62 protein-coding genes and 1 pseudogene are annotated in these 51841 nt (G+C 64.8%); 34 read left to right on the top strand and 29 right to left on the bottom strand.

All coding sequences use genetic code 11. The annotated features are described in order from the left end of the window. The 4 genes from BMW51_RS16165 to BMW51_RS15695 all read right to left on the bottom strand — a co-directional run. Positions 1-624 (bottom strand): type IV secretory system conjugative DNA transfer family protein (locus BMW51_RS16165; protein WP_177171717.1); only part of this gene is annotated, 624 nt, incomplete at its 3' end. Next, positions 624-908: a hypothetical protein gene (locus BMW51_RS15705; RefSeq protein ID WP_093008149.1), complete on the bottom strand. Its 285-nt coding sequence runs from the start codon at positions 906-908 to the stop codon at positions 624-626. The genes BMW51_RS16165 and BMW51_RS15705, both read right to left, overlap by 1 nt. Next, entirely contained in the window at positions 905-1132 is a 228-nt protein-coding gene (locus BMW51_RS15700) for a conjugal transfer protein TraD (protein WP_093008147.1), read from the bottom strand. The genes BMW51_RS15705 and BMW51_RS15700 overlap by 4 nt, the downstream gene beginning before the upstream one ends. A gap of 16 nt (positions 1133-1148) precedes the next feature. Further along, the gene (locus tag BMW51_RS15695) at positions 1149-1475 is read right to left on the bottom strand and encodes a conjugal transfer protein TraD (protein WP_093008145.1); all 327 of its coding nucleotides are present in this window, start codon (positions 1473-1475) and stop codon (positions 1149-1151) included. A gap of 165 nt (positions 1476-1640) precedes the next feature. On the opposite strand from BMW51_RS15695, the gene traA reads away from it, so the two are divergent. Beyond that, positions 1641-4649 (top strand): Ti-type conjugative transfer relaxase TraA, encoded by a 3009-nt coding sequence (gene traA, locus BMW51_RS15690; RefSeq protein ID WP_093008143.1) that lies wholly within the window; start codon positions 1641-1643, stop codon positions 4647-4649. An 880-nt stretch (positions 4650-5529) separates the two neighbouring features. Here traA and BMW51_RS15685 read toward each other — a convergent pair. The 6 genes from BMW51_RS15685 to BMW51_RS15660 form a co-directional block, all read right to left on the bottom strand. Beyond that, positions 5530-6450 carry a cation diffusion facilitator family transporter gene (locus tag BMW51_RS15685; RefSeq protein WP_093008141.1) on the bottom strand — a complete coding sequence of 307 codons (921 nt, stop codon included), beginning with the start codon at positions 6448-6450 and terminating at the stop codon, positions 5530-5532. Beyond that, complete coding sequence (locus tag BMW51_RS15680; protein ID WP_093008139.1) at positions 6447-9671, bottom strand: efflux RND transporter permease subunit; 3225 nt, start codon at positions 9669-9671, stop codon at positions 6447-6449. Before BMW51_RS15680 ends, BMW51_RS15685 begins: the two co-directional genes overlap by 4 nt. A gap of 4 nt (positions 9672-9675) precedes the next feature. Beyond that, positions 9676-10839, bottom strand: a complete 1164-nt coding sequence (locus BMW51_RS15675) for an efflux RND transporter periplasmic adaptor subunit (RefSeq protein WP_093008137.1) — start codon at positions 10837-10839, stop codon at positions 9676-9678. After that, positions 10836-12098, bottom strand: coding sequence for a TolC family protein (locus BMW51_RS15670; RefSeq protein ID WP_093008135.1), 1263 nt, complete (start codon positions 12096-12098; stop codon positions 10836-10838). Before BMW51_RS15670 ends, BMW51_RS15675 begins: the two co-directional genes overlap by 4 nt. A gap of 51 nt (positions 12099-12149) precedes the next feature. Beyond that, positions 12150-12482, bottom strand: a complete 333-nt coding sequence (locus BMW51_RS15665; protein ID WP_093008133.1) for a hypothetical protein — start codon at positions 12480-12482, stop codon at positions 12150-12152. 101 nt (positions 12483-12583) lie between these two features. After that, positions 12584-13204 (bottom strand): cation efflux transmembrane domain-containing protein, encoded by a 621-nt coding sequence (locus tag BMW51_RS15660; protein WP_093008131.1) that lies wholly within the window; start codon positions 13202-13204, stop codon positions 12584-12586. A 69-nt stretch (positions 13205-13273) separates the two neighbouring features. On the opposite strand from BMW51_RS15660, the gene BMW51_RS15655 reads away from it, so the two are divergent. Both BMW51_RS15655 and BMW51_RS15650 read left to right on the top strand, forming a co-directional pair. Then, the gene (locus BMW51_RS15655) at positions 13274-13696 is read left to right on the top strand and encodes a MerR family transcriptional regulator (protein WP_093008129.1); all 423 of its coding nucleotides are present in this window, start codon (positions 13274-13276) and stop codon (positions 13694-13696) included. A gap of 109 nt (positions 13697-13805) precedes the next feature. After that, entirely contained in the window at positions 13806-14141 is a 336-nt protein-coding gene (locus BMW51_RS15650) for a four-helix bundle copper-binding protein (protein WP_093008127.1), read from the top strand. A gap of 36 nt (positions 14142-14177) precedes the next feature. Here the strand turns inward: BMW51_RS15650 and copD are convergent, their stop codons facing one another. Both copD and copC read right to left on the bottom strand, forming a co-directional pair. After that, positions 14178-15107, bottom strand: a complete 930-nt coding sequence (gene copD / locus BMW51_RS15645) for a copper homeostasis membrane protein CopD (RefSeq protein ID WP_093008125.1) — start codon at positions 15105-15107, stop codon at positions 14178-14180. A gap of 1 nt (position 15108) precedes the next feature. After that, a complete protein-coding gene (gene copC / locus BMW51_RS15640; protein ID WP_093008123.1) occupies positions 15109-15480 on the bottom strand; it encodes a copper homeostasis periplasmic binding protein CopC in 372 nt (123 codons plus the stop codon). A 120-nt stretch (positions 15481-15600) separates the two neighbouring features. On the opposite strand from copC, the gene BMW51_RS15635 reads away from it, so the two are divergent. The 9 genes from BMW51_RS15635 to BMW51_RS15595 all read left to right on the top strand — a co-directional run bounded on the left by BMW51_RS15635 (position 15601) and on the right by BMW51_RS15595 (position 22458). Further along, positions 15601-15873 (top strand): hypothetical protein, encoded by a 273-nt coding sequence (locus tag BMW51_RS15635; protein WP_093008121.1) that lies wholly within the window; start codon positions 15601-15603, stop codon positions 15871-15873. Beyond that, on the top strand, positions 15870-16310 hold the full coding sequence (locus BMW51_RS15630; protein ID WP_041043253.1) for a periplasmic heavy metal sensor: 441 nt from the start codon (positions 15870-15872) through the stop codon (positions 16308-16310). The genes BMW51_RS15635 and BMW51_RS15630 overlap by 4 nt, the downstream gene beginning before the upstream one ends. Beyond that, positions 16307-16876: an RNA polymerase sigma factor gene (locus tag BMW51_RS15625; protein ID WP_093008119.1), complete on the top strand. Its 570-nt coding sequence runs from the start codon at positions 16307-16309 to the stop codon at positions 16874-16876. Before BMW51_RS15630 ends, BMW51_RS15625 begins: the two co-directional genes overlap by 4 nt. Positions 16877-16943: 67 nt before the next feature. Next, on the top strand, positions 16944-18914 hold the full coding sequence (locus tag BMW51_RS15620) for a copper resistance system multicopper oxidase (RefSeq protein ID WP_093008117.1): 1971 nt from the start codon (positions 16944-16946) through the stop codon (positions 18912-18914). A 23-nt stretch (positions 18915-18937) separates the two neighbouring features. Further along, a complete protein-coding gene (locus tag BMW51_RS15615) occupies positions 18938-20128 on the top strand; it encodes a copper resistance protein B (RefSeq protein ID WP_177171719.1) in 1191 nt (396 codons plus the stop codon). Next, positions 20119-20856, top strand: coding sequence for a PepSY domain-containing protein (locus BMW51_RS15610; RefSeq protein ID WP_093008165.1), 738 nt, complete (start codon positions 20119-20121; stop codon positions 20854-20856). The genes BMW51_RS15615 and BMW51_RS15610 overlap by 10 nt, the downstream gene beginning before the upstream one ends. A gap of 47 nt (positions 20857-20903) precedes the next feature. Continuing rightward, positions 20904-21503: a DUF305 domain-containing protein gene (locus BMW51_RS15605; protein WP_218139406.1), complete on the top strand. Its 600-nt coding sequence runs from the start codon at positions 20904-20906 to the stop codon at positions 21501-21503. A gap of 74 nt (positions 21504-21577) precedes the next feature. Beyond that, positions 21578-21958 carry a DUF305 domain-containing protein gene (locus tag BMW51_RS15600; RefSeq protein ID WP_093008113.1) on the top strand — a complete coding sequence of 127 codons (381 nt, stop codon included), beginning with the start codon at positions 21578-21580 and terminating at the stop codon, positions 21956-21958. 59 nt (positions 21959-22017) lie between these two features. After that, a complete protein-coding gene (locus BMW51_RS15595) occupies positions 22018-22458 on the top strand; it encodes a DUF411 domain-containing protein (RefSeq protein WP_245708593.1) in 441 nt (146 codons plus the stop codon). Positions 22459-22489: 31 nt separating this feature from the next. On the opposite strand, the gene BMW51_RS15590 is transcribed toward BMW51_RS15595, so the two are convergent. Together BMW51_RS15590 and BMW51_RS15580 are read right to left on the bottom strand one after the other, a co-directional pair. Next, positions 22490-22711 carry a hypothetical protein gene (locus BMW51_RS15590; protein WP_058733717.1) on the bottom strand — a complete coding sequence of 74 codons (222 nt, stop codon included), beginning with the start codon at positions 22709-22711 and terminating at the stop codon, positions 22490-22492. Positions 22712-23126: 415 nt separating this feature from the next. After that, positions 23127-23879: a MauE/DoxX family redox-associated membrane protein gene (locus tag BMW51_RS15580; protein ID WP_093008109.1), complete on the bottom strand. Its 753-nt coding sequence runs from the start codon at positions 23877-23879 to the stop codon at positions 23127-23129. Positions 23880-23944: 65 nt separating this feature from the next. On the opposite strand from BMW51_RS15580, the gene BMW51_RS15575 reads away from it, so the two are divergent. Beyond that, positions 23945-24349: a MerR family DNA-binding protein gene (locus BMW51_RS15575; RefSeq protein ID WP_093008159.1), complete on the top strand. Its 405-nt coding sequence runs from the start codon at positions 23945-23947 to the stop codon at positions 24347-24349. Positions 24350-24353: 4 nt separating this feature from the next. Here BMW51_RS15575 and arsH read toward each other — a convergent pair whose 3' ends face one another. The 7 genes and pseudogenes from arsH to BMW51_RS15540 form a co-directional block, all read right to left on the bottom strand. Then, on the bottom strand, positions 24354-25097 hold the full coding sequence (gene arsH, locus BMW51_RS15570) for an arsenical resistance protein ArsH (protein ID WP_093008107.1): 744 nt from the start codon (positions 25095-25097) through the stop codon (positions 24354-24356). 180 nt (positions 25098-25277) lie between these two features. After that, a pseudogene (locus BMW51_RS16305) lies at positions 25278-25505 on the bottom strand (GNAT family N-acetyltransferase); the annotation flags it as partial. A gap of 20 nt (positions 25506-25525) precedes the next feature. Further along, positions 25526-26593, bottom strand: coding sequence for an ACR3 family arsenite efflux transporter (gene arsB, locus BMW51_RS15560; protein ID WP_425441003.1), 1068 nt, complete (start codon positions 26591-26593; stop codon positions 25526-25528). Continuing rightward, entirely contained in the window at positions 26593-27021 is a 429-nt protein-coding gene (gene arsC, locus BMW51_RS15555; protein WP_093008103.1) for an arsenate reductase (glutaredoxin), read from the bottom strand. The genes arsB and arsC overlap by 1 nt, the downstream gene beginning before the upstream one ends. A 14-nt stretch (positions 27022-27035) precedes the next feature. Next, a complete protein-coding gene (locus BMW51_RS15550) occupies positions 27036-27368 on the bottom strand; it encodes an ArsR/SmtB family transcription factor (RefSeq protein ID WP_093008101.1) in 333 nt (110 codons plus the stop codon). A gap of 49 nt (positions 27369-27417) precedes the next feature. Beyond that, entirely contained in the window at positions 27418-27639 is a 222-nt protein-coding gene (locus tag BMW51_RS16395; RefSeq protein ID WP_093008099.1) for a GDCCVxC domain-containing (seleno)protein, read from the bottom strand. Next, positions 27639-28055, bottom strand: coding sequence for a mercuric transporter MerT family protein (locus BMW51_RS15540; RefSeq protein WP_245708592.1), 417 nt, complete (start codon positions 28053-28055; stop codon positions 27639-27641). The genes BMW51_RS16395 and BMW51_RS15540 overlap by 1 nt, the downstream gene beginning before the upstream one ends. 64 nt (positions 28056-28119) lie before the next feature. Between BMW51_RS15540 and BMW51_RS15535 the strand changes: the two genes are divergently transcribed. Together BMW51_RS15535 and BMW51_RS15530 are read left to right on the top strand one after the other, a co-directional pair. Continuing rightward, positions 28120-28530: a MerR family transcriptional regulator gene (locus tag BMW51_RS15535; protein ID WP_245708591.1), complete on the top strand. Its 411-nt coding sequence runs from the start codon at positions 28120-28122 to the stop codon at positions 28528-28530. A 148-nt stretch (positions 28531-28678) separates the two neighbouring features. Then, entirely contained in the window at positions 28679-29968 is a 1290-nt protein-coding gene (locus BMW51_RS15530) for a transposase (protein WP_177171716.1), read from the top strand. Here the strand turns inward: BMW51_RS15530 and BMW51_RS15525 are convergent. Beyond that, positions 29935-30501, bottom strand: a complete 567-nt coding sequence (locus BMW51_RS15525) for a recombinase family protein (RefSeq protein ID WP_093008097.1) — start codon at positions 30499-30501, stop codon at positions 29935-29937. The genes BMW51_RS15530 and BMW51_RS15525 overlap by 34 nt on opposite strands. A 185-nt stretch (positions 30502-30686) precedes the next feature. Here BMW51_RS15525 and BMW51_RS15520 point away from each other — a divergent pair, with 185 nt between their 5' ends. From BMW51_RS15520 to BMW51_RS15505, 4 genes are read left to right on the top strand one after another with little or no spacing between them, the layout of a single operon-like run. Continuing rightward, a complete protein-coding gene (locus BMW51_RS15520; protein ID WP_479725489.1) occupies positions 30687-31100 on the top strand; it encodes a DUF305 domain-containing protein in 414 nt (137 codons plus the stop codon). Position 31101: 1 nt separating this feature from the next. Next, positions 31102-32541, top strand: coding sequence for a YncE family protein (locus tag BMW51_RS15515; protein WP_058733715.1), 1440 nt, complete (start codon positions 31102-31104; stop codon positions 32539-32541). 1 nt (position 32542) lies between these two features. After that, on the top strand, positions 32543-33052 hold the full coding sequence (locus BMW51_RS15510) for an RNA polymerase sigma factor (RefSeq protein ID WP_093008095.1): 510 nt from the start codon (positions 32543-32545) through the stop codon (positions 33050-33052). Next, positions 33049-33819 carry an anti-sigma factor family protein gene (locus BMW51_RS15505; RefSeq protein ID WP_058733713.1) on the top strand — a complete coding sequence of 257 codons (771 nt, stop codon included), beginning with the start codon at positions 33049-33051 and terminating at the stop codon, positions 33817-33819. The genes BMW51_RS15510 and BMW51_RS15505 overlap by 4 nt, the downstream gene beginning before the upstream one ends. 51 nt (positions 33820-33870) lie before the next feature. Here the strand turns inward: BMW51_RS15505 and BMW51_RS15500 are convergent, their stop codons facing one another. Both BMW51_RS15500 and BMW51_RS15495 read right to left on the bottom strand, forming a co-directional pair. Further along, on the bottom strand, positions 33871-34383 hold the full coding sequence (locus tag BMW51_RS15500; protein WP_093008093.1) for an MgtC/SapB family protein: 513 nt from the start codon (positions 34381-34383) through the stop codon (positions 33871-33873). Continuing rightward, the gene (locus tag BMW51_RS15495) at positions 34380-35447 is read right to left on the bottom strand and encodes a molybdopterin-dependent oxidoreductase (protein WP_058733711.1); all 1068 of its coding nucleotides are present in this window, start codon (positions 35445-35447) and stop codon (positions 34380-34382) included. Before BMW51_RS15495 ends, BMW51_RS15500 begins: the two co-directional genes overlap by 4 nt. A 146-nt stretch (positions 35448-35593) precedes the next feature. Here BMW51_RS15495 and BMW51_RS15490 point away from each other — a divergent pair, with 146 nt between their 5' ends. From BMW51_RS15490 to BMW51_RS15475, 4 genes are all read left to right on the top strand, one after another. Then, a complete protein-coding gene (locus BMW51_RS15490; protein ID WP_058733710.1) occupies positions 35594-36466 on the top strand; it encodes a LysR family transcriptional regulator in 873 nt (290 codons plus the stop codon). After that, the gene (locus BMW51_RS15485) at positions 36463-37614 is read left to right on the top strand and encodes a TDT family transporter (RefSeq protein ID WP_093008091.1); all 1152 of its coding nucleotides are present in this window, start codon (positions 36463-36465) and stop codon (positions 37612-37614) included. Before BMW51_RS15490 ends, BMW51_RS15485 begins: the two co-directional genes overlap by 4 nt. A gap of 89 nt (positions 37615-37703) precedes the next feature. Next, a complete protein-coding gene (locus tag BMW51_RS15480; RefSeq protein WP_093008089.1) occupies positions 37704-38939 on the top strand; it encodes a molybdopterin-dependent oxidoreductase in 1236 nt (411 codons plus the stop codon). 12 nt (positions 38940-38951) lie between these two features. Beyond that, entirely contained in the window at positions 38952-39434 is a 483-nt protein-coding gene (locus BMW51_RS15475) for a c-type cytochrome (RefSeq protein ID WP_058734567.1), read from the top strand. 183 nt (positions 39435-39617) lie between these two features. Here the strand turns inward: BMW51_RS15475 and BMW51_RS16460 are convergent, their stop codons facing one another. The 4 genes from BMW51_RS16460 to BMW51_RS15455 are packed head-to-tail and all read right to left on the bottom strand — an operon-like array spanning position 39618 to position 42262. Beyond that, complete coding sequence (locus tag BMW51_RS16460; protein WP_093008086.1) at positions 39618-39992, bottom strand: ubiquitination-like system serine protease family protein; 375 nt, start codon at positions 39990-39992, stop codon at positions 39618-39620. Next, positions 39989-41350: a HesA/MoeB/ThiF family protein gene (locus tag BMW51_RS15465; protein ID WP_093008084.1), complete on the bottom strand. Its 1362-nt coding sequence runs from the start codon at positions 41348-41350 to the stop codon at positions 39989-39991. Before BMW51_RS15465 ends, BMW51_RS16460 begins: the two co-directional genes overlap by 4 nt. Beyond that, positions 41347-41727 carry an E2/UBC family protein gene (locus tag BMW51_RS15460; protein ID WP_093008082.1) on the bottom strand — a complete coding sequence of 127 codons (381 nt, stop codon included), beginning with the start codon at positions 41725-41727 and terminating at the stop codon, positions 41347-41349. Before BMW51_RS15460 ends, BMW51_RS15465 begins: the two co-directional genes overlap by 4 nt. 4 nt (positions 41728-41731) lie before the next feature. Then, the gene (locus tag BMW51_RS15455; protein ID WP_218139405.1) at positions 41732-42262 is read right to left on the bottom strand and encodes a multiubiquitin domain-containing protein; all 531 of its coding nucleotides are present in this window, start codon (positions 42260-42262) and stop codon (positions 41732-41734) included. Positions 42263-42435: 173 nt separating this feature from the next. Here BMW51_RS15455 and BMW51_RS15450 point away from each other — a divergent pair, with 173 nt between their 5' ends. The 11 genes from BMW51_RS15450 to BMW51_RS15405 all read left to right on the top strand — a co-directional run bounded on the left by BMW51_RS15450 (position 42436) and on the right by BMW51_RS15405 (position 50305). After that, a complete protein-coding gene (locus BMW51_RS15450; protein ID WP_245708590.1) occupies positions 42436-42630 on the top strand; it encodes a ribbon-helix-helix protein, CopG family in 195 nt (64 codons plus the stop codon). Beyond that, entirely contained in the window at positions 42627-43262 is a 636-nt protein-coding gene (locus tag BMW51_RS15445; protein WP_093008078.1) for a GNAT family N-acetyltransferase, read from the top strand. The genes BMW51_RS15450 and BMW51_RS15445 overlap by 4 nt, the downstream gene beginning before the upstream one ends. Beyond that, positions 43259-43741 carry a helix-turn-helix domain-containing protein gene (locus tag BMW51_RS15440; RefSeq protein WP_093008076.1) on the top strand — a complete coding sequence of 161 codons (483 nt, stop codon included), beginning with the start codon at positions 43259-43261 and terminating at the stop codon, positions 43739-43741. The genes BMW51_RS15445 and BMW51_RS15440 overlap by 4 nt, the downstream gene beginning before the upstream one ends. A gap of 17 nt (positions 43742-43758) precedes the next feature. Continuing rightward, positions 43759-44688 (top strand): ImmA/IrrE family metallo-endopeptidase, encoded by a 930-nt coding sequence (locus BMW51_RS15435; RefSeq protein WP_093008074.1) that lies wholly within the window; start codon positions 43759-43761, stop codon positions 44686-44688. A 168-nt stretch (positions 44689-44856) separates the two neighbouring features. Beyond that, complete coding sequence (locus tag BMW51_RS15430) at positions 44857-45432, top strand: recombinase family protein (RefSeq protein WP_093008072.1); 576 nt, start codon at positions 44857-44859, stop codon at positions 45430-45432. Beyond that, positions 45429-46892, top strand: coding sequence for an N-6 DNA methylase (locus tag BMW51_RS15425; protein ID WP_093008070.1), 1464 nt, complete (start codon positions 45429-45431; stop codon positions 46890-46892). The genes BMW51_RS15430 and BMW51_RS15425 overlap by 4 nt, the downstream gene beginning before the upstream one ends. Beyond that, entirely contained in the window at positions 46882-47802 is a 921-nt protein-coding gene (locus BMW51_RS15420; RefSeq protein WP_093008068.1) for a hypothetical protein, read from the top strand. Before BMW51_RS15425 ends, BMW51_RS15420 begins: the two co-directional genes overlap by 11 nt. A 3-nt stretch (positions 47803-47805) precedes the next feature. Then, positions 47806-48294 (top strand): hypothetical protein, encoded by a 489-nt coding sequence (locus BMW51_RS15415; protein ID WP_143051912.1) that lies wholly within the window; start codon positions 47806-47808, stop codon positions 48292-48294. 64 nt (positions 48295-48358) lie between these two features. After that, a complete protein-coding gene (locus tag BMW51_RS15410; RefSeq protein WP_093008064.1) occupies positions 48359-49006 on the top strand; it encodes a ParA family protein in 648 nt (215 codons plus the stop codon). Between the two features lie 2 nt (positions 49007-49008). Continuing rightward, complete coding sequence (locus BMW51_RS15970; protein WP_143051911.1) at positions 49009-49305, top strand: ribbon-helix-helix domain-containing protein; 297 nt, start codon at positions 49009-49011, stop codon at positions 49303-49305. Between the two features lie 46 nt (positions 49306-49351). Further along, positions 49352-50305, top strand: a complete 954-nt coding sequence (locus BMW51_RS15405; protein WP_093008062.1) for a replication initiator protein A — start codon at positions 49352-49354, stop codon at positions 50303-50305. Between the two features lie 520 nt (positions 50306-50825). Here BMW51_RS15405 and BMW51_RS15400 read toward each other — a convergent pair. Beyond that, positions 50826-51841 (bottom strand): type IV secretory system conjugative DNA transfer family protein (locus BMW51_RS15400; RefSeq protein ID WP_143051910.1); only part of this gene is annotated, 1016 nt, incomplete at its 5' end.

Raw genomic sequence — 51841 nt, 5'->3', positions numbered from 1 at the left:
GTTCCAGTGCGCCTCGCCGCCCTGACCCGGTGCGTCGTGGACTAACGCGTCGGCGATCGTCTGCGCGTCTTCCGCGAGGTCCGGGCTGGTGGCGTCGAGCCATGCCAGGGGGTTGTAGCGAGCCGCTGGACGCCCGGAGACGCCGAAGGGGTCCAGACACCACACGTCGCCCTTCCTGGCCCGCGTACGGGCTGTGACGCGGGCGTTCTCCCCCTTGGGGTCGATGCAGATCACCGAGCGGTCGAGCAGCAACAGGTTGGGGATGATCGTGCCGACGCCCTTGCCCGAGCGGGTGGGCGCCATCGTCAGCAGATGCGCAGGGCCGTCGTAGCGCAGCAGCTTGCCCGACTTGCCGGAGCGGCCGATGATGAGGTCGCCAGCCTTCTCCAGCTTGCGAGCCTCCGCCCGCCCGCCAAAGCGGGCCGAGCCCAGCAGCGTGTTGCCGCGGTTGCCCGCCCGGCGGTTGAACTTCCATATCGCAAACAGAACTAGGCCAGTGAGCAGGAACGGCACGTCAGTCACGATTTCGCCGACGCCAAAGATTCCCTTGAGCCAGCTATTGCTCGCCATCAGGACGACGAAGCCGATGAACAGCGCCCACAAGGGGCCGATCCGCGCTGGCATCAGGAGCTCGCGCCGGCGGGCGTGATTGCCAGCACCGGATCGGCGTCAGGATGCCTGAGCAGCTTGAGCAGGATTGCGGTGACGAGGGCAGGGGGCACCCGTTCGTCGCGCATCATGTCGAACAGGGCGTCATCCTCGGGCGTCAGCGCCATGCCCTCGATCGCGAGATTGGCGCGGGCGTCCTCGTCGTCTTCGCGCCACATCGCGTCTTCGGTCGGGCCCCCGCGCACGAAGTCGAGCGCGCGGATCTCGTTCCGGAGGGCGTCGAGATCTATGCTCATCATGGGTGAGACTCCCGTTCGTCCGCTTCTGCGTCGAAGGCCCGCTTGCCGCGCCGCTTCCAGAGCGTGAGCGTATCGCCGGTAGCCCCCTCCCGGGCACGTCCGACCAGCTCCAGCAGCGCGCCATAGATGGTCGCGCGATCATCGTCGGCGAGATCGACCAGCCCGGCCTTCTGGACGAGTCCGCCCAGCTCGATCAGGTGGCGGGTGCGTTCGCGACGTTGCAAGACCCAGCCCCGCGTATCAGTCCGACGTAGCGCTGCTTCCGCGCGCAGCATCGCTGCCCGGTTGAGCGTCAGGCTCCGCGCCGTCGATCGGAGCAGCGCCGCGACCCTTGCGCCCGCGGCGCTGAAAGAAGGCAGCCCCCTTCGCCCGCCACGCCTCCTTCGCGCCGGCATCCTCTAAGGCGATTGCATCGAGCAGCACGCCGGCGAGCGTTTCAGCGTCTAAGGCATCGGCGCCCGTCGCGGCGACAAGCTGTCCGAGCTGTTCAACCCGCTTCGCCTTGAGCTGTCGCGCCTTGTCGCCAAGCGCCTTCAGCTCTGCGTCGTAATCCCGGACCTTCCGCATCGGCCAAGTCTCCTAACGGCAGCATCCTAGCGCATGGACAGGCAGGAGCAAGTTCGACTGAAAAGTAAACACCGCCAGATCAATCAGGAGGAGCGAAGCGAGTCGTGAGTGCGCGCTTATACGTCGTTGCCGACATACGCTCAGACAGGTAGAAACAGACGCGCGATGGCGATCTATCATTTCAGCGCCAAGATCATCAGCCGTGCGAACGGCTCCAGCGCCGTCGCATCTGCCGCCTATCGCTCCGCCTCCGAGCTGCATGACGAGCGGCTCGGGCGTAACCACGACTTCTCGAACAAGGCCGGCGTCATCCACTCTGAGGTGATGTTGCCGCAAGGTGCGCCGGAGCGTTTAAACGACCGCACCGTGCTCTGGAACGAGGTGGAGGCCGGGGAGAAGCGCAAGGACGCGCAGCTCGCTCGCGAGGTGGAGTTCTCGATCCCGCGCGAGATGAACAGGAAGCAGGGCGTCGCGCTCGCCCGCGACTTCGTGAAGGAGCAGTTCGTGAAGCGCGGGATGGTCGCCGACCTCAACGTGCATTGGGACAAGGCGAAGGACGGCAGCCCGAAGCCGCACGCGCATGTCATGCTGTCGATGCGCGACGTGGGACCGGACGGATTCGGGCAGAAGAACCGAGACTGGAACGGCAACGAGCTGCTGAAGGAATGGCGCGAGGCATGGGCAGCTCATGTCAACGAACGCATGGCCGAGCTGGGGCTGCAGGCGCGGATCGATCATCGTTCCTATGCCGATCAGGGCATCGCGCTGGAGCCGCAGCACAAGATCGGCCCGGCCGGAATGCGCCGGCTCGATCGCGGCGAGGATGCCGAGCGCGCCGACGATCACCGGCGGATCGCGCGCGAGAACGGCGAGAAGATCGCGGCCGATCCGCGCATTGCGCTGGACGGCATCACCCGGCAGCAATCGACCTTCACCACCCGCGACCTCGCGACGTTCGTGTTCCGGCATTCGGACGGCAAGGACCAGTTCGACCGGGTGATGGCGGCGATGCGTGCCAGCCCCGAGCTGGTGGCGCTGGGGAAGGACGGCCGCGACCAGGAACGGTTCACGTCGCGCGACATGATCGCGGCCGAGGCGCGATTGGAGAAGGCCGGCGACGAGCTGGCACGGCGCGGCGATCACGGTGTCGGCGATCGGCAGCGTGATGCCGCGATCGGCGCGGCCGAGGGCAGGGGGCTTGTCCTGTCGGGCGAGCAGCGCGACGCCTTTGATCATATCACCGGACGCGACGGGCTGGCATCGGTCGTCGGCTATGCCGGCACCGGCAAGTCGGCGATGCTGGGCGTCGCACGCGAGGCGTGGGAGCGGGAAGGCTACCAGGTGCGCGGTGCGGCACTGTCGGGGATCGCGGCCGAGAATCTGGAGAGCGGATCGGGTATCGCGTCGCGCACCATCGCCAGCCTGGAGCATGGCTGGGCGCAGGGGCGCGACCGGCTCGGGCCGAAAGACGTGTTGGTCGTCGACGAAGCCGGCATGATCGGCACCCGTCAGATGGAGCGGACGCTGTCCCATGCCCGTGATGCCGGGGCGAAGGTCGTGTTGGTCGGCGACCCCGAGCAGTTGCAGGCGATCGAGGCGGGCGCGGCGTTCCGGTCGATCGCCGAGCGGCACGGCGCGGTCGAGATCACCGAGATACGCCGGCAGCGAGAGGACTGGCAGAAGGAGGCGACGCGCGCGCTGGCGACCGGTCGGACCGCCGAAGCGCTGGACGCCTATGCCGCACACGGCATGATCCACGCGGCCGACACGCGCGAGGCGGCGCGCGGCGAGCTGGTCGACGAGTGGGATCGCCAGCGCCGCGCCGATCCCGAACGCAGCCGGATCATCCTCACCCATACCAACGCCGAGGTGCGCGAGCTGAACGAGGAGGCGCGCGGCCGGCTTCATGCGAACGGCGAACTGGGCGAGGATGTGGCATTCGCGGCCGACAAGGGGCACCGCGACTTCGCGGCGGGCGACCGGCTGATGTTCCTGCGCAACGAGCGCTCGCTGGGGGTGAAGAACGGCACGCTGGGCACGATCGCGCGCGTCAGCCCGGAGGGCATGACGGTGCGGCTCGACGGCGGTCGCGAGGTTCGGTTCGACGCGAGGGACTATGCCGCGGTCGATCACGGCTATGCGGCGACGTTCGGCAAGTCGCAGGGCGTGTCGGTGGACGACGCCCACGCGCTCGCCACCCCCGGCATGGACCGCCACAGCGGTTATGTCGGGCTGTCGCGGCACCGCGACCGCGTGCATCTCCATTACGGCCGCGACGACTTCGCCGATCAGGGTCGGCTGGCGCGCGCGCTGTCGCGCGACCGGTCGAAGGACATGGCAGGCGACTATGCGCCGGAGCGGAGCGAGCAGGACCATGCCCGCGCCTTCGCCGATCGGCGCGAGATCCGGTTTCCGGAACTCGCGCGCCAGACGGTCGAGAAGGTGCGCGACAAGGCGCGCGGCATGTTCGACGGATTCAGACCGAAGCCCGGCAGGGAGCAAGGGGGGCCGATTAACACCGGTGCCATGTCCGCCCCCGGCGACCGAAGCCGTGAAAGGGGGGCGATTAACACCGGTGACGAATCGGGTCTGGGCAATCGGAATCCAGAAAGGGGTGCGATTAACACCGCTGCCTTGTCCTCGCGTGAGATGCAGCCCGAAGGGCAACGGCGTCCGACGCGTGAGGGAGTTGAGAAAACCTGGATATTGGAACACGGCAGGGAACTGGCCAGTGTGCAGGCACGCGCGCAGCGAGCGCAGGTGCGAGCCAGCGGCATGTACCGGCGCCATGAAACGGTCAGGGATAACCACGCCCGCAAACAGCCGCTGCCGCGCAGCGGGTTGTTGGCAGCGCTACGCCGGCCGTCCCACGAAGCGGCGCAGGCGAGTTGGGAGAAGACCGCGCGCGGGTTGCAGCAGCGCTCCACGCAGCTCGCAAAGCGACTAGGTCAGATCAAGGAGTATCTCGGTCCCGTGACCGGGCAGCGGCGGCACCGAGGCGATGAGCTGGCGCGTGCTAGGGTCGAGCGCGCGCATCCTCACCTCCACAAGCTCTACGAAGCAGTCATGCGCGAGCGCCGCGCCGAGCATATTCGCCAGCAAGAGCAGGAACGCGAGCGGATCAAACAGCGCGACAAGGATCGGAGTGGTGATGATCGGGGCCGCGGGCGATAGTCCATCTTGCGTGCTTGCTAGCCACTACCGTCGCGACGGGGTGCCAGCTTCACGTTGGCCATCTCACTGTTGGGAATCGGGTCTAAGAACTTGCGCGGCAATCGGTCGGGTGAGGTCCAAACCATCCCTGAGCATCAATCGGCCACGTAGCGCACCAGCACCTCGAACGACCACCGATCGGCCCGTCACGGGATTTTGGACGATGATCGGAATCATTGGCGGCATCATCGGGGAGCAAGCCATTATGATTTGAGCCCACCAAGGTAGCAGCTTGGAGGGCTCAGGTCGTGATCGGCTTTCACGCTCTCGATGATGCAAGACTCGGGCTGTTGCACAAGGACACCAATCGGGCGCGGCACCTTTGCTCAGGTCCTCAAAAGCACGAATTACGGCAGCCGCTCAGGAGGTGGCGCCTTGCTTCCTCTGGCGTTCTCGCGAGGCGTTCGTGCTTTTGAGGACCGAAGCTGGAAACGGTCATCGAAAGCACGAAGATCGGCAGATGCACGCGCTTGATGCGTGCTAACTCAGCCTGAAGAATCGTCAATCTTCGTGCTTTCGATGACCGTTAGGTGTGCCACGTGGCACATCCGGCTTTCGAGGAGCCTTGTCCTAACCGAGAGCGACCCCTATCACGTCGGCACATGCGGCACCCATCGGGTTGTCCGTTTCCCGTTAAGGGAACTAACGACCAAGGCCGCCTTGTAGGCGGCCTTTGGTTTATCCGGCTCGCAAAGTCTCAATCTATGCGCGACGGCTTTTGAAGCTTATATAGCCGCTAACATGGCCGTCCCCGCTGTTGCCGATGGCATCAAGGGGCGGCCTTCTTTCACTTGGCGCGAAGGCGCGTGTGCCACGTGGCACATCTAAGCAGAGCTGTGGGTCAGACCACCGTGTCCGGCTCGAGGCGGCACGGCGTTCCCGCATCCGTCTCGATTTGCACCGTCGCATGATCGATTCCGAACCGTTGGTGCAGCGCCGCGCCGAGATCGATGGTGTAGGCATCGCCGGGATAGCCGCTAGGGACGAGCAGATGGACGGTAAGCGCGGTTTCCGTCGTGCTCAGCGGCCAGATATGCAGATCGTGGATCGCCGCGACGCCCGGCCGCTGGCGAAGGAAGTCGGCGACTTCCTCTGTGTCGAGACCCGGCGGGGTCGCCTGCAACGACATGTTCACCGAGTCCCGCAGCAGCCCCCAGGTGCCGATCGCGATCACGGCAACGATGACGAGGCTCGTCACCGGGTCGATCCACGCCCATCCGGTGCGCGAGATGATGAACCCCGCCACCACCACACCGGCCGACACCGCGGCGTCGGCCGCCATGTGGAGGAAGGCGCCGCGCACGTTGAGGTCGCCCTTGCGGCCGCTGACAAACAGCCAAGCAGTGACGCCGTTGATGACGATCCCGATCGCCGCGACGATCATCACCGTCGTGCCGGCAACAGGCGCGGGCTCACTGAACCGGCGGATCGCCTCAACGGCGATCACCGCGATCGCGACGAGGAGCAGCAGCGCATTGAGGAAAGCGGCCAGGATCGAGGAGCTGCGCAGGCCATAGGTGTAGCGGGCGCTCGGTGACCGCTTCGCCAGCGTCGCCGCGCCCCACGCGATCACCAGCCCGAGCACGTCGGACAGGTTGTGCCCGGCATCGGCGAGCAGCGCCATCGAGCCGGCGAGGATGCCGTAGACCGCCTCGACGACGACAAAGCCGATGTTGAGCGCGGTGCCGATCGCAAAGGCACGCCCGAAGCTCGCCGGGGCATGGCTATGGCCATGCCCCGCATGATCGTGATCGTGGCTCATGCGTGCGCTCCCGTAGGCACGATGCCCGGTTCGTCAGGGTCGATCACTGCCGGGCGCCACCCGCCGAAGCGGGCGTAGAGCGTCGGCAGGACGAACAGGGTCAGCAGGGTCGCCGAGATCAGCCCACCGATCACCACCGTGGCGAGCGGCTTCTGGACCTCCGCCCCCGCGCCGTGCCCAAGCGCCATCGGCACGAAGCCGAGGCTCGCCACCAACGCGGTCATGGCAACGGGCCGCAGCCGGAGCAGCGCGCCTTCGCGCGCGGCCCGGGCGCGGTCCATGCCCTCTCGCATCAAGTCGTGGATGGAGGAGACCATCACCAGCCCGTTCAGCACCGCCACACCGGACAGCGCGATGAAGCCGACCGCGGCCGAGATCGAGAACGGCATGCCCCTCAGCAGCAGCGCCAGGCTGCCGCCGACCAGTGCCAGCGGCACGCCGGTAAAGACCAGTGCGGCGTCGCGCACCGATCCGAGCGCCCCGTAGAGCAGCAGCATAATGACCGCGAAGCAGACCGGCACCACGATGGCGAGCCGCGACCGGGCGCTGGCCAGGTTCTCGAACTGGCCGCCCCAGGTCAGGTAGGTGCCGGCCGGTAACGCGACCTGTGCCGCGATCTTGGCCTGCGCCTCCTCGACGACACCCGCGACGTCGCGTCCGCGCACATTGGCTTGGACGACGACGCGGCGCTTGCCGTTCTCGCGGCTGATCTGGTTCGGTCCGTCTCCCAACCCGATGTCGGCTACGGAGGACAGCGGCACGAACGATCCGCTTGCGGTCGGCACCGGGATCTGGCCGAGCGTCTGCAGATCCGCCCTCGCCGTTTCGCCGAGACGGATCACGACCGGGAAGCGGGCGTCGCCCTCGAAGATCACGCCCGCCTGTTTGCCGCCAACCGTCGCCGCGACGACGTCCTGGACGTCGCCGGCCGACACCCCGACCCGCGCCATCGCGTCCCGGTTGGGGCGGATGTCGAGGAGCGGCAGCCCCTCGGTCTGTTCGACCCGGACATCGGCCGCACCGGGTACCTTGCGCAACACCTCGGCGATCTGGACCGCGGTCGCATTCATGCTGCCGAAGTCGTCTCCGAACACCTTCACCGCGATGTCGCCGCGCACGCCGGCGATCAGCTCGTTGAAGCGCATCTGGATTGGCTGGGTGATCTCGTAGCCGTTCCCCGGGATGGTCGAGACCTTCTTCTCGATCCGCTCGACCAGTTCCTCCTTGGGCAGGCTGGGATCGGGCCACTGGTCGCGCGGCTTGAGCATCACGAAGGTGTCCGTGGCGTTGGGCGGCATCGGGTCGCTGGCGATCTCGGACGTGCCCGTCCGCGAAAAGGCATATTGCACCTCCGGTTCGCGGCTGATCGTCTTCTCGACCGCGAACTGCATGCGCTGGCTCTGCTCGACCGAGGTTCCGGGCGGGCGCCACGCCTGGACGAGGATGTCGCCCTCATCGAGCTGCGGCAGGAACTCCTGGCCGAGCGTCGTGAAGGCGAGCGCGGCGAGAGCAACCCCGGCAAGCGCGCCGCCCATGGTGATGCTCGGGCGCCGCATTGCCGCATCGAGCCCCGGTTCGTAGCGGCGCTTGAGCCACGCCACGATGCGGCTTTCCTTCTCCTCGACCTTGCCGGCCAAGAACGCGGCGATGGCGGCGGGCACGAAGGTCAACGACAGCACGAACGCGAAGATGAGCGCGATGATGACGGTAAGCGCCATCGGCTCGAACATCTTGCCCTCCACGCCGGTGAAGGTGAGCAACGGCGCATAGACGAGGATGATGATCGCCTGCCCGTAGACAGACGGCCGGATCATCTCGCGCGCCGAGGCGGCGACGATCGCCAGCCGCTCCTTGAGCGGGAGCAGTCCTCCCGTCTCGTGCTGGCGGGTGCCGAGGTGACGCAGCGCATTCTCGACGATGATGACCGCGCCGTCGACGATCAGGCCGAAGTCGAGCGCGCCGAGGCTCATCAGATTGGCCGACACGCCGGCGCGGAGCATGCCGGTCGCGGTGAGCAGCATGGTGATCGGGATCACCATCGCAGCGATCAGCGCCGCCCGGAAATTGCCGAGCAGCGCGAACAGCACGACGATGACCAGTACCGCGCCTTCCGCGAGATTGCGGGCGACCGTCGCGATCGTGGAGTTCACGAGCTTGGTGCGGTCGAGCACCGGCTTGACCACGATATCGGTCGGCAGCGAGCGCCCGACGACCTGCAGCCTTTCACCGACGTCGGTCGCAACGGTGCGACTGTTCTCGCCGATCCGCATGACCGCGGTGCCGACCACGACCTCATGGCCGTTCTCGGACGCCGAGCCGGTGCGGATCCCCTGCCCTGCCTTCACGCTCGCGACCTGGCTGAGGATGACGGGCACGCCCTCGCGCGTCGCGACCACGGTGCGCGACAGCTCGTCCGCGGTCCGGACGCGCGCATCCGAGCGGACGAACAGGCCCTCTCCGTTCCGGTCGACGGTGCCGGCACCAATGCTGGTGTTGCTCCGCTCAAGCGCGGTGGCGAGGTCCTGTACGGTGAGCCGCATCGAGGCCAGGCGCTGGAGGTCCGGAACGACCAGATATTCGCGGTCGAAGCCGCCAAGCGAGTCCACGCCCGCGACGCCTTCAGTGCCGCGGAGCTGCGGCGCGACGATCCATTCCTGGACGGTGTGGAGGAAGGTCGCCTTGTCGCGTTCGCTGACGAGGTGCTCGCCCTCGGGCGTGATGTAGCTGCCGTCGCGCTGGAGGCCCGGCTCGCCGTCGCGGTGCTTCACCCGGTTGAGTTCCTGATACTCGACCGTCCACATGAAGATGTCGCCGAGACCGGTGGCGATCGGCCCCATTTCGGGCATCACGCCCTGCGGCAGACGCTCTTCGGCCATCCGCATCCGCTCCGCGACCTGCTGGCGCGCGAAATAGATGTCCGTCTTGTCCGTGAAGACGGCGGTGATCTGGGCGAAGCCGTTGCGGTTGAGCGACCGGGTATAGGCGAGGCCCGGAATGCCCTTGAGCGATGTTTCGATGGTGAAGGAGACCTGCCGCTCGATCTGATCGGGCGACAGCGACGGCGCCAGTACATTCACCTGGACCTGGTTGTTGGTGATGTCGGGCACGGCATCGATGGGAAGGCGCTGAAGGGCGAAGATGCCGCCAAGCGCGGCGACGAGGGTGAGCAGCAGGACAAGCCAGCGCCGCTCGACCGAGAAGGTGACGAGGCGGGAGATCATGGGCTCAGTCCATGTCCATCTCGCCACCCTTGCCGAGTTCGGCCTTCAGGGTGAACGAGTTCGTGGTAGCGATCCGCTCCTGGCCGGTGAGGCCGGAGCTGATGATGACCTGGTCGCCGTTGCGTCGGCCTGCCGTGACGGGCACCGCGCGGAAGCCGTTCGGCGTTCGGACGAAGACGACCGTGCGGTTCTCGACGCTCTGCACTGCCGTCGACGGCACCGCGATGCTGCGGTCCCCGGTTGCGGGCAGCATGAAGCTCGCCGTTACCGGCTCACCCACGCGCCATGTGCCCCCGCCATTGTCGAGCGTGGCGATGACCTGAACGAGACGGGTGCTCTCGTCGAGCGCCGGCGACACGAACGACACGCGGCCTTCCTGCCGGCGACCGGCAGCGGTCACCTCGACGTGGGTGCCTGGCCGGATCCGACCCGCGTCCGCCGGCGACACCGAGGCCGCGATCGTGACGCGTGAGAGGTTCGCCACCCGGTACAGTTCGGCATTCGCGTCGACGGTCTGGCCGAGCACCGCTGGACGCGCGATCACTTGGCCCGAGATCGGCGAACGCATGGCGATGCGATTGAGCGCACCACCCCCGCCCCCCGTCGCGCCGAGTTGCTGCTGCGCCAGGCGCAGCGCGATGTTCGCTTCGGTCGCCGCGGTGCGGGCCGCCACCAGATCCTGCTCGGGCGACACGCGCTCGGCGAACAGTCGCTGCTCGCGCCGGAGGTTCGATTGCGCGAGCGCGGCGCGCGCGCGGGCGGCTTCCACCTCCGCTTTCAGCGAGGCGGCTTCGCGGCTCTCGATCACCGCGATGGGGTCGCCTTGCCGGACGGACTGGCCAAGGTTGCGAGTGAGCGCGACTAGACGACCGCCGATCGTTGCCGAGACCACTTGGACGCCCTGCGGGTCACCCTGAACGAGCGCGGGTAGCTCGATCGCGCCCGCCACGCCGCCCACCGTCGGCCGGGCGACCTCGATGCCGGCATCGGCGATCTGCCTGGCGGAGAGCGTCACCGCGTCCTTGTCGGCCTTCTTCTCGGCGCCTTCACCCTTTTCCATCCCCTCCATACCGGCCATGTCGTCGGCCTTCTTCTCACCACCGCCGCACGCGACGAGGGCGAGCGGGAGCAGTGCGGAAAGCAGCATCCGCGCGTGGTTGTTCTTCATCGTGCGTCCTTCGCGTCGGTAGGCGCCGGGGCGGCGAGCCGTTCCAGCCGGGCCTGTGCGTCATGGTAGGCGGCGAGCGCGTCGATCGCGGCCGCGCGGGTATCGGCGAGCGTGCGCTCCGCCTCGAGGAGATCCAACTGCCCGAACTTGCCTTCGCGATAGCCGATGCGAGCGATCCGCGCGGCTTCCTGCGCCGCAGCGAGCGTCGGCCCCGTGGCGTTGCGCGCAGTGGTCGCGGCATTGGCGACGTCGGCCTCAGCCAAAGCGATCGCCTGTTCGGCGTCGAGCAGCGCGACACGGCGCTGTGCATCCGCTTGTTGGCGCTGAGCCGAGGCGAGATCGACCGCGGCGCGGCCGTTGTTGAACAGTGGCAGCGGCACGGACACACCGAACACGGCAGCCGTGTCGTTGGTCGCTTCCAGGCGCCGCGCCGATGCGCTGACCGTCACGTCGGGTACGCGCTGGCTCCTGGCGAGCCGGACCTGCGCCGTGGCCGTGGAGAGGTCCGCTTGTGCGGCCGCAGCGGCCAGCGTGCCTTCGCTGCGAACGGGCAGCCGTGGCCCTGCCCCCTCGATCCGCGCAAACCAAGCCGCGTCGAGCGTGCTCGCGCCGCGTCCGATCAGGCGAGCGAGATTGCCGAGCGCCACCTGTGCCGAGCGGTCCGCCCGTTCGGCTGCGCCGTCGGCGTTCAGCCGGGCGACGTCGGCGCGCTGCTCTTCGAGCGGCGAAGCGCGCCCTGCGGCGACGCGGACGCGGGCGGCGCGCAGTACCTCGGCTGCGATCCCGACCTGCTCGCGGGCATTCGTGGCCCGGCGCTGGGCGGCAACGGCATCGTTATAGGCCTGCGTCACTCGCAGCCGGAGATCGGCCTGGGTGATCGCCGCATCGAGCGAGGCGCGATCGAGCTGGGCGTTGGCGACGGCCACCCGGGCCGATCGCTTGCCACCGAGTTCGAGCGGCAGGGAGAGCCCGACCGTCGTCTCGGACGAGCGCAGGCCCCGGTACATGCCGGTACCGGCGACATTCTCGGTCATGGCATCGAGTGAAGGGTTTGGCCGCAGGCCCGCGACAGCGCGTTGCGCCTCGGCCGCCTTGATCCCGGACTGCGAGGCTTCGATCGCGGGTGATACGGCGCCTGCCGCGGCAAGCGCCTCGTCGAGGCTCAGCGACGGTGCCGATGCCTCCCTGTCCTGTGCCTGTGCCGACGTGATCGTCGCACAGGCCGTTGCGGCCAGGACGGCCGCCATCATGCGTTTCATGTTCAATGCTCCTGACGAACGGGGTCCGGGCGCATGCGCGCCCGCGCGTCGTCAGGCCTGCGGCGGTCGCAGCGCCGGATCGCTCTGATATGCGAGCCATAGGGGTGCGGTGGGGCTCGTGAAGTCGGCGAAGCGCTCGACGGGAGCGATGGCGACGCTGCTCTGGGTCGGTGCAGCTACGTGGTGGCCGTGACAGGCGGCGTGGTGATGAGGATAGCCCTTGTCAGCATCCGCCGGCACCTCGTCGCAGTCCCCGGCCATAGGCATGGCAGCATCTACCTGCACGACCTCGAGACACCGCACGCTTTCTGCTGCGTGTGCCATGCCTGTCCAAGCGGTGAGCACCACTGTCAGGCAGACCAGGAAGGGCAGCAGCTTTTGCATCCGCCGACTTCCTAGCACGCTGCGGTTGCTGCGTAACCTCGCGCGACGGGAAGCGGCCGTTCGCCTTTTTCCAAGGACGCTCGATATCCGATAGAGGGCTGTCATGCTCGCTTGCCCATCTCAGCCAAGGCACCGCGTGTAATCTCCCAAGCGGAGTGGAGAAAAAGCAGCGCGATGACGCCAGCCACGGCGAGGTCCGGCCACGCCTTGCCCGTCCATGCGACCAAGCCTGCGGCTACGATCACCGCTATATTCGCGAGTGCGTCGTTGCGGCTGAACAGCCAAATCGCGCGCACGTTGGCATCACCCTCACGGAAGCGGGAGAGGACAAGCGCGGCGCTGACATTGACGATCAGCGCCACGACTCCGATGCCACCCATCAGGTCGGCTTCGGGGGCCACGGCGTTGATCGCCCGCCAAACCGCAAAGCCGATCACCCCCAGGCCGAGCGCGCCGAGAAAGAGGCCCTGTGCGAGCGCGATCCTCGACCGGGCCTGCGCGGTCCAGCCGAGCGCGATCAGGCCGAACAGCGAGATCGTGCCGTCGCCGATGAAGTCGAGGGCATCGGCCTTGAGCGCCTGACTATCGGCGACAAACCCGCCGACGATCTCGATGAGGCCGAAACCCAGGTTGAGCAGAATGACGATCCAGAGGGCGCGACGGTACGCGGGATCGTTGATCGCACTCCGATCCGGAACTGAGCAGCAATCGCTGCAGGCCATGCGTCGTCGCCCTTCGAGTATTCGATGCGACACCCTATATGGACCCTGTAGTTGGTACAGGGTCAAGAGATGAATGCACTGACGATCGGCAAGCTCGCGGCCGCAACGGGTACGAAGGTTGAGACCGTTCGCTATTATGAGCGTGCTGGTCTCATTGATCCCCCTGCGCGAACGGATGGAAATTATCGCTCTTATCGTCCGGAGGATCTGGAGCGACTACGCTTCATCCGCCGCACGCGTGATCTCGGCTTCTCCCTCGACGAGGTGCGAGCGCTATTGGACCTGGCCGCGCAGCGCGATCGCGATTGCGGCACCGTCGACAAGCTCGCCACGCATCACCTGGAAGAGATCGATCGCAAGATCGCGGACCTGACCGCGCTCCGTCGCGAGCTGGCTGGCGCGATCGCGAGCTGCGCCGGCGGTACGATGGCGGAGTGCCGCATTCTCGAGGCGTTCGCGCCAAGTCCCATCACTGACAAGCGAGAAAAGTGAACGGGTTAACGTGCGCCGTTCACCGCATCGACTGATCGATATCGTCTTGAGGGCGAACGCGACGGGGCGCGTAGTCCCTCATGAGCGGGGGCTCACGCGGAGATCACCGATGCACGATCATATGAGCGCCGAGATGCAGGCTTGCATGGACGCCTGCCACCACTGCCACGTCACCTGCCTGTCGATGACCACCCAGCACTGCCTTCAGGTGGGCGGCGCACATGCCGCGCCCGACCACATCAAGATCATGCTCGATTGCGCGCAAATTTGCGCCACCTCGCTCGAGTTCATGGCGCGCGGGTCCGACCAGCATAAGCTCGTATGCGGCAGCTGTGCCCAGATCTGCCGCGCCTGCGCAGAGAGCTGCCGCGGGCTCGACGGCATGGAAGATTGCGTTGCCGCCTGTGAGCAATGTGCCGACGCATGCGAGAAGATGGCCGCCTGATCGGTGATGGGCGGGTGGCGATCGGCCGCCCGCTCCTCACATCGCCGTTGCGGGGGGCTCGAGCATCCCCAGCCAGGCGACCAGCGCGAGGATCGTGACCGCACAGCTCGTCTCGATTGCGAGACTGCGTCGCAGAGCAGCGAGCGCGGCCCGATGATCGCCCATAGCAACCGAGCGCTCGAACGCCGGCGTCAGCCGAAAACGGTTGAGGGAGGCCAGCCCCAGCATCGTGCCGAACAATGCCAGCTTGGCGAGGAGGAGCTGGCCGTAGAGGGTGGTGAGAAGTCTCGGTAGATTGCCGGCACCGACCAGCAGCCAGCCATTGACCAGGCCCGTCACAACGATCGTGCCGACCACGACCGTGCCGACCAGACCGAAGCCGTGCAGTGCGCCATGGGTTAGTCGGAGATGCGCGACATCGACGCGAACTGCTGGCCGCACCACGAGCAGCGTCAAACCGAGCAGTGCGCCGACCCAGGTTCCGGCCGCCAACAGGTGCAGAATGTCGGCGACCAGATGGACCCAGCCTGTCGCGCCTTCATCCATCGCGCCATGACCCGTCCAGGCGAGCGTCGCGAGCGCAAGGCCCGCCGCGAGCGCCACTAGGCCGAGCGGCGCAGTGCGTCCCGCCGCGATCAGCGCGGCGATCACGGCAACGATCAGCGCGACCATGCGCGCCTCCCATGCCGTGCCCATTGCGGACCCGGTAAGCAGCATCCCGATCGCTTCCCGATCGATCGGCCACGCCGGTGCACCGGCCATTGCCGCGGCGAGCAGGACGAGCGCGATGCCGGAGAAGACGAGCCCAAGCAGCCCGGTCCCCACCAGCCACGGGCGCAAGGCGAGTGCGTCTGCGCGCTCCCCGGCCTTGAGCCCGTAGAGGCTGAACGCCGACAGGCCGAACAGCCCGCTCAACGTCGCATAGAGCGCGAAGCGGACCCCGATCAGCGGCCAGGCGGCGTCCACCTTACTTCACCGCGAAGGCGAAATTGCCTGACACCCGATGCGTGTCGGCCGAGACGACGTGCCATGCGACGCTGTAGCGGCCCGCACCGAGCGGCGACTTGGGCACCACGACCAGCGTTCGACCGTCGGGTGCAACCTGGGTGGTGGCTGCAACCTTCATCGGCGGGTGCGTGGCGCCGCCATGGCCTGTCATCATCAGGTCCGCGCCAGAGAATTTCGGCATCAGCTTCTCGCTGAACTGCAAAGCGACACGCGCGGGCTTGGCAACGGTCGCGTTGGGCGCGGGTGAGGCCACAACGAGCTTCGGGTGAGCCTGCGCCGCACTGGCGAGGCTCAGGAGAGCGAGGGCGGCAGGAAGGGCGAGACTACGCATGAGGTACTCCGACGAGGTTCGTGCACCCTTCTACGCGGCGCGCTGCCCGACCCCTCACCAGCGGTTGAGGGATGATGGGCAGCGATGCGTATCCGGTGATAGAGGGGCGGAGTGGAAAGCATGGACGATCTAGACAGAGCATTGGCGCGACTAGCGGGCGCACCCGCCCCGGCCGCGTTGGAGGGTATCGAGGACCAGATCCTCGCACGGATCGGCAGCCGCCCCGCCGTGCGCGGGGCCGGGCTCGGGATCGGTGTGATAACCGCCGCGGCGCTCGGTATCGGGATCGTGGGCGCCGAGCTGCCCGCGACGGCAAGCCCTGCTGTCTCGCTCGCGCCGCTCGGCGGAGCCTCCCCCCTCGCTCCTTCCGCGTTACTGATCGGCGAGCCATGACCTCGACCAAGCGGGTTGTCCTGTGCGCCTTGCTCGCCTTCCTGGCAGCGATTGGTGGTGTCTTTATCGGGCGCGCGCTGCTGCCGCAGCCCAAGCAACCCGGTGCGGCGCTCCACGAGGTGCTGCACCACAAGCTCGCGCTCGATGGCGACCAGCAGGCCCGATTGAAGGTGCTCGAAGACCGGTTCGCGGTGCAACGCCGCGCCCTCGAGCTGGAGATGCGTGCCGCCAATGCCCGCCTTGCCGAGGCGATCGAGGCCGAGCATGGCAATGGTCCGCGGGTGGCCGCGGCGGTCGACCAAAGCCATGCCGCGATGGGCGAGCTGCAGAAGGCGACGTTGGCGCACATCTTCGCCATGCGTCAGCTCCTCCGGCCCGATCAGACCTCTCAATTCGATGACGCGGTGGTGAAGGCGCTCACCGACGGCCAGGGATGAGCCTCGATTGGAACGCGTTGTCGGATGGCGAACTGGCGACGCTCAGCATCGCCGGCCGACAAGCCGCTTTCGCCGAGATCGTGCGACGCTATCGGCAGCCGATGTTCCGGCTTTCGCGCGCGTTCCTCGGCGATGCCGACGACGCGCTGGACGTGACCCAGGAAGCGTTCGTGGCCGCACATCAGGCATTGTCGCGCTACGATCCCAACCGCTCGATGCAGGCGTGGCTCACGACCATCGCCGTCAACAAATGCCGCGATTGGGCGCGCAAGCGTGCCGTACGCCGGTTTCTGTCGTTCGCGCTGCCGAACGACGAACAGGTCCAGAGCATCGTCGACGAACAGGTGCCAATCGACGACGCAGCCGGCGATCGGCAGGAACTCGATCGTGTGACCCGCGCCATCTCGACCTTGCCCGCGAACCTGAAGGAGCCTTTGGTACTTCGGACGATCGAAGGCCTGAGCCAGGCCGAGACGGCCGAGGTGCTGGGGATCAGCCAGAAGGCGGTCGAAACCCGCCTGTATCGCGCGCGGGCGCGGCTGCTCGAAAAACTCGGGAACCGCTGAGGGCTGGACTGATCGGCCGCGTAGAAGAAGCGACGGCCCTTTCACGGCCCCATTCTTAGGAGCTTGCATGTCGCGCGTTTTCGACCGCCGCCAAGTGCTGCGCGGTGCCAGTCTGGCAGGAGGTGGCCTCGCCTTGTCGGCCTATATGCCGGCATGGGCACAGCCCGTCTCCGCCGGCATCGCCAAGCCGTTGCCTACGGTGTCGGGCGAGGACATCACGCTCAAGGTCGCGCATCAGATGATGATGATCGACGGGCGCCAGAGCCACGCCATCGGCATCAACGGCACCGTGCCCGCTCCGCTCATCCGCCTGCGTGAGGGACAGAACGTCCGGCTCCACGTCGTCAACGAGCTCGACGAGGAAACCTCGATCCACTGGCACGGTCTGCTGCTCCCCTTCCAGATGGACGGGGTGCCCGGGATCGCCTTCCCCGGCATTCCGGCGCGGTCGACCTTCACCTACGAGTTCCCGATCATCCAGAGCGGGACGTACTGGTATCACAGCCATTCCGGGCTTCAGGAGCAGGAGGGGCATTACGGCCCGATCCTGATCGACCCGAAGAACCCCGACCCCGTGCAGTTCGATCGCGAGCATGTGATCGTGCTGTCCGACCACAGCTTTCATCACCCGCACTACCTCTTCGATCGGCTGAAGAAGGAGTCGGGCTACTTCAATCGCCAGCGCCAGACCCTGGCCGGGCTTCTCGCCGGCAAGGATCAGTCGCTGAAAGAGCGGTTGGAGTGGGGCAAGATGCGGATGGACCCTGCCGACGTCGCCGACGTCACGGGCTCGGTCTACACCTACCTGGTCAACGGCTACGGCCCCAAGGACAATTGGACCGCGCTGTTCCGCCCCGGCGAGCGGGTACGGCTGCGCTTCATCAACGCCTCGTCGATGACCACCTTCAACGTTCGCATTCCGGGCCTGCCGATGACGATCGTCGCGGCCGACGGCTTGAACGTGCGCCCGGTCGAGATCGACGAGTTCCAGTTCGGCCCGGCCGAGACCTACGACGCGATCGTCACCCCGCCCGACCTGCGCGCCTATACGCTTGTCGGTGAGAGCATCGATCGCTCCGGCATGGCCCGCGCGACGCTCGCTCCGCGCGAGGGCATGGCGGCCGAGGTGCCCCCGCTCCGCAAGCGCCCGCTCGCGACCATGAAGGACATGGGCATGGGCGGCATGGATCATGGCACGATGGACCACGGCGGCATGAATCATGGTGCCATGGGCGGCGCTGCGGGTTCGATGTCCGGCATGGACCATGCTGCGATGGGGCATGGCGCAGGTACCGGCGCGATGCCGGGTATGGATCATTCCCAAATGAACCACGTCGCGGCCGGCGCCGCGGCAGGCGGCATGGCAGGCATGGACCACGGCCAGGCTCAGGGCGGGGCCATGGCCGGTATGGACCATGGCCCCGGCACGATGCCGGCGATGAACGGCGATCAGATGGGCGGGATGGACATGGGCGGCATGAGCCATTCCATGCGCGATTTCAGCAATGCCCCTGAGGTTAAGAAGGGACCGGGCGTGCAGACCATCTCGCCGATGCCGGTCGATCGGACCGGCGATCCCGGGCAGGGGCTGGAGAACGTCGGGCACCGCGTTCTCACCTATCGCGACCTGATGGCGCTCGACCGCAACCCGGACACGCGCGCACCGGAACGGGAGATCAAGCTTCACCTGACCGGCAACATGGAGCGCTACATGTGGGGCTTTGACGGCGAGAAGCTGTCGGAGAACCCCGACCCGATCACGCTGCTTCACGGCGAGCGGGTACGGGTGACGCTCATCAACGACACGATGATGGGGCATCCGATCCACATCCACGGCCACTTCTTCGACCTGGTGACCGGCAAGGGCGCCTACGCGCCCCGAAAGCATACGGTGCTGGTGCAGCCGGGAGGAACGGTAAGCTGGGACGTGACCGGCGAGGAAGGCGACTGGGCCTTCCACTGCCACATGCTCTACCACATGCACGCGGGCATGATGCGTGTCGTCCAGGTCCGCAAGGCCGGGGAGGCCGCGGCGTGATCCGGGCGCTCCTCCTCGCCGGTATGGCGCCGCTCGCCCTTGCGACACCCGCATTCGGGCAGACCATGGACCATTCCATGCACAACATGCCGGGCATGACCATGCCGGCAAAGCCGGCGGCCAAACCGGCCGCTAAGCCGAAAGCGAAAGCCGAGGCCAAGTCCGCGACTAAGCGTAAGGGCCCCGTCCGACGCACCGCGCCGCGGCGTGCGCAACCGGCGAAGACGCAGGCTGCCGACCCTCATGCCGGGCACGACATGAGCGGGATGCAGGGAATGGATATGAGCGGTCAGCAGCAGGCTGCGCCCACCCAGAACCCGCACGCCGGGCACGCTATGTCTGCTATGCCGGGCATGGCAGCATCGACAGATGCGGGCCAGGACCCGCATGCCGGCCACGACATGAGCACCATGCCGGGCATGGCGATGCCCGGCGATCAGTCCGCTGCCAAGGTCGGAACCGACCTTTCCCCCGGCAACAAGCCCGCTCCCGCTCCGGCCGGGGACCACCTCGCCGATCGTTTCTGGGGCGCGGACGCCATGGCCAGCTCGCGCGAGAACGATTTACGCCGCGAGCATGGCGGGATGACCGTCTATCAGATCCTCTTCAATCTCGCCGAATATCAGGCTCGCAAGGGTGGCGACGGCTATCGCTGGGATGGCGAGGCCTGGATCGGGGGCGACATCAATCGCTTTACGCTAAAGAGCGAGGGCGAAGGCACGTTCGGCAAGCCGCTCGAACAGGCCGAGGTGCAGGCGCTCTACAGCCGCGCTCTCGATCCCTATTGGAACCTCCAAGCCGGCGTTCGCTACGACTTTAAGCCCAACCCCTCGCGCACCTACGCGACGGTAGGGATCGAGGGGCTGGCCCCCGGTTGGTTCGAGGTGGAGGGCGCATTGTTCCTCTCCGACAAGGGCGACGTGCTTGGCCGCGCGGAGGGCTATTACGACCAGCGCATCACCAACTGGTTCGTGCTGCAGCCCAGGGTGGAGGCCAACTTTTCCGCCCAGGACGTGCCTGAAACCGGCACCGGCTCCGGGCTCACGGACCTCGAGGCCGGGCTTCGGCTTCGCTACGAGGGCCGGCGCGAGTTCGCGCCCTATATCGGCGTGTCGTGGGAGCGGCAGTTTGGCGACACCGCGCGCTTCACCCGCGCCCGCGGCGACAATACGGGTGGCTTCAGCTTCGTCGCGGGCGTGAGGACCTGGTTCTGAGCCCGCGGCTCCGCCTCCATGTCGGGGCAAGCAAGGTTCACCGCTGGCTTGCGCTCCTGATCGGGGCGCAGGCGATCGTCTGGTTCACCAGCGGGCTCGTCATGAGCCTGCTGCCGATCGACACCGTGCATGGCGATCACCGGATCGACCGGAACGTCGAACCCGCCCTGATCGCCACCCAGGACTTCGCGCCCGTCCCTGCCCTTCTCGCATCTGCCGGAGCGCCAGTGCGTCAGCTTCAGCACCGGATGCTGCTGGGGCGGCCGATCGTCGAAGCCCAGCTTGGCAACGGCAAGGTGCGTTTGCTGGACGCCCGCACCGCAAAGCCGCTGCCCCCGGTCGACGGCGCGGCCGCAGCGCTGGTCGCAAGGCAGGCGTATCGCGGCGATCCCGGCTCGGCGCCCGTCGTCGAGCGGATCGACCGCCCGAGCACCGAGTACCGCGGTGCCCTCCCCGCCTGGCGGGCCTCTTTTCCCGATGACGATGGGACCCGCATCTACGTGGCGGCTGAGACCGGGCGGCTGACATCGGTGCGAACCGGCACCTGGCGGCTCTACGACTTCTTTTGGGGCCTCCACATCATGGATTGGACCGAGCACGAACGGTTCAACACGCCATGGCTCAACGCCTTCGCCGCGGGCGGCCTAGTGTTCGCCGTCGCCGGTGCGATCCTGCTCTTCATGCGCTGGCCCCGTCGACGCCGCAGAAAAGCCCAAGGGGTCCGCTAGAGAGCCGCGTATCCTTCAGTGGGTGGGGCCGCACAGGAGAGCGCATGATGGACCACGACGACCCCAGCTCCAAACAAGGCGGTATGGGGATGAGCTACGGGCGCTTCGCCGCGATGATCGCGACGTCGACGATCGTGATGTTCGGCCTCATGTACCTCAACACCTATGCGCTCTCCCATGTCGAATACAGCCAGACCCGGACGTGGATGGCGATCGTCATGGGTGCCACGATGGCGATCATCATGATCGGGTTCATGTGGGGCATGTACCCAAACCGTCGCGCCAATCTCGGCATCGTCGCCGCCTCGATCGCGGTGTTCGCCGGCGCTTTGTGGCTTGTCCGCAGCCAGGAGACGGTCGGCGACGTCGCCTATATGAAGGCCATGATCCCGCATCACTCGATCGCGATCATGACCAGCGAGCGCGCGCACATCAAAGACCCCGAGGTGCGCAAACTCGCGGACGGGATCATCGACGCTCAGGTCCGTGAGATCGCGCAGATGAAGCACTACATCGCTCGGCTCGAGGCGCAGCCCACGCCCGACGATGCCCCCGACCTCCCCTCTTACCGCGACAAGCAGGTGGCGCCTCCTCCGCCGGAAACGGATGAAAGCGTCGGCGTGAATACGCTTCAGCCGATCCGGTAAATCCGGCCGCCCTGAGGGATGACGCGTCGGGGCGCGTATCATCCTCACGGGCGGGGGCCACGTGGAGAACCCAGATGAAGATGATCGCGACCATGACCGCCGCCCTGCTTGCTGCCTCGCCGGCTCTGGCGCAGCAAGCCGGTCACCAAGGCATGAACCACCAGGGCATGAATCACGCGAGCATGATGCAGCCGACGGCGGCTGATCCCTACGGCCCGGATATGATGAAGATGCACGAGCGCATGATGGCGGCGAAGGGTGCCGATGCTGGCGAGACGTGGATCCGCCAGATGATCGAGCATCACCGCGGCGCGGTCGCCATGTCGCAGACGGCGCTCCGGAGCACCCAGAACGCGGAAATTCGGCGCGAGGCGCAGAAGACCATCGCCAGCCAGAACCGCGAAATCGCGACACTGAATGCGATGCTTCGTAAGATGGGCAAGCGCGCCCAGTAATCGACTTCCGTCCCTCCCCCCGTCACATTGCGGGGGGACGGCCACCCAGGACCGCAGATATGGATCGCTTTCGTCTTCTCGCCGCCGCACTGGCGTTCGCTACTCCTGCGGGGGCCCTCGCCGCGGGTCCCGTCCTGATGCATCGCGACCCGGGTTGCCCCTGTTGCGAGAAATGGGCGAAGCAGGTGAAGGCGCAGTTTGGCCGCGCCGTGCGCGTCGTGGACGATGCGAACCGCGCGGCGTTCATGAAGGCACGCGGCGTGCCGCAAGACCTCGCCTCGTGTCACACCGCCATCATCGACGGTATGACCTTTGAGGGGCACGTTCCGATTGCTGACATGAAGCGCGCCCTTGCCACGCATCCGAAGGGCGTCACGGGTCTCGCGGTCGCCGGGATGCCGATGGGCTCACCGGGTATGGAAATGCCGGGCATGAAGGCCCAGGCCTATGATGTGATCGCGTTCGGGCCGAGCGGCCGCAGGGTGTTCGCCCACCATTGAAAGGGGAGGCGCGAACGCCTCCCCTCCCCGCTTACTTCTTCTGCATGCCCGACATGTCGTGGCCGGCATGTTCGCCGTGCTTCATGTCCTTCATGTCGGCGCAGCAATCCTTCTTTGCGCCGTCCTTGTCCTTGCAGCAGTCGGCGCCGTCCTTGCAGCACTCCTTCCCCGCGCAGCAGTCAGCGGCGGCAAAGGCCGTGGCGGGAACGAGCGCAAGCGCGATGGCCGCGCCGATGAACTTGATGGTCTTCATGTATGATTATCCTCGAATGCACTGATTGATTGGAATCCACGTCGATCAGGCGGTTCGGGGAGGTGGCGGCGCAGGGCCGCCCGAGCGACCAACAAGGGTAGGAGACTCGGGTACGGGCGGGTCCGTCCGCACGGCGAGCTGCGGCTCGGGAGACGTGTGAACATCGAGGGCCGTTGCGATGCAGGCTCCTACGCAATCCACCAGCGGAGCCTTTTTCACGGGAGTGGGCGGCGCGCGATCGCAATCGGCCATGCCGGCATGCGCCTGCGTAAGCGGAGCCGCCTGCGCCATAGCCTCGCACATCGGGCCCATCCGCACGAGCAGCATCGCGGCCAGCAGGACCAGCGCAAACGTGCGAACGAGGCGGCCGAAGCTCATGCGGCCCTTCTAGGTTGCGCCGGGCCGCCGCGCTAGATCAGTGCGCGACGCCCAGCATCATCCAGATCGCCATGGCGACCATCATTACGTTCTCGGTCAGCGACAGGAAGCCGAGCGGCACATTGCTGTCACCACCCACGCACGCGCATTTCAGCTCGCGCTTGTCGACATAGACGGCTTTGATGACCGAGACCGCTCCGATCGTCCCAATCACCAGCGCGATCGGCACCGACAACCAGGTCAACACACCGGCCGCCATCAGCACGCCCGCCGCGCCTTCCGCGTAGGGGTAGATGTAGGAGTATGGCACCCAGCGCTTCGCGAGCAGGTCGTAGTTGAGGAACATGGTCGCGAACTTCTCGACGTTCTGGAGCTTCAACAGCGCCAGCACACACATCGAGAAGGCGATGAACCACTCACCCGCGCGCACCGTGAATGGGGTGCCGAGCACGGCGTAGCTGGCCGCCAGCGCCATCAATGCCGTCATAGCGAACACAACCGCAACCGGGCGATAGGTCACTGCCTTGGGGTCCGCCACGGACTTGCCGAAGAACCGGCGCAGATCGTCATAACCTCCTACCCGCTCGCCGCCGATGAAGGTCTGCGGTGTTGTTTTAACCCCGTGCTCAGCCTTGAACGCGTCTGTTTCCTCGCGCGTCCTCAACCAGTGATCTTCAACCTCGTAGCCGCGTCGCTGCAGCAGGTCCTTGGCCTTCAGGCCGTACGGGCAGGTGTGCGTCGGCATCACCATGCGGTAGATCGTCGCCTGTTTGGCGGGGGCGGTCGCCATGTCCTTCTCCGATTTATTCGCCCCGCCTATATAGGCTCCGTACCATGGTCCGGAGTCAAGGCATGATGGGCATGACGATCGCGGGGCTCGCGCGCGAGGGCGGCGTGGGTGTCGAGACGGTGCGCTACTATCAGCGCCGGAGGCTTCTCGACACGCCCGATCGGCCGGACGGAGCCGGCACGACCGGCGGCATCCGGCGCTACGGCAACGAGGACGTGCGACGGCTGCGCTTCATTCGTTCGGCCCAGGCGGCGGGGTTCACTCTTGAGCAAATCGGCGAGTTGCTGGCGCTGGACGCGACCGACGATCGCGCCCGTGCGCGCCAGCTCGCCAATGAGCGCATTGCGGCGCTGGACGCGAAGATCGAGGAGCTTGAGCGGGTGCGCATTTCGCTCCGCCGGCTCGCTCGCGAATGTGGAGACGGTCCGGATGGCCCGTGTCCTATCCTGACGGCGTTCGAGGCCGACTGACGCGCTACTCCGCCGCGGTGGCAAGACTCGCCAGATCGGTTTCGGGTGTAACAGACACTCCAGCCGCTTTTCGTTCGGAGTAGCGATCGACAAGCTGGACCGCATGGGGCCGCATCAGCACCGTGAACCTGACCAGCTCCTCCATCACGTCCACAATCCGGTCGTAGTAGCTGGACGGCTTCATGCGCCCGTTCTCGTCGAACTCTTTCCACGCCATCGCGACCGAGCTTTGATTGGGGATGGTAAACATTCGCATCCAACGGCCGAGCAGGCGCAGCGTATTGACCGCGTTGAACGACTGCGATCCGCCCGACACCTGCATGACGGCGAGCGTCCGCCCTTGAGTCGGGCGCATTCCGCCCATTTCCAGCGGCAGATGATCGACCTGCGCTTTCATCAACCCGGTTATCTGGCCGTGGCGTTCGGGCGAGCACCACACATGGCCTTCCGACCACATCGACAGCTCGCGCAACTCGCGCACGGCCGGATGATCGTCCCCCTGAACTTGATCGGGCAACGGCAAGGTGGAGGGGTCGAAGATGCGGGTTTCCGCCCCGAACAGGCGGAGCAGCCGCGCCGCTTCCTCGACCGCCAGGCGCGAGAACGACCGCTCGCGCAGCGAACCGTAGAGCAGCAGAATACGCGGCGCGGGATCGGCCGCGCCCAGGCCGAGTGCCGGGCGGTCGCGCACATAGGCGCGTTCGAGTGCCGGCAGGTTGTCGGGATCGGGGAGCTGGCGCAGCGGCATTAAAGAGCCTTTACGAGATAGGTGGCCGAGGCGGGGCAGAGCGCGGTGAACTCGCGCGAGCTGGCAATAGCCAGGGGAGCGGCGCCGCGGTCGGCGCCGGCGTAGCCGTTCGCCTGAAAAGGGAGCGGCCGTGGTGGTGAGCAGGTGCAGCCGCTCGACTTCGCCAGCGGCGCACCGTTCCAAGTGAGTTACCAGCTTGCGTCCCAACCCAAGACCGCGACGGTGCGGGAGGATCACAAGCGAGCGGAGCAGGCGATCCGGCCCATCGCCTTCCAGCCCGATGTAGCCGATGAGGCCACGGTCGTCGGACAGGCCGAAGAACAGCCGGCCGGGTTCCTCTAGGTCTGATGTAGGCAGCCCCGCTTGTTCAAGCGCGGCCCGGAGAATGTCATACGCCTCGCGCGGCACCTCGTAGAACGTCGTCTGGCTCACGCGGGCGCGCCCCGCTCATACCATCCCCGCGACCGCTTTACGATCGACACGACAGAAAGCATCACGGGAACCTCGACCAGCACGCCCACCACCGTCGCCAGCGCCGCGCCGGAGTTGAGGCCGAATAGCGAAATCGCGGCCGCGACCGCCAGCTCGAAGAAGTTGGACGCGCCGATCAGCGCAGCCGGCGCGGCGACACACCAGGCAACCCCGAACCGGCGCGACAGCCAGTAGGCGAGCCCGGCGTTGAGATAGACCTGGATGAGGATGGGGACGGCGAGCAGCGCAATCACCAGCGGTTGCGCGAGGATCTGTGCGCCCTGGAAGCCGAACAACAGCACCAGCGTCGCCAGCAGCGCCACCAGCGACACCGGGCCAAGGCGAGCGAGAAGTCGATCGAGTGCGGGTTGCCCCCCACTCGCCAGTATCCCGCGCCGGATCAGTTGGGCGACGATCACTGGCACGACGATGTAGAGCACGACCGAGAGCAACAGCGTGTTCCACGGCACCGTGACCGACGCTACGCCGAGCAGCAGCGCCACCAGCGGCGCAAACAGGAACACCATCAGGACGTCGTTCAAGGCGACTTGCGACAGCGTGTAGGTAGGCTCCCCGTCGCAGAGGTTGGACCAGACGAACACCATCGCCGTGCAGGGCGCAGCGGCGAGCAGGATCAGCCCGGCAATGTAGGATGGTCCCTCCCCTGCCGGCAGCAGCGGAGCGAACAGCCAGCCAATGAACAGCGCGCCCAGCGCCGCCATCGAGAACGGTTTGACCGCCCAGTTAATGAACAAGGTGACGCCCACGCCCTTCCAGTGCTGGCGCACGGAGCCGAGCGCGCCGAAATCGATCTTGAGGAGCATCGGCACGATCATCAGCCAGATCAGGGCGGCGACGACCAGATTGACGCGAGCGACTTCGGCCATGGCGATCGACGCGAACAGACCGGGGAGCGCATGGCCGAGGGCGATGCCGGTGACGATGCACAGCGCCACCCAAACCGACAGAAATCGCTCGAATGTCCCGATGCCGGGCCGGACCTGTTCGGAGGCGAGCGTCGCCATCAGGCGACCCGCGCGCCCGAGGCGTCTACGACCAGCTCGCCATCCTCCTTGGCGAACGCCCCGCGTTGAGCTTGCGGCAGCAGATCGAGCACCGCTTCGGAGGGACGGCAGAGCTTCACGCCCAGGGGCGAGACGACCAGCGGCCGGTTGATGAGGACCGGATGCGCCATCATCGCGTCCACCAGCGCGTCGTCAGAGAGCGAGGCGTCGCCCAGCGCCAGCTCGGCGTAGGGCGTGCCCTTCTCGCGCAGCAGCTCGCGCGGGGTGATCCCGGCGCGGTCGATCAGCTCGACCAGCAGCGCGCGCGCGGGCGGCGTTTTCAGATACTCGACGACGTGCGGCTCGATCCCGGCGTTGCGGATCAGGCCCAGCACGTTGCGCGAGGTGCCGCACTCGGGATTGTGGTAGATGACGATATCGACGGCCACGGCGCAGCTTCCTTTCAGCAGCAGGGGGCGAGTTCGGCGACGAGCGGCGCGCACAGCTCAGCCGAGCCCGCGCAGCAGTCGTTGACGAGGAACAGCATCAGGGCGCGCAGCCCGGCGAGATCAGCACGGTAGATGACCGAGCGGCTATGCCGATCGGAGCGGACCAGGCCGGCGCGTGCGAGGATGCCAAGGTGCGCCGACATGGTGTTCTGCGGCACGTCGAGCTGCCGGGCGATCTCGCCGGCGGCCAAGCCATCCGGTTCATGCCGCACCAGCAGACGGAACACGTCGAGGCGGGTACCTTGCGCCAACGCGCCCAATGCGGAGATAGCCGAGTCCTTTTCCATATATCCAGCATAGCGGATATATGGGCAGGGTAAAAGTGCGGCTACCAGATCACCCGCAGCAGCTCGCCGCCGTTCCGCTTGCCTTCGCCTCCTGGATTGGCGGACATGGCACATCGCCGAACGAGCAGAATACGCAGCAGTCGCCGGCAAGGGGCCGCAGGACCGCCGCGCAATGCCGGCAATCGTAGAAGAACTGGCACGCGTTGGTCGGCATCGTCTCGGTCGCGGCCCCGCCGCATTTGGGGCAGGTCAGGGTAGAGGTGAGCTGCATCAGGAGAGAGCCTTCATCAGCGGCGCTTCCACATGGTCCCACACCAGTGCGATCAGCGTCAGGGCCGAGCCGATCGCGAGCACGATAGGGGTCATCCGAGAGGGCAGCGGAGTCGTGCAGGAGCGGTCCGCAGTGCAGGCCCTCCAACGCCGTGTGTAGTACCACCACCCGGCAGCCAATCCAATGATCGAGAGTGCGGTCAATGGCCAACGCAGCGGGAGCAGTGCCGTGAAGGTGCTGGACAGGCCGGCTCCCACGCCAAGTGCCGCGAACGCGAGCGGGAGGACACAGCAAGACGCGGCGGCGAGAACCGCGCCGACGCCCGCCAGTGCGCCGAGGGTCGACAGCCCCGTGTCGGCGTGGTTTGACGTCTTCGGCGTGACGATGGGTTTGGTCGCGGCAGTGCTGGGGTTCAAAGGTCGTCTCCGGCGGGAGAACGCGCTAATGCATCCTGTAGCGGCTACAGGAGCAAGCGTTTTCATGCAGCAGAGCATCGCGATCGGTGAGCTGTCGCGCCGAACGGGCGTGAACATCGAGACGATCCGCTACTTCGAGCGCATCGGCGTTCTGGCGACGCCGCCCCGCACCGCAGGCGGGCGACGGGTCTATGGAGCCGAGCACGTCCGCGCGCTTGGGTTCATCCGTCGCGCGCGCGAACTCGGCTTCACCCCGGCGGAGGTGCGCGCATTCCTTGAGCTTGGCGGACCCGCAAGGGCGCCATGCGGCGAGGTCCGGGAAATCGCGGAGCATCATCTGGAGCGGGTCCGCGCGAAGATGAACGATTTGGCGCAGCTCGAAAGCCTGCTCTCGGCAACCATCAAGCGGTGCGAAGGCGGTGTGGCTGCGAGTTGCGCCGTGATCGACCTGCTGGAACAACAATCGTCCGCGTAGGTGTCACAACCGTCCGGGGCTGTTGAAATACACCGGACACGTTGACCTGACCCCTGTGTTGCACTCCCGGGGTTGAGGGAGTGAGGCCATGATGGGCACGAGCTGCGACCGTGGGCGGTCGGGACCCGGTTCCCGCACCATAGAAGCCATGTTGCCGCGTGACCACCTTCTCCGGCGCGTGGACCGGCTGCTCGAAATGGGCAAGCTCAGGGCGGCTCTGTCGTCGCACTACAGTGCGCGCGGTCGGCCGTCGGTGGATCCCGAGTTGCTGATCCGTATGGCGTTGATCGGCCGCATCTATGCGATCACGTCCGAGCGCCGGTTGTGCGAGGAGCTGCGCTACAACCTCGCTTATCGCTGGTTCTGCCGTCTGGCGCCCGGCGCGGCTGTCCCGCACCACTCCACCTTCAGCAAAAACCGGCACGGGCGATTTCGAGACGCCGGCGTGTTCCGGCTTTTGTTCGAGAACACGGTGCGGCGCTGCCTTGCGAAGGGGCTGGTCTCCGGCAAGGACGCTGCGATCGACGCCTCGTTTATCGCCGCGGACGCGAGCTGGCAGCGCAAGGTCTTGCCGGCCAATCTGCCCGACGCGAGCAGGGCAAGTCGCCCTGTGCGCGAGTGGCTTGCCGATCGGACGCGGGTGCCGGAGCCGCTGACCGGGACGGGCAAGGGTTTCCCAAGTGTTTCGCGGACCGATCCCGCGGCGGCCTGGTCGGCGCGAACGGTGCGAGGGCGGTTCGGCTATGCCCTCAACGTCATGATCGACACGCCAGGCGGAGCCGCGCTCGAAGTCGAGGCAACCCCCGCCCGCTTCGCGGAAGAGGTGGCGGCGGGTCGTGACATGCTGGCGCGAGCTGCCGATCGGTTCGGTTATCGGCCCAAGCGGGTCGCCGCGGATAAGGCTTATGGGAGCGCCGCGTTTCTCGCCTTCGTGCGCGACCAGGGCGCGCTGCCTCACATCCCCGTGATCGACCGCTCCGAACAGACCAGGGGCAAGTTCCCGCGCGAAGCGTTCACCTACGATCGCGGTCGCGACTGCTTCACCTGCCCTGCGGGCAAAGCACTGGCGCACCGCGGCTTCCATCAACCCACTGGAGTGCACCGCTACAGGGCGCGACCTGACGATTGCCGGGCGTGTTCGCTGCGCCAGCAATGCACGAGCGCTCGTGGGCGTGCCCTGTGTCGCATGGAGAACGAGGATGCCCGCGACCTTGCCCGGGCCCAGATGCGGACCGGTCTCTTCAAACGATCCATGCGGCTGCGCCGAGGGGTCGAGCGCCTGTTCGCCGATGCAAAGGTGAAGCATGGCATGGGGCGGCTGCATCTCCGCGGAATCCGAGGCGCGGAAGAGGAGTTTCTGATCGGCGCGGCGGTGCTCAACCTGCTGCTGCTGGCTAGGCCCGATCATGCCGGTTCCCGCTCGCTCGCGGGGAAGTGACGGTAGAAGGTCGAACGACCGACCTGAAGCAGCTTCGCCACCTTGGCGGGCTTGTCGCCCGCGGCGAGCAGCTTGCGCGCGGTGTCGAGCATGTCGGGGGTCATCACCGATTTGCGGCCTCCGCCGGTGCCGCCCTTCGCCCGTGCTGCCGCCAACCCGGCGATGGTCCGCTCCTTGATCAGCTCGCGTTCCATCTCGGCGACCGAGGCGAGTATGTGAAACAGGAGTCGGCCCGAGGACGTGGAGGTGTCGAAGCCATCCGTCAGCGAACGGAAATGGACCTTGCGTGCCGACAGGTCGGCCGCCAGCTCGATCAGCCCCTGGATCGAGCGGCCGAGCCGGTCGAGCTTCCAGATCACCAGCGTGTCGCCGGCCCGCACGAAGTCGAGCGCTTCCGTCAGGCCCGGTCGGGTCGTCTTCGCGCCGCTCGCTTTGTCGGTGAACAGCTTCTCGCATCCGGCCTTGGTCAGCGCATCGGTTTGCAGCGTCAGATCCTGATCGGCGGTCGAGACACGCGCATAGCCGATCAGCACTTGTCCCGTAACTCCATCCCGAACCGCCAGTTTCGGGACTCATATTTCGGGAACAGGTTTTGGGAAAGCGAAATCTGCTGTTGAGGCCCTATGAGGCGGCCCAGCCGACCGTCCCGCTGAACGTTCCCAATCGGGAAGGCTGATAACCGGCTCACCCATGGAATAAACCCGGGCGAGCGTCGTCTATGCTTTCAGGACTGATGCGCCGGAGGCTTATGCATAGACGAAACTGGATGCTGGGTCTGACTGCTCCGGCCCTACTTACAGGCGCAGCCGCGGCCTCCCCTGCCGATGGCTACGCCAGCATAGTGTCTGCCGCGATGGACCGGATGATGGCGGGCATGATGGTCAAGCCGTCCGGCGACGTCGACCGCGACTTCGTGGCGATGATGCTCCCGCATCATCAGGGCGCCATCGATATGGCGGTGGCGGAGCTGCGCTATGGCCATAACGAGCAGCTCAAGCGCATCGCGCAGGAGATCATCATCGACCAGCAGCAGGAGATCGCCGCCATGAAGCTGGCGATCGGTCAGCCGCTACCCCCTTCGACGCCAGCCCCGACGCAGGGCGGCGACCACCATAGCCCTATGGAGCACTGACATGATCCGGACCATCCTGCGCTCGGCCGCCTTGCTGATGAGCGCCGCACCGGGCCTCGCCATGGCCCAGCAGGCGCCGTGGAACGCTAAGGACATGCCCGTCAGCCACCGCGACCGCGTCTATGCGTCTGAACAATTCTCCAACACGGTGTCGGTGACGGACCCGGCCGACAACCGGCTGCTCGGCGTCATCAAGCTCGGCGATCCGCAGCCGATGAACTTTTCGCCGCTCTACAAGGGACAGGTGCTGGTCCACGGCCTCGGCTTCTCGCCGGACGGGAAGACCTTGGCGGTCGTGTCGATCGGATCGAACGCCGTGTCGTGGATCGACACCGCCACCAACACGGTCAAACACACGACCTATGTCGGGCGCAGTCCGCACGAGGCGTTCTTCACGCCAAACGGCAAGGAGGTGTGGGTCACGGTCCGCGGCGAGGATTATATCGCCGTGCTCGACCCCACGACGTACAAGGAGACGGGGCGCATCAAGACGCCCGGTGGTCCGGGCATGACGATCTTCTCTCCCGATGGCCGGTACGGCTATGTCTGTTCGTCGTTCAATCCGGTGCTGGCCGTGTTCGATGTCGCGACCCACGCGCAGGTCGGACAGGTGGCACAGCCAAGCCCGTTCTGTCCCAATATTGCCGCGACGCCGGACGGCAAGCAGGTGTGGTTCACGCTGAAGGACATCGGCAAGACGGTCGCATTCGATGCGAGACCACCCTTCGCGATCCTGAAGGTGCTGGATACCGGGCCGATCACCAACCATGTCAACTTCGCCCGCACGGCCAAGGGGCAGTTCGCCTATGTGACGGTCGGCGGAGAGAATGCGGTGAAGGTGTTCCGCACATCCGACTTCGCGCCCGTCGCCACCATCCCGGTCGGCAAGATGCCGCACGGTGTCTGGCCATCGGGCGACGGCCGGCGCATCTACGTCGGGCTGGAGAATGCCGATGAGCTCGCCGCGATCGACACCGCTGGCAACACGGTCGTTGCCACCGTGCCGGTCGGACAGGCACCGCAGGCGATCGCCTATGTGTCGAACGCAGTTCCGACAGGCCCCGGCACCGACAATCTCCAGCCGCTCGGCACGGCCGGCAAGGCGTTGCATCTGACCATGGGGCCGATCGGCGGCAAAGGTACAGCAAGCAGCATCACCCTCTTCGACCAGGGCATCATTCAGGTCGTGCAAAGTGCCGTTACCGGTTTGCAGCCCAAAAAGCCTTACATGCTCGTGCTGACCGCCAATGCGGACGGCAGTGGTGCGGTAGAGCCGCTTGCGAACTTCATGAGCAACCCGGCAGGTGCGGCGATCGTCAACGCATCGGGTCCGATCCGGCAGATCGTTCAGGGCAGCACCGCGACACCCCGGCGCTTTCTGGCGGTTGCGGAGGTGGTGAACGGCGCGCCGGGGCGCATCGTGCAGGTGCAGCGCGACTGAGATGGACCCGCTTGCCGCCGCGATCGAACCGCTGATCCCCGGGCTGCGCCGCTATGCCCGGTCGTGGTTGCGCGACCGGGTGATGGCGGATGACGTGGTGCAGGATTGCCTGGAGCGCGCGGTCGGGCGCTGGCGACAGCGACGGGGTGCGGAGGTCCGCCCGTGGGTCTATGCGATCCTGCACAATTTGTTGGTCGATCATCAGCGGCAGCATAGCCGGCGAGGTACGGCGGTTCCGCTCCACCTCGTGGACGACGCCGCGCTCGGCCGCCCGGCCGATCAGGACACAGGCCTGCACCACCGCGACCTGCTGCGCGCGCTTGATGCGTTGCCTGAAGAACAGCGAACGGTGCTGCTCCTGGTCTCGGTCGAGGGCCTGCCCTATGCGGAGGTCGCTGCCGTAGCCGGCGTGCCGCTGGGCACGGTAATGTCGCGCATATCGCGGGGGCGCGACCGTCTGGCGACACTCCTCCGGGAGGGTGAACGGCCGCGATTGAGGAGCGTGCAATGACCAGCCCGATCGGCGAGGACGATCTGGCCGCATGGATCGATGGCAGGTTGTCGCCCGAGCGGCAGCGCCTGGTTGACGCCTACCTTAAAGGCCAGCCGGATCTGCATGCCCGTTTGCGGGAGCAGGCGGAGCAGGCGCGAGCCCTCGCATCCCTGTTCACCACGATCGCGGACGAACCCATTCCGGCGACGATGCGCGTGGCAGCGATCAGGGGACGGCAAAGGCAACCGCGTTGGCAACTCGCCATTGCCGCGTCACTTCTGCTGGCGTTGGGGTTTGGCGGGGGCTGGTCGAGCGCGCGGTGGAGCGGTGAACCCCGCGCGGGCATCGCGGCGCTGGCCAACGAGGCGAGTGACAATTTCCGTGTCTATGCCGCCGACCGGATACGACCGGCGGAAATCGGCCCCGACCAGCGCGCCATGCTGATCCGGTGGACCTCCGCCCGACTGGGTGAGCGCGTCACCATCCCGGACCTCAGCACAGCCGGCTATCGCTATGGCGGGGGGCGATTGGTCGCGACGCCTCACGGCCCTGCGGCACTGCTCCTCTACGACGGACCGCAAGCGTCGAAACTCGCGGTGCTGACGAGGCCTATGCAGATCGACAAGACCGCGAGCATGACCAGCACGTCCAGCGGGACCATGGGCCGGGTCACATGGGCGGTTGATGGGATCGGCTATAGTGTGGTGGGCGAGCGACCCGCGGCCGAGTTGCATCCGATCGCCGACGAGGTCCGGCGCCAGGCCGATGCGGCGCTGGTGTCCTGATTGCACCTTGCCGCTTCCCGACGCCGACAGGCACCGGGCGATCCAGCGGGATCACGGCTTGCGCTCGACGTCCTTCCTGTCGGCCTCGGCCGGCGTCCGGCGAGCCCGCTCGCGGATGCGGCGTTCCAGCGGCGCACCGACGAACAGGACGAGCATTGCAAGGCTCACCCCGCCGATGATGAGCGGCCACACTGCCAACCCCGCTGCCGCGCCGATCGTGGCCGTCACCCAGATGCACGCGGCGGTCGCCAATCCATGCACTTCCTGACCCTGGCCGACCCGCAGCACCGCGCCGGCACCGATGAAACCGACGCCTGTCAGAATGCCCTGCATCGCCCGCCCTGCGGCGTCGGCGTTTACATTTGGCAGGCCACTATGCACGACCGCCTGCACGGCGATGCAGCTCGCCAGACCGACCAGACCCAGCGTTCGCAAGCCCATGATCTGCCGGTTCTCGCGCGAGCGTTCCCAGCCGAGCACCATCCCGGCCGCGGTCGCCACCACCAGCCGCCCGATCGCATCGATCCAGAAGCCGATGTCCGATGCCCCTGACGCTTCGATCATTCGACCAGCACGTGGACGTGATGCCAGGCGGTGCACAGATAGCCGGCGAAGTTCCACATCGTGTCCGGCCGTTCGGGCTGTCCCTGTCCAGCCCCGTCGAAGGCGCGCACGACAAGGTGCTGGCGACCTTTGGCAAGCGTGGCGTCGAGGGTCCAGCGCCGCCAACCCCAGTGCGTCTCCGGATCATCGGCGAACGTCGCCTGTTGCCACTCGCGACCACCGTTTACCGACACTTCGACCCGAGAGACGCGGCGATCATAGGCGATGGCATAGCCCTCGATCCGCACCTCCCCGGCCGGCAGGCTTTCGCCAGAGCCGGGCACGCAGATCGCGGCGTTGAGCGGCATGGCATTGATGGTCAGACCCCGGCTCCAGTCGACGGTGTCGCTCGTCACATCGGCGGGAAACAGCTTGTAGTCGTGCGCCTGGATCGGTGCGTCGGAAGGCATGTCTCGCACCTCGATCCGTGTCAGCCATTTGGCGCTGCGCACGCCGGCATAGCCCGGCACCACCATGCGGAGCGGTGCGCCGTGTTCGGGCGTCAGCGGCTCGCCGTTCATCGCCCAGACGAGGAGGACGTCGGGCTGCCGCGCCTTGCTCATGGCGATCGATACCCCGAACAAGGCTTCCTCGCCCTCCACGTCCACCTCGTCCGCGCCGGTGAACGCCACGAACAGGTCGGACGCATCAGGTGCGCCGACCGCATCGAGCACATCGGCCAGGCGTACGCCGGTCCACTCTGCATTGCCGATCGCGCCGACATCCCAAGGATCACCCGACGTTTTTCCGACCTGCTGGAGGTCAGTGCGCCGGTTGCCGGCGCACTGGAGAACTGCCGTCACCGTCCGCGTGGGGAACGTAGCTTTCAGTTCCTCTACCGAGAAAGAGCGGCTCGCCATGCCCGTCCCGCTCACCTCGATCCGATGATTGGCGGGCAGATCCGGCACTGGCCCGTGGCTGCGCACGTAGAACAGCGCCTGCGGCGTCAGGAACCGCTCGATCAACGCACTGGGCGTCGGCTCGGCGTTGTAGGGATCGGATTTGCGCTCGATCATATCGGTCATGGACGAACAAACGCCGCGGGCACGCGGATCGCTTCAAGTCTTCAAGACCATCACAGACGAAAGGCTGCCGATCGTTCCGATATCCAGATTGGAATGAGCAGATCAAACGGTTGGTCGTATCGATCAGATTGCGCGATATAAGCTGCATGACCCTGGAGCAGCTCAGAATATTCGTCGGTGTCGCGGAGCGCGAACACGTCACCAAGGCAGCGGAGGTGCTGAACGTCACGCAGTCTGCTGCCTCCGGCGCGATTGCTGCCCTCGAAGCGCGCTACGGGGTTCCTCTGTTTCACCGCGTCGGGCGTGGCATCCAGCTGACCGAAGCAGGCCGCGGCTTTCTGGAGGAAGCGCGCGCGGTGCTGGGGCGGGCAGCGCATGCCGAGACGATGCTGGCGGACTATGCCGGGCTTGCCCGTGGTTCATTGCGGATCGTCGCCAGCCAGACGATCGCGAGCTACTGGTTGCCGGCAAAGCTCGCCGCCTTCCACGAACGCCACCCGCAGATCGCGGTTGAGCTCGCGATCGACAACACCGAAGGTGCGGCAGCGCAGGTCCTGAGCGGCGCGGCGGAACTCGGCTTTGTCGAGGGCGAGGTGGACGAACCGGCACTCGCCCACTGGACTGTCGGGCGTGATCCGATGGTGCTGGTCGGCCGCGAGGACGCCGAACGTGTCGACGAGGCCTGGCTGCGCACTGAACGCTGGATCGTCCGTGAGCTGGGATCCGGTACGCGCTCGACCTTCGAGGACGTGCTGCGAACGCGCGGGTTTGATCCGGCCCAGCTGACGATAGCGATGACGCTGCCGTCCAACGAGGCGGTGCGTACCGCGGTCGAGGCCGGTGCCGGCGTTGCCGTCTTGTCGCGATTGGTCGTAGCTCGTGCGCTCAAGGCCGGTGACCTTGTCGAGCTGCCGCTCGGGCTGCCCGACCGCGCCTTTCACGCGCTGCGCCACAAGGAACGCTATCGCACCCGCGCGGCCGACGCGCTGACGGACCTCATCAAGGAGCAGGTCGCATGACTGCCGACACGCACTCCGTTCTGAGCGGCCTCAAGCCGCTCAGCCGGCTCGATCACCCCCGCGAGATGATCCGCCAGTTCACGCCCAACTGGTTCGCCGCGACGATGGGCACGGGCATCCTCGCGCTCGCACTGCCGCAGGTACCCGGCATTGGACCCTCGCTGAAGCCATTCGGCGAGGTGTTGTGGTTCTTCAACATCGCACTCTTCGCGCTGTTCGCCGGCCTCTATGGCGCGCGCTGGGTGATGTTCGGGCATGAGGCGCGGCGCATCTTCGGGCACAACACCGTGTCAATGTTCATCGGGACCATCCCGATGGGGCTGGCGACAATCATCAACGGCTGCCTCGCCTTCGGCATCGCGCGGTTCGGGAATGGCATCGTACCGGTCGCGCAGGTCTTGTGGTGGATCGACGTCGCCATGTCGCTCGCCTGCGGCGTGCTGATCCCGTACCTGATGTTCACCCGCCACGAGCATAGCCTGGACGGCATGACCGCGGTATGGCTGCTGCCGGTCGTCGCTGCCGAAGTGGCGGGTGCCAGCGGCGGGCTGCTCGCGCCGCATCTGGCCGATCCCCACGCGCAGCTAGTCACGCTTGCGACCTCCTATGTGCTGTGGGCCTATTCGGTGCCGGTCGCGTTTGGCATCCTCGCCATCCTCATCCTGCGCATGGCACTCCATAAGTTGCCGCATGAAAGCATGGCGGCATCCTCCTGGCTGGCGCTGGGGCCGATCGGCACGGGTGCTCTGGGCATGCTGGTGCTCGGGGCAGATGCGCCGGCGATCCTCGCGGCGCACGGGTTGGCCGATGTCGGTAGCGTCGCTCAAGGGATCGGCGTTGTCGCCGGACTCTGCCTGTGGGGTTTCGGCCTGTGGTGGCTGGCGCTCGCGACGCTTATCACCATCCGCTACTGGCGCGCTGGTGTGCCGTTCAACCTGGGCTGGTGGGGCTATACCTTTCCGCTCGGCGTCTACACCGTCGCCACCTTCCGCCTCGGCACGACGCTGAACCTCGGCTTCTTCGGCATAGCTGGCACGGTGCTGACAGTCGCGCTTGCGGCGATGTGGCTGCTGGTCGGTGCCAAGACGCTGGCTGGCGCATGGCGGGGCAACCTGTTCGTCTCGCCCTGCATCGCCACCCCGAACTGATCCGCCGTGGTGATCGGATCAGTCGGTTCGATCACTTGCAGAACGCCCCTTCGATCCGCCAGCGTGGCTGGCCACAGGAGAGCCTTGTCATGGACAATTTCGACGCCGGGCTGGCGAGTGAGACCAGCCGTCGCCGCTTTCTTAGGCATGCCGCGCTCGGCAGCGCCGGCCTTGCCGCAGCACCTGCGCTGGCACAGCAGCTCGTCGACCTGAAGCTGCCTGGCGGCAATGCCGAACGGCCGATGACCAGCGCCTTTCCCGGCAAGGGCAGCATGATCCTCCAGCGTGTCCATCCGCCTTTGCTGGAAACGCCGATGGACGTGTTCGACAAGTCGGTGTTCACGCCCAACGACCAGTTCTTCGTCCGCTGGCACTGGGCCGACATCCCGACCTCGATCGATGTCGAGACTTTCCGCCTCAACGTCTTCGGCCACGTCAACCGACCGCTGTCGATCAGCCTCGCCCAGCTGCTGCGCCTGCCGCGGGTCGAGATGGCGGCGGTCAACCAATGCTCGGGAAACAGCCGTGGGCTGTTCCAGCCACGTGTTGCCGGCGCGCAATGGGGCAACGGCGCGATGGGCAATGCCAAATGGCTCGGTGTGCGCCTGCGCGACGTGCTCGACCTCGCCGGGGTCAAGACAGGCGCGGTGCAGGTGCGCTTCGGTGCGCTCGATCAACCGGTCGTGGCGGGCGCCCCTGACTTTGAGAAGGCGCTCGACATCGACCATGCCCGCGACGGCGAAGTGATGATCGCCTTCGGCATGAACGGCGAGCAGCTGCCGCTCCTCAATGGCTTTCCCTGCCGGCTGATCGTGCCGGGCTGGTACTCGACCTATTGGGTCAAGATGCTGAACGCGATCGAGGTACTGCCCGGCCCTGACGACCAGTATTGGATGGCCAAGGCCTACAAGATCCCCGCGACGCCGGGCGCGAATGTCGCGCCCGGCGCCAGAGACTTCCCGACTGTCCCCATCAACCGCATGATCCCGCGCAGCTGGATGACCAGCCTGCCCGATGGCCAGACGATAGCCTATGAGGCATCGATCCCGGTCGGCGGGATCGCGATGGGCGGCGATTGCGGCGTCGCCAAGGTCGATGTGTCGTCGGACGGTGGCCGCACCTGGTACAGGACGACGCTCGGCGCGGACGAGGGCAGGTACAGCTTCCGGCGCTGGGATGGTCGCGTGCCGCTGCGACGCGGGCCCAACCCCATCATGGTGCGCTGCTGGAATACCAACGGCGTCGCCCAGCCGATGAAGCCGATCTGGAACCCGGGCGGGTTCATGCGCGGCAACATTGAGACCACCACCATCATCGCGGCTTGAGGAGCGAGTAGCATGAAGACCCTCTCCCCCGGCGTGCTGGCCGCTGGCCTGATCGGCCTGACCGGCATCATCCTCGTCTCGATCGGCGCGCCGAGCAGCCGCAAGGCGCCCGTTCCGATATCCGAGACGTCCGAGCCGGCGCCGCCCGCCAGCGTGTCGGCGCGCGGCTTTTCGCTTGCCTCAACTAGCGTTGACCTGCCGGTCGACGACGCGACCTATCCCGACGGCCCGCACGCCGACGTTATCAACGCCAACTGCACCTCGTGCCACTCGGCCAGCATGGCGCTGACCCAGCCTGCGCTATCGGCGGACCAGTGGAAGGCGACCGTCACCAAGATGCGTGAGGTGTACAAGGCGCCGGTGGCCGAGAAGGACGTTGATGCGATCGTTGCTTATCTCACCGCTATGCCGAGCCAGAAGGTGGCACCCGCGACCGGCAAGGCGCAGGACCCAGACCCCAAAGTGGCTCCTGATGTCTCAGGTGGAACCGGCTAACCGATCTACTTCCATAATCCCGAAATACCATCCCAATCGGGACGGGCAGCTCGGGGAGCTACGGCCTTTTTCAACAGCCCCGTCCGGTTATGACCGGTCTGCGCGACCTCGTATTTGCTTGGTTTGCAGGTGTCAGAACCGCGTGCTGGAATATCGGCTTGCGACAGCTCGAGGTAAAAAGGTCTACCTTTCTACCGACGACGAGCCACTGTCGCCGCACCATTCGATAGTACCACGCCTAACCCAGAAGTGGGCGAAACATCCGGCAGTCTGCCGAACTGACGGTTGCAACGATACCCGCCTGAGACGATCCCGATGGACCGTCCAACGGGGGCGACGCGACGGATTGAGAGATAGTTGAAGTTTCTCGCCGCATCCGCATGGGCAGCGCATTATAGCCCATTTTGGGATGCCGCCGCCTTGCACCATATAGACCACGCCTGACTTCAAATCTTGAGGTGCCGGTTGTCTCTCCGTCGAGCGGAGTACAAGGTCCGGGCGTACAATCGATCTTGCCTCGCGTACAAACCAGGCAATGTACTTGCGTAAAGCCTTCATTGGCCTGTCCGATCTAGAAAAGGCTGCATATCGCCCCGACCCCAATAATCTGCATTACTACAGACGGGGCAATGTTCGTCTTGTTCAGCCCCAGGTCGTCGATCAGCCAGTAGATCGAACCGCCGAACGCCATGCCAGCGCCAGCCTGAGCCTCTAAAGTCGGTCAAACCTTGAATAAGCTCGTCAACCGCCATGCACGCGGTTGCAGTTGTAAATGTCACCACCGCTGGGGCTGGCTCACCTCCACCTCGCACATAGGCCTCACGCTTGCGGCGTTCAAACTCCTCAGGACTGACTCTTTTTAGGGCTTCGTCGCGTGCGATCTCTGCGTCGACCACTCTTCGGCAAATCAAGCATTGTCCTGTTGGCGCCAGTACCGTCACTCGCCCGCCGAGTTCGGCGATACGGCCGTGCTCTGCAGGGCGGATCGCTAAGCCCATATCAATGACCGGAACGAGATAGAAATAGGCAAAACGGTTGAGAAGCAAACGACCGTCATGGTCGTCAGTGCAGCCAAACACGACATCGCATGCCTTTAGGGCGTCGCGCGCAGCCGGGTCGCCGATCCAGCCACGGAACGGCACCGTGCGCACTCCGAGGCCCAGCTCGGTGATCTCCCTCGTTAGCACGTCGACCTTTGAACGCATCGCGTCGGCATCGGCCCGGCGAGCGCCATGCAATCGGTTTAGGTTGGTGACGTCTACGATGTCGTCGTCGAAGAGCGCTAGCTGTCCTACTCCTAGCCGTGCGAGCAGCATCGCAGTTGCGCTTCCGGTCGCCCCGCAGCCGACAACACCCACCCGCAGGCCGCGAAGATAACGGCCAAGCTTCGGGCCGAAGGCTAAATCTTGGCGTGCGAGAAAGTCAGCCGACTCCCGTTTGTGCGCGCCATAGAGCGTTAAACCATCCCCCAGGACGGTGATGTAATCCGCTGCAATAGCGGACCGAGTGTCCGGCCACAGGCGGGCGCTCCAGCCATCTGCATCGATGCGTAGGCTGACGAGCTGCACAGAGGCGCCAAGCTCCTGGCGGAGATGTTTGAGCAAACCGCGATCATCCTCGTCAATTTCCGCTGTTCCTGCAGGGCTATCCGTCAGCTGCGAACGTGCCACGCCGAGGGTCAAGTTCTCAGCTTTGCACCTCGCGATCGCCTCCGTGATGCTGGCGGCACTCGTCTGGTCTCCTACCAGTTCGTACGACAGCAAACGCAGCCGGCGCTGCCGATCCCAAGGGTCGCTTGCGATGTCATTGGTGCCGAATAGGACTAGGCAGGGGGCGCCGTTTGTTGATTCAGACAGGAGCGTTTGGTGAAGAGCAGACGTATGGCGCTGCTGCAGAACAAGGGAAAAACCGGTCATGCCGCGAGTTCCAGGGCAGCTTCCACCCGCTTAATCATGGTCCATATGCCGTCACGGCCCGGGCGCCAATCACTGCTATGGCGCGACCATCGCTGCCAAGTCTGACTACCGAAGGTGAAGGGAACATCAGCGCATCGCGCATAGGCTGAAGTCGCGACGAGCCGAAGCCAAGGCATGGCGTAAAACATATCGGGCGCGACGTCGGGGTAGCCGGGCGGTAGCATGATCAGGATATCCGCTACAGTGGCATCGAAGCGACCAGGCGGTAGCGGCATGGCGCGCAGCACGATACCGCGTTGGCCGCCCTCCTCGACTTCATCATAGCTGAGCCCTCGCTCAGCGAGATACTTGCGGCACCTCATCGGGAGAGCGGCCATTTGCTTAGCCCTCCGTCGTTTGGTTGGTACCAGTGAAGAAGCGCTCCAGCCCCTTCGGGCTCAACGGCGCCGTGGCACCATCTGCGATTGGCCGATCTTCGCCGCCATGGACCTCGAGCCAAACGCCGTAGATTGCGGCATCGACCTTCGCGAGCTTCTTCAGCACATCGCCACGAATTTCCGGGCTTCCCCAGATGAACTCGTCGCCGTCGAGGGTGAATCGATAGAGAGCGTCGGACCGGAAAATCAGAAAACGCTCGACCTCGTTTGCGAGCAAATCCGCCGTTTCGTCGAGATTGAGGGCGTTCAGGCGGCCATTCGGCGCCACCGAGATAACTAGATGCTCCTCGATCGGCCGGAGACCAGCCAACTCAATAAGCTGCCGAGCTGTCGGTTGAGGGTCAGTCGTCACCGCTGAACGATAACTCAAACGTTCGTCACCGAGTTCGACGCGGTAGCTCATGCCCGGGCGGGGGCGGCGCCCTTCCTGGATGCAGGAGCAGATATCCTCGATTTCATTTTGGAGAGTCGCCATCGGCATACCTTTCTATGGATCACGCGGAAGCCCACTGCCCCGCCTGACACTCATATAATGGCTAGAAAGTAGCTATTCAATAGCCAGAAGATGGCTTATTATGATTGACATATTGGCTACAGCACTCTATATGCGTGCCCGCAGCTGGAGGTAGTATGGTCGCGAAAAAGACGATGACGCTCAATCTCACCGATGCCGAGATGCGCGCATTGGATGAGCTGTGCGAGAAAAAGGATCTCAGCAAAACCGCGGTCATGAGACAGGCACTCCGACTGTACCAGCTCATCGAGAATCGGGTTGAGAAGGGCGATAAGCTCTTCTTCGAAGACGAGGCTACCAAGGAAAAGGCAGAGGTGATGATGCTATGACGATCACCGTAAGCCCAGTTTACTTGTTCAATGCTGTGACCAACGAAGCTGAGTCAGCGGAGCTTTGGGACGGCATCACAGAGAAGCAACTAGGTGACTGGGAGGGCGAGTGGCTCCCAGAGCTATTTAAATCCGTTCAGAAGCTGCATCGTGCGGGCATTGAAAGACGTCATTGGCCGCAAAGCCGCCATTGGAATTGGCGGAAGAAGACCGAAGCTCTTCAGGGGATGCTTGCCCAGCCGGGGTTTAGCATTGTCTGTAACGGCATGACACAAGGAATGATGATCCTCGACACCGTAATGAAGCGATGTCGAATAGAGCAGCAGAAGGGCAAAGAACTTGTATATGTAGACTTTGTCGAGAATGCGCCATGGAACCGCCCGGACCTTCACGACCCCGCTTTGTATAGGGGCGTAGGAAGTGTCATGATCAACGCGGCTATTGCGCAAAGTAAGGAGTTAGAATTTAAAGGGCGCATTGGCCTTCACTCTCTACCGCAGGCAAATAGCTTCTATGCTAACACCTGCGGAATGTCCGATCTTGGAATGGATGCGAATTATCAGAACTTGCGTTATTTCGAGATGACACCTGAGCAAGCGGAGGCCTTCATCGCGAAAGGAACCCAGCCATGAAGGTTGAGATCACGAAAGAGTGGTGCCTTAGAATGTCTCAAATTGAGGGTAATGCCGAGATTGGAGCCGGCCTACATTCTATTGATCCGATCTTCGACGGTGAAGCGATGTCCGATGACAAGTCCAATCAGGACACAGGCATCGCATTTGGTCGGTTTGTGCGGCTTATGCGCCGCAACAAAGGACTGACCTTAGAAAAGCTTGCCGAAGACGCAGATTTAGAAATCTCCGAGCTTATAGAGATAGAAGACGACTCACATCATAAGCCAGAACTAAGAACCGTTTATCAGCTGGCTAACTTCTTTGATATTCCTAGAAACAATCTGCTTCAGGTGGCAGGACTTGTGACCGCAAAGAATGATAATATAGCCAGTGAGGCGGTCCGGTTCGCAGCCAGATCAGAGGCTGTGACCGCTTTGACACAGCAAGAACGTATCGCATTAGAGGAATTTATTAGTGTTCTAAGCAAAGAAGACTAAGAGAAAGGGCGGTCAATATGAGTAAGAACAGAATCCTTTCAGAAAAGACCGCTCATGATATTGATCGGCGGGTAGAGCGTGTTCTCAAGGGTTTGGGCAATCCGGAGCCGCCTCTGCGGCTCGAGGATGTCAGGCATCTACTCAAGCTGGATAAGGCGTTCTACACCGCCAGCAACCCCAGTGCGGTGCAAGAGAAAATCAGCCGTATTCGAGTGGCTACAATCCAGGTCTATGAGAGACCAGCTTTGCTATGGGATGCCATCAAAAAGCTGTCATTGAAGGCGCTCTACCTACCAGATCGGCGCAGGATCCTTTTAGATGGTGATCTGCCGGAAAAGAAGCATCGCTGGAATGAGGCTCACGAGATCGGTCATAGCCTGATCCCCTGGCATGAAGACGTCATGCATGGGGACAACAATCATACATTGCTTCCCCACTGTCATGAGGAGGTCGAAGCGGAGGCAAACTTTGCGGGTGGACGCCTCCTCTTCCTCCAAGATCGGTTCACAGAAGAGGCGCTGTCGTCATCTGCGACAATTTCAATCATCAAAGAGTTGCACGGGAAATTCGGTAACACGCTGTCGACGACCCTGTACCGGTTTGTCGAGGTGGCCGGAACAGACCGACCGCTTGTGGGGATGATCACTGGCCACCCGCATAAGTCTAAGAGGAAAGCCGACTTTGATGCTCTGAACCCGGCGAAATACTTTATCCAGTCTCCAATGTTTGCTGAGAGGTTTAGTAAGATGTCTGAAAGAGAGGTCTTCAACGCCGTGGCTGGCTACTGTGGTGCGCAACGCGGAGGGATACTGGGGGAGAGCGACCTGATACTCACCGACGACAACGGTGACGATCATCGCTTCCACTTCGAGACCTTCTATAATACGCACGACGCGCTAACCCTCGGAGTGTACCGCGGGCCAGAACTTCGCATTATCGCTGCCTAGGCGTGCCGTGGCGCATCCGACGAACCTCCAGCAAACGGCGGTTTAACGGAGAGCTGCCGCCTCTGGGCAGCGTACCCCGTCTGTTCTTTCCTATTGTCTCCGAAAACGCTCTCTTGTACGCTTCTCCGAAATCCGGGCGCGCCGGCATGAGTTTTCGGAGATTGAGCCTTGTTCGTCGGCTATGCACGTGTTTCGACCCGCGATCAGAACCCAGCCTTACAGCTCGAGGCCCTTCGTGGTGCCGGCTGCGAGAAGGTGTTCATGGAGAAGGCGTCGGGCGCGCAGCGCGACCGGCCTGAGTTACAAGCAGCGCTGGAGTACCTGCGGGCCGGTGACGTGCTGGTGGTGTGGAAACTTGATCGCCTTGCTCGGTCCGTTCGTCAGCTGGTCGAGACAGCGGAGCTGCTGCAGGGGCGCGAGATCGGGCTGAAGGTTCTTACCCAAGCCATCGATACGACTAGCCCAGGTGGGCGACTGACCTTCCACCTTCTGGCTGCCATCGCTGAGTTCGAGCGTGAGCTTACTCTCGAGCGCACCCAGGCTGGTTTGGCTCACGCACGGGCGCTGGGTCGACGAGGTGGCCGCAAACCCTCTATGGGTGAAGCTGAGATCCGTCGTGCCAAGGCGATGCTGTCTGATCCGTCCATCACGGTTGAGGAAGTAGCGAGGCAGATGGGCGTTCAGCCCTCGACGCTATATCGGCACATACCGGGTGGTCGTAGCTCGCTTGGTCAGGCAGCATGACTGTGCGTCTCTCGCAAAAAGAGGCAGGCGCCTATTACACTCCCAATTCCGTTGTCTCTGCCCTCGTCAGCTGGGCAGTGCGGCGAGATGGGGATCGTATGCTTGATCCAAGCTGCGGCGATGGCCGCTTTCTAGTCGAGCATTCGAACAGTGTTGGTATCGAGCAGGATCCTGTCTCAGCTCACGTCGCGATCGCCCGGGCGCCAGCAGCGCTCGTGCACGAGGGCGACTTCTTCCAATGGGCCGAGGCCACCGCTGAACGCTTTGAGTGCACAGCCGGCAATCCGCCCTTCATCCGCTATCAAACCTTCAAAGGCGCAGTCCGCGCTCGAGCGCTAGCTCTGTGTGCAGCGCAGGGAGCCACCTTCAGCGGGCTGGCCTCCTCGTGGGCACCGTTTCTGGTCGCCACAGCGGGATTGTTGAAGCCGGGAGGCCGCATGGCGTTTGTCGTGCCGGCTGAGATTGGGCATGCCCCTTACGCCGCACCGCTGCTCGAGTACCTCGTAGCCCACTTCAAGCGCGTGCAGCTCGTCGCCGTCCGTGAAAAGCTGTTCCCAGACCTGTCTGAGGACTGTTGGCTTCTATATACTGAAGGCTTTAGTGGCACGACGGACCACATCGCGTTTACCGTTCTCGACCGTTTCGCGTGGTCTGCCCGGCCGCCTAAGCAGGCGGAAAAGATACCGCTCAACGAGTGGCGCGAGAGTTGGAACCGGCGGTTGCGGCCTTACCTGCTGCCCGCTTCGATCCGGGACGCATACCGCACCATAGCCTGCGATCCTGGCAGCCATCGGCTGAGCAGCTTCGCTAGCGTCGGGATCGGGTATGTCAGTGGCGACAACGGCTTCTTCCATCTTCGACCATCAGAGGCAAAGCGTTGGAGGATTCCAGCCGCCTATCTCCATCCAACCGTGCGAACGGGGCGCATGCTCGCTCAGCGGTCAATCACACCCACTACGGTTGCAGCATGGCAGAAGGCGGATGAGCCGGTCATGTTACTCCGGCTGCAGCGTGGGCAGGAGATCTCGGCATCGGTGCGCCGCTATCTCGACAGCAGTGCGGGCCAGGAAGCACGGCAGGGCTATAAATGCCGCAACCGTGAACCCTGGTACGCGGTCCCCGATGTCCAAGTGCCTGATTTTATCATGAGCTACATGGCCGGTCGTAGCGCCAACCTCGTGCAAAACTCGGCAGGTGTGACCTGCACTAACACGGTGCATGGCGTCCGCGTGCGCGATCGGGCGCTGGCGACCAAGCTATTGCCAGGCTGGGGCACCCCCCTCTCCCAACTCAGTTGCGAGCTCGAGGGTCATCCGTTGGGTGGTGGCATGCTGAAACTGGAGCCGCGGGAGGCGGGCCGCTTGCTGTTCGCGCCATCAGGCGCAATCACGCTGGCGAGCGCATCGGCGCTGGAAGAGGGGATTTCGATCATGCAGCGCTGGCGCCATTATGGCGGGTGAGGTTTGCCGTTGGACGACCCAAGCTCAGGCTCTTTCCGCTTTCGCGGACTTTACCGGCAAGACGCAGAGCGCCAGCCACATCAAGCCCCTACACTGGTACGTTGCCTGCCGGCTGGTGCTCGAGGGAGGGTTCGATCCCGACGACATTACGCCGCGACCCCCGTTCAGGGTCGAGCGGCGCTCCGGTCGACCTCCAGTCTTGCATTATGATGAGGATCGCGCTGGCGGGGGCGAGCGAACTATCCTTGGGGGTCTTAAAACCAAGAACGTCGACGTGGTAGTCACACGTGACGGGATCGGGCCTGTGTTGGCTGTTTCCTGTAAGGGGGTGACCGGTGCTTTTCGCAACCTCACCAACCGCATGGAAGAGACGATTGGGGAATGCACTAATCTGCATATCACCTACCCGGCTCTTGTTCTGGGATACCTCGTTCTCCTGCGCGCAAATCGGCAGGCAGAGGAGTTACTGGAGGAAGTGGGGGAGGCCGCAGGCACTGAACCTGAGAAGGTTCTGGCCGCAAACGATCTAGCGCTGACCGCCGGTGGTGATCCGGTCGCCGGCATCATGCGTTTTCACAATGCCCTCCGCGAACTGGTTGGGCGCCGGGGCATCCGCAATGACGTGAGCCGATACGAGGCGATCGGCTTTGGCATGGTTGAGATGAAGCCCGGCGCTCGAGGCAGCTTGCTTGATCATTATCCGGAGGACGACAGCGTGCTCCGCATCGAGCGGTTCTTCGATACGCTCTACCTTCGCTACGACGAGCGCTTCGTAACCAGTGCGCCTGACCTCGCCAGCAAAACGCGTCGCCTTGAATGGGCTGCGGACTCCCCTGCCCTCAACATCGCTGGTCTCGATTATGAAGGCCGATCGGTGCCGGTTGCGCCAGCTCAGGAAGCAGAGAGCTGACCCTTGTCTCCGTTGGAGGTGATTGCCGCGAAGCGGGCCCATCTGGCGCGGCTTGCCAATGAGGGAGGTGCTGCGGGTGAGCAGCAAGCAATCTTATCCATGGAGGAGTGGGTTCCTCGCCCGAAAGGCGCAAGCTTACGGGTCTTGCTTGACGAGTTGGCCAAAACCGGGATCATCATCAAGGCGTCCAGCTTTGACGCTCTTGCCCTCCCCTGCCCCATTGATCTCACCAATCCGGCACAGGTTCGAACCGCACTATCGGCGATCACATTTGTCGAAATAAAAACTGCTAATCAGCCGCGAGTCCAGCCTGGCTTCAGCGGTTTCTTTTTTGCGCTTACTGAGAGTGAGATCGCCGCGGCCGACCAGCTCGGCCATCGGCATCGTGTGGCCTTGTTCAACAAGCTGACTGGGGAGATGCTGCTCACATCAGTCCCAGAGATCCTAGCTCGATCCAGGTCATTTAACTGGCAGCTATCTGTACAGCTATAGCTGACGGTGTGCGATCCTGCTATTCTGCATCCGGTCAGAAACACAAAACTGAAGGTGTGCACACTTGCAGATTATCACGCTTGCAGCGCAAAAAGGAGGGGTTGGTAAGACGACTCTCGCGGTTAACCTAGCGATCGCCGCCCAGGTGGCGGGGATCAAAACCGCATTGTTCGACCTTGATCCGCAGGAGAGCGCGACGGCATGGAGCGAACGACGGGTAGCCGAGCTGCCTCATGTAGAGCCAATCAGTGCGCGAAGACTTGATCAGGCAATTGATGCCGCAGAGGTCAACGGTTTCGCGCTTACTATCATAGACACTCCGCCGGCCGCAGGTGCAGAAGCCGCGGCAGCAGCGCAGCGGGCAGACCTCGTCGTCATTCCCTGTCGCCCCTCGCTAATCGACTTGGACGCGATTAAGCGCACGGCGCAGCTCATCACGAGCACCGGCCGGACAGGCGTCGTTGTATTAAATGCGGCCCCCCCGACTGCCACGACGCTCTTGGACGATGCGCGAACCCTTGCGGAGGCGACCGGGCTGCGGGTGGCGCGTGCCGTGTTGCGCGAGCGGAGCGCCTATCGAGCCGCATGGCCTTATGGCCTAGGTGTTATCGAGCACGAACCGACGGGAAAAGCAGCCCAAGAGGTTGCAGCCTTGCAGAAACACATATTTGATGATCTGATGCCCTGCACACCTGCAAATGTGAAGGCTTGATAATGGCAAAGCGTACTTCCTTGCTGGCTCCGGCCATGCCCCAATCGCGTTCCGAATCTGAGCAGGATAATGCGCCAGCACCCGCGCCGGCGGTACCGCCAGCCACCCCCGTTCGATCGGGCGGCAAACGTCCGGGCAAGTACCACCTGGGCGCCTACTTTGATCCGGCCGATCCCACGGCAGAAGCCTTCCGGGTGCTGGCGGCTAGAACCAGGCGGAGCCATCAGGACCTTCTTGCCGAGGCGATTGGCGAGCTGGTCGCCAAATACGAGGCTGACAAGCAATTTGGCAAATCTTGATAATGTGCACACCTGCACAAATGCAGAACGGCAGGATTGATGCTGCGTGACCAAACGTCAGAACCCCAACCCAGAGTTCGACCTTTTCATCCCGCTGATGGGCGACCTTCCGCTCAAGGATCAGCGAGAGACTATGGAACGGCCGTTCTTCTCGCTCCAGAAACGTAAGCGAGTGAAGCCGATCGAGTACAGCAGCCCGGACGGCGAGACGTGGGTGAAAATCGAGGCGATCCCAGCCTACGGCATGGCGACCATCTGGGATGCCGACATCCTCATATGGGCAGCCTCTACGCTCAATCGGATGCGTGAGCAGGGGGTGAACGACCTTCCTCGGACGCTCAGAACCACATCCTACGACCTGCTTCGAGCGATCAAGCGCGATACCAGCGGCCGAGCCTACCAGGAGTTGCAAGCGGCGCTTCAACGGCTTCAGACAACTTCAATATCCACTTCGATCCGCGCTCCGAAGCGGCGCACTAAGGCTGGCTTCAACTGGCTCGACAAATGGACGCTGGAGGTGGACCCGGAGACAGACCAGCCCCGGGGCATGACCATTACCCTGTCCGATTGGGTCTATGAGGGCATTATGGGAGAGCGATCGCTTCTCACCATGCACCAGGATTATTTTCTGCTCACCGGCGGATTGGAACGTGCCCTGTACCGGATCGCGCGCAAACACGCCGGCAACCAAAAGGGCGGGTGGACGTGCCGGGTGGAGGTACTGCGCGACAAGACCGGCAGCGACAGCAAGCCTAAGGAGTTCAACCGAATGCTCCGCAAGGTGGTGGAGGCCGACCAACTTCCCGATTATGCGATGAAGCTGACGGCGACGGCAGACGGTAGCGCGGCTGTGCTGTTCCGCCTTCGGGGGGAAGCAGAGGCGTTAGCGCTGACAGCTAGGTTGGAAGCCGAACAGGAACGACGGCATCGCTTCGACGCCGATCGCCGCCGCGCGACTGAGGTGGACGACCTCATGGATAGGCTCGCCGGCGGGCGCTGACTATCGTGGTTTCACACACCGTCGTGAGCAGGGTGCGATCCGAACCGGCTCGAAGGGGAACGGCGAGAGTGCTGAACCGACAGTAATCGCGGCGCCAACAGCCAGTTGATCATCGTGGGATCGCACACCCGAGCGTCGTGGGATCACACACCCCGCTATCGTGGGATCGCACACCGAATCACGTGGGATCACACACCGAGCAAATCTGGAAAGCCGCAGAAATACTCACTTTTTCAGTCCGTTTTCGAGCCTTAACCTTCTTAACGATTCCTATTTAACAGAATCATTTAACCTCAGCGCCGACTTCAACGCGCAGAAAAGAGCATGCGGAATTGGCCCAAAGGCCAATGCACCTTTGCTGCGTGCCGGCTAACGCCGTCACAAGAGCGGCCTATCGGCCGCAGGCTTCCGAGAGAAGCCAGGCCGATCCGGTGGTGTGTAACTGTCAGCGTCGCGCAGGTTGATAGGCAGGAAAGGGCGCTATCCCAACGCCTGTCTCCAGTTTGACCAGTGTGTGCGATCAAGCCGGATCATAGAGCCCGGCAAAATCGCGCTCCGCGTAATAGCGGATTTTGCCGACGACGAGTGGGTGCTGTCCTTGCCGCAGCAGCAGGAGATCATCCGGGTTCATCCGCATGATTTCGTCCGGCGTCGCCAGTCGACGAGCCGCAACATGGCCGCTGACGCTTTCAGAGCGTGCGCCATCACCGAAGATGCTCGCCGGCCCGGACGCGCCGAAGGTCTGATACTCGATGGTCGTATCACCGATCGTGCGCGACAGCATGTCGGCGGTAGCAAAATCGTTGACCCCGAACGTCTGGATCACGCCGGCATTGGACATGAACGTCCCGGCGCGCTCCCCATAGGTCGCCTTGAGCTGGTGCATGTCTTGGAGGATCGGCCAGAGCTGCATCCCATAACCGGCCATCAGACCCATCGCGCGTTCTACCGGATCAAGCCGACCGAGCGCGGCGAACTCGTCGAGCAGGAACAGGACCGGGCGTTCCGGTCGGGCAGAGGAGCGCGCCATGTCGGTGACCGCCTGGCTCACCAGCAGCCGCAGCCAGCGAGCATAGGTATCAAGCCGATCGGGCGGCAGGCACAGGAACACGGTGCTGGGTCGTTCCTTGAGGTCCGCGAACCGGAAGTCGGACGCCGATGTGCTGTCCACGATGCGCGGGCTGTCGAGGAAATGGGTGTGGCGCTGGGCGGACGACAGCACGCCACCGGCTTCGCGATCCGACTTGCCGAGGTGGCGGTTAGCGGCGCGCGCGATCAGTCCGTGGGCGCCGGTGCTAGCCTGCATGTCGGCGAGCAGCGCCGCAAAGCCGGCGGGATCGCGGGTGAGCTTGTCGCGCACGGTGGCCAGCGTGGCGAGGGCAGGGGGCTCATGGATGATGGTGTGCAGAATGATCCCCGCGACCAGCGCCTTTGCTTCCTCGTTCCAGTGCGCCTCGCCGCCCTGACCCGGTGCGTCGTGGACTAACGCGTCGGCGATCGTCTGCGCGTCTTCCGCGAGGTCCGGGCTGGTGGCGT

This window comes from Sphingomonas palmae, assembly GCF_900109565.1.
GTDB classification, from domain to species: Bacteria; Pseudomonadota; Alphaproteobacteria; order Sphingomonadales; family Sphingomonadaceae; genus Sphingomonas; species Sphingomonas palmae.
The sequence above is the reverse complement of the archived record's forward strand: the minus strand, read 5'-3'. Positions and strand labels throughout refer to the sequence as shown.

What these genes read in the sequence shown, in the direction of transcription:
- BMW51_RS15455 (WP_218139405.1), bottom strand. Translation starts at nt 42,262, where the DNA reads ATGGCGACTCTCCAAAATGAAATCGAGGATATCTGCTCCTGCATCCAG.
- BMW51_RS15480 (WP_093008089.1), top strand. Translation starts at nt 37,704, where the DNA reads ATGGACAATTTCGACGCCGGGCTGGCGAGTGAGACCAGCCGTCGCCGC.
- BMW51_RS15490 (WP_058733710.1), top strand. Translation starts at nt 35,594, where the DNA reads ATGACCCTGGAGCAGCTCAGAATATTCGTCGGTGTCGCGGAGCGCGAA.
- BMW51_RS15615 (WP_177171719.1), top strand. Translation starts at nt 18,938, where the DNA reads ATGGCGCCGCTCGCCCTTGCGACACCCGCATTCGGGCAGACCATGGAC.
- BMW51_RS15630 (WP_041043253.1), top strand. Translation starts at nt 15,870, where the DNA reads ATGACCTCGACCAAGCGGGTTGTCCTGTGCGCCTTGCTCGCCTTCCTG.
- BMW51_RS15620 (WP_093008117.1), top strand. Translation starts at nt 16,944, where the DNA reads ATGTCGCGCGTTTTCGACCGCCGCCAAGTGCTGCGCGGTGCCAGTCTG.
- BMW51_RS15670 (WP_093008135.1), bottom strand. Translation starts at nt 12,098, where the DNA reads ATGAAACGCATGATGGCGGCCGTCCTGGCCGCAACGGCCTGTGCGACG.
- BMW51_RS15705 (WP_093008149.1), bottom strand. Translation starts at nt 908, where the DNA reads ATGATGAGCATAGATCTCGACGCCCTCCGGAACGAGATCCGCGCGCTC.
- BMW51_RS15420 (WP_093008068.1), top strand. Translation starts at nt 46,882, where the DNA reads ATGGCGGGTGAGGTTTGCCGTTGGACGACCCAAGCTCAGGCTCTTTCC.
- BMW51_RS16460 (WP_093008086.1), bottom strand. Translation starts at nt 39,992, where the DNA reads ATGAAGGCTTTACGCAAGTACATTGCCTGGTTTGTACGCGAGGCAAGA.
- BMW51_RS15685 (WP_093008141.1), bottom strand. Translation starts at nt 6,450, where the DNA reads ATGAGCCACGATCACGATCATGCGGGGCATGGCCATAGCCATGCCCCG.
- BMW51_RS15505 (WP_058733713.1), top strand. Translation starts at nt 33,049, where the DNA reads ATGACCAGCCCGATCGGCGAGGACGATCTGGCCGCATGGATCGATGGC.
- BMW51_RS15530 (WP_177171716.1), top strand. Translation starts at nt 28,679, where the DNA reads ATGTTGCCGCGTGACCACCTTCTCCGGCGCGTGGACCGGCTGCTCGAA.
- BMW51_RS15550 (WP_093008101.1), bottom strand. Translation starts at nt 27,368, where the DNA reads ATGGAAAAGGACTCGGCTATCTCCGCATTGGGCGCGTTGGCGCAAGGT.
- arsH (WP_093008107.1), bottom strand. Translation starts at nt 25,097, where the DNA reads ATGCCGCTGCGCCAGCTCCCCGATCCCGACAACCTGCCGGCACTCGAA.
- BMW51_RS15520 (WP_479725489.1), top strand. Translation starts at nt 30,687, where the DNA reads ATGCTTTCAGGACTGATGCGCCGGAGGCTTATGCATAGACGAAACTGG.
- BMW51_RS15460 (WP_093008082.1), bottom strand. Translation starts at nt 41,727, where the DNA reads ATGGCCGCTCTCCCGATGAGGTGCCGCAAGTATCTCGCTGAGCGAGGG.
- BMW51_RS15655 (WP_093008129.1), top strand. Translation starts at nt 13,274, where the DNA reads ATGAATGCACTGACGATCGGCAAGCTCGCGGCCGCAACGGGTACGAAG.
- BMW51_RS15970 (WP_143051911.1), top strand. Translation starts at nt 49,009, where the DNA reads ATGGCAAAGCGTACTTCCTTGCTGGCTCCGGCCATGCCCCAATCGCGT.
- arsB (WP_425441003.1), bottom strand. Translation starts at nt 26,593, where the DNA reads ATGGCGACGCTCGCCTCCGAACAGGTCCGGCCCGGCATCGGGACATTC.
- BMW51_RS15650 (WP_093008127.1), top strand. Translation starts at nt 13,806, where the DNA reads ATGCACGATCATATGAGCGCCGAGATGCAGGCTTGCATGGACGCCTGC.
- BMW51_RS15635 (WP_093008121.1), top strand. Translation starts at nt 15,601, where the DNA reads ATGGACGATCTAGACAGAGCATTGGCGCGACTAGCGGGCGCACCCGCC.
- BMW51_RS15580 (WP_093008109.1), bottom strand. Translation starts at nt 23,879, where the DNA reads ATGGCGACCGCCCCCGCCAAACAGGCGACGATCTACCGCATGGTGATG.
- BMW51_RS15500 (WP_093008093.1), bottom strand. Translation starts at nt 34,383, where the DNA reads ATGATCGAAGCGTCAGGGGCATCGGACATCGGCTTCTGGATCGATGCG.
- copC (WP_093008123.1), bottom strand. Translation starts at nt 15,480, where the DNA reads ATGCGTAGTCTCGCCCTTCCTGCCGCCCTCGCTCTCCTGAGCCTCGCC.
- BMW51_RS15575 (WP_093008159.1), top strand. Translation starts at nt 23,945, where the DNA reads ATGGGCATGACGATCGCGGGGCTCGCGCGCGAGGGCGGCGTGGGTGTC.
- BMW51_RS15605 (WP_218139406.1), top strand. Translation starts at nt 20,904, where the DNA reads ATGGACCACGACGACCCCAGCTCCAAACAAGGCGGTATGGGGATGAGC.
- BMW51_RS15660 (WP_093008131.1), bottom strand. Translation starts at nt 13,204, where the DNA reads ATGGCCTGCAGCGATTGCTGCTCAGTTCCGGATCGGAGTGCGATCAAC.
- BMW51_RS15440 (WP_093008076.1), top strand. Translation starts at nt 43,259, where the DNA reads ATGAAGGTTGAGATCACGAAAGAGTGGTGCCTTAGAATGTCTCAAATT.
- BMW51_RS15450 (WP_245708590.1), top strand. Translation starts at nt 42,436, where the DNA reads ATGACGCTCAATCTCACCGATGCCGAGATGCGCGCATTGGATGAGCTG.
- BMW51_RS15515 (WP_058733715.1), top strand. Translation starts at nt 31,102, where the DNA reads ATGATCCGGACCATCCTGCGCTCGGCCGCCTTGCTGATGAGCGCCGCA.
- BMW51_RS15510 (WP_093008095.1), top strand. Translation starts at nt 32,543, where the DNA reads ATGGACCCGCTTGCCGCCGCGATCGAACCGCTGATCCCCGGGCTGCGC.
- BMW51_RS15425 (WP_093008070.1), top strand. Translation starts at nt 45,429, where the DNA reads ATGACTGTGCGTCTCTCGCAAAAAGAGGCAGGCGCCTATTACACTCCC.
- BMW51_RS15485 (WP_093008091.1), top strand. Translation starts at nt 36,463, where the DNA reads ATGACTGCCGACACGCACTCCGTTCTGAGCGGCCTCAAGCCGCTCAGC.
- BMW51_RS15445 (WP_093008078.1), top strand. Translation starts at nt 42,627, where the DNA reads ATGACGATCACCGTAAGCCCAGTTTACTTGTTCAATGCTGTGACCAAC.
- BMW51_RS15590 (WP_058733717.1), bottom strand. Translation starts at nt 22,711, where the DNA reads ATGAAGACCATCAAGTTCATCGGCGCGGCCATCGCGCTTGCGCTCGTT.
- BMW51_RS15435 (WP_093008074.1), top strand. Translation starts at nt 43,759, where the DNA reads ATGAGTAAGAACAGAATCCTTTCAGAAAAGACCGCTCATGATATTGAT.
- BMW51_RS16395 (WP_093008099.1), bottom strand. Translation starts at nt 27,639, where the DNA reads ATGCAGCTCACCTCTACCCTGACCTGCCCCAAATGCGGCGGGGCCGCG.
- BMW51_RS15625 (WP_093008119.1), top strand. Translation starts at nt 16,307, where the DNA reads ATGAGCCTCGATTGGAACGCGTTGTCGGATGGCGAACTGGCGACGCTC.
- BMW51_RS15535 (WP_245708591.1), top strand. Translation starts at nt 28,120, where the DNA reads ATGCAGCAGAGCATCGCGATCGGTGAGCTGTCGCGCCGAACGGGCGTG.
- BMW51_RS15695 (WP_093008145.1), bottom strand. Translation starts at nt 1,475, where the DNA reads ATGCGGAAGGTCCGGGATTACGACGCAGAGCTGAAGGCGCTTGGCGAC.
- BMW51_RS15600 (WP_093008113.1), top strand. Translation starts at nt 21,578, where the DNA reads ATGAAGATGATCGCGACCATGACCGCCGCCCTGCTTGCTGCCTCGCCG.
- traA (WP_093008143.1), top strand. Translation starts at nt 1,641, where the DNA reads ATGGCGATCTATCATTTCAGCGCCAAGATCATCAGCCGTGCGAACGGC.
- BMW51_RS15595 (WP_245708593.1), top strand. Translation starts at nt 22,018, where the DNA reads ATGGATCGCTTTCGTCTTCTCGCCGCCGCACTGGCGTTCGCTACTCCT.
- BMW51_RS15680 (WP_093008139.1), bottom strand. Translation starts at nt 9,671, where the DNA reads ATGATCTCCCGCCTCGTCACCTTCTCGGTCGAGCGGCGCTGGCTTGTC.
- BMW51_RS15675 (WP_093008137.1), bottom strand. Translation starts at nt 10,839, where the DNA reads ATGAAGAACAACCACGCGCGGATGCTGCTTTCCGCACTGCTCCCGCTC.
- BMW51_RS15475 (WP_058734567.1), top strand. Translation starts at nt 38,952, where the DNA reads ATGAAGACCCTCTCCCCCGGCGTGCTGGCCGCTGGCCTGATCGGCCTG.
- BMW51_RS15665 (WP_093008133.1), bottom strand. Translation starts at nt 12,482, where the DNA reads ATGCAAAAGCTGCTGCCCTTCCTGGTCTGCCTGACAGTGGTGCTCACC.
- BMW51_RS15495 (WP_058733711.1), bottom strand. Translation starts at nt 35,447, where the DNA reads ATGACCGATATGATCGAGCGCAAATCCGATCCCTACAACGCCGAGCCG.
- BMW51_RS15465 (WP_093008084.1), bottom strand. Translation starts at nt 41,350, where the DNA reads ATGACCGGTTTTTCCCTTGTTCTGCAGCAGCGCCATACGTCTGCTCTT.